Origin of the sequence: Uliginosibacterium gangwonense DSM 18521, from assembly GCF_000373965.1 — a bacterium.
GTDB lineage: Bacteria > Pseudomonadota > Gammaproteobacteria > Burkholderiales > Rhodocyclaceae > Uliginosibacterium > Uliginosibacterium gangwonense.
Genome location: NZ_KB892835.1, coordinates 515,957 through 573,627, shown reverse-complemented (window position 1 = coordinate 573,627; position 57,671 = coordinate 515,957). Strand labels below are relative to the sequence as shown.

General features: G+C 57.1%; 51 protein-coding genes (1 of these 51 cut by a window edge). 27 read left to right on the top strand and 24 right to left on the bottom strand.

Annotation, left to right across the window (positions count from 1 at the left end; all coding sequences use genetic code 11):
* Positions 1-32 precede the first annotated feature (32 nt).
* From rplU to proB, 4 genes are all read left to right on the top strand, one after another.
* Positions 33-344, top strand: a complete 312-nt coding sequence (rplU, locus tag B145_RS0105490) for a 50S ribosomal protein L21 (RefSeq protein WP_018605721.1) — start codon at positions 33-35, stop codon at positions 342-344.
* 17 nt (positions 345-361) lie between these two features.
* Positions 362-628, top strand: a complete 267-nt coding sequence (gene rpmA / locus B145_RS0105485; protein ID WP_018605720.1) for a 50S ribosomal protein L27 — start codon at positions 362-364, stop codon at positions 626-628.
* A 106-nt stretch (positions 629-734) separates the two neighbouring features.
* Positions 735-1,871, top strand: a complete 1,137-nt coding sequence (gene cgtA, locus B145_RS0105480) for an Obg family GTPase CgtA (protein ID WP_018605718.1) — start codon at positions 735-737, stop codon at positions 1,869-1,871.
* A 406-nt stretch (positions 1,872-2,277) separates the two neighbouring features.
* The gene (gene proB / locus B145_RS0105475; protein ID WP_018605715.1) at positions 2,278-3,393 is read left to right on the top strand and encodes a glutamate 5-kinase; all 1,116 of its coding nucleotides are present in this window, start codon (positions 2,278-2,280) and stop codon (positions 3,391-3,393) included.
* A gap of 95 nt (positions 3,394-3,488) precedes the next feature.
* On the opposite strand, the gene B145_RS0105470 is transcribed toward proB, so the two are convergent.
* From B145_RS0105470 to B145_RS0105430, 8 genes are all read right to left on the bottom strand, one after another.
* Positions 3,489-5,009 carry an arabinofuranosidase catalytic domain-containing protein gene (locus tag B145_RS0105470; protein ID WP_018605712.1) on the bottom strand — a complete coding sequence of 507 codons (1,521 nt, stop codon included), beginning with the start codon at positions 5,007-5,009 and terminating at the stop codon, positions 3,489-3,491.
* Between the two features lie 350 nt (positions 5,010-5,359).
* Positions 5,360-6,571: a hypothetical protein gene (locus B145_RS0105460; RefSeq protein WP_026258855.1), complete on the bottom strand. Its 1,212-nt coding sequence runs from the start codon at positions 6,569-6,571 to the stop codon at positions 5,360-5,362.
* A 108-nt stretch (positions 6,572-6,679) separates the two neighbouring features.
* Positions 6,680-7,705 (bottom strand): carbohydrate kinase family protein, encoded by a 1,026-nt coding sequence (locus tag B145_RS0105455; RefSeq protein ID WP_018605705.1) that lies wholly within the window; start codon positions 7,703-7,705, stop codon positions 6,680-6,682.
* Positions 7,702-8,703, bottom strand: coding sequence for a beta/alpha barrel domain-containing protein (locus B145_RS0105450; RefSeq protein ID WP_018605704.1), 1,002 nt, complete (start codon positions 8,701-8,703; stop codon positions 7,702-7,704). The genes B145_RS0105455 and B145_RS0105450 overlap by 4 nt, the downstream gene beginning before the upstream one ends.
* Before the next feature lie 344 nt (positions 8,704-9,047).
* Positions 9,048-10,781, bottom strand: a complete 1,734-nt coding sequence (locus B145_RS0105445) for an ABC transporter ATP-binding protein (protein WP_211209757.1) — start codon at positions 10,779-10,781, stop codon at positions 9,048-9,050.
* Positions 10,782-10,801: 20 nt separating this feature from the next.
* Complete coding sequence (locus tag B145_RS0105440; RefSeq protein ID WP_018605702.1) at positions 10,802-11,941, bottom strand: ABC transporter permease; 1,140 nt, start codon at positions 11,939-11,941, stop codon at positions 10,802-10,804.
* A complete protein-coding gene (locus B145_RS0105435; RefSeq protein ID WP_026258853.1) occupies positions 11,941-12,927 on the bottom strand; it encodes an ABC transporter permease in 987 nt (328 codons plus the stop codon). The genes B145_RS0105440 and B145_RS0105435 overlap by 1 nt, the downstream gene beginning before the upstream one ends.
* 77 nt (positions 12,928-13,004) lie before the next feature.
* A complete protein-coding gene (locus tag B145_RS0105430) occupies positions 13,005-14,873 on the bottom strand; it encodes an ABC transporter substrate-binding protein (protein ID WP_211209755.1) in 1,869 nt (622 codons plus the stop codon).
* Between the two features lie 518 nt (positions 14,874-15,391).
* Here B145_RS0105430 and B145_RS0105425 point away from each other — a divergent pair.
* The 3 genes from B145_RS0105425 (at position 15,392) to B145_RS0105415 (ending at position 18,906) form a co-directional block, all read left to right on the top strand.
* Positions 15,392-16,438 (top strand): HD domain-containing phosphohydrolase, encoded by a 1,047-nt coding sequence (locus B145_RS0105425; RefSeq protein WP_018605699.1) that lies wholly within the window; start codon positions 15,392-15,394, stop codon positions 16,436-16,438.
* Between the two features lie 69 nt (positions 16,439-16,507).
* The gene (locus B145_RS0105420) at positions 16,508-16,861 is read left to right on the top strand and encodes an Hpt domain-containing protein (protein ID WP_018605698.1); all 354 of its coding nucleotides are present in this window, start codon (positions 16,508-16,510) and stop codon (positions 16,859-16,861) included.
* A gap of 71 nt (positions 16,862-16,932) precedes the next feature.
* On the top strand, positions 16,933-18,906 hold the full coding sequence (locus B145_RS0105415; RefSeq protein WP_083917620.1) for an ATP-binding protein: 1,974 nt from the start codon (positions 16,933-16,935) through the stop codon (positions 18,904-18,906).
* Here the strand turns inward: B145_RS0105415 and tilS are convergent.
* The 3 genes from tilS to B145_RS0105400 all read right to left on the bottom strand — a co-directional run bounded on the left by tilS (position 18,867) and on the right by B145_RS0105400 (position 22,686).
* A complete protein-coding gene (gene tilS / locus B145_RS24515; protein ID WP_083917619.1) occupies positions 18,867-20,201 on the bottom strand; it encodes a tRNA lysidine(34) synthetase TilS in 1,335 nt (444 codons plus the stop codon). The genes B145_RS0105415 and tilS overlap by 40 nt on opposite strands.
* Positions 20,173-21,138 carry an acetyl-CoA carboxylase carboxyltransferase subunit alpha gene (locus B145_RS0105405; RefSeq protein ID WP_018605694.1) on the bottom strand — a complete coding sequence of 322 codons (966 nt, stop codon included), beginning with the start codon at positions 21,136-21,138 and terminating at the stop codon, positions 20,173-20,175. The genes tilS and B145_RS0105405 overlap by 29 nt, the downstream gene beginning before the upstream one ends.
* 63 nt (positions 21,139-21,201) lie before the next feature.
* On the bottom strand, positions 21,202-22,686 hold the full coding sequence (locus B145_RS0105400; protein WP_018605692.1) for a hypothetical protein: 1,485 nt from the start codon (positions 22,684-22,686) through the stop codon (positions 21,202-21,204).
* A 211-nt stretch (positions 22,687-22,897) separates the two neighbouring features.
* Between B145_RS0105400 and B145_RS0105395 the strand changes: the two genes are divergently transcribed.
* Together B145_RS0105395 and B145_RS0105390 are read left to right on the top strand one after the other, a co-directional pair.
* Positions 22,898-23,692, top strand: coding sequence for a thymidylate synthase (locus tag B145_RS0105395; protein WP_018605690.1), 795 nt, complete (start codon positions 22,898-22,900; stop codon positions 23,690-23,692).
* Complete coding sequence (locus B145_RS0105390; protein ID WP_018605689.1) at positions 23,689-24,186, top strand: dihydrofolate reductase; 498 nt, start codon at positions 23,689-23,691, stop codon at positions 24,184-24,186. The genes B145_RS0105395 and B145_RS0105390 overlap by 4 nt, the downstream gene beginning before the upstream one ends.
* 33 nt (positions 24,187-24,219) lie before the next feature.
* Here the strand turns inward: B145_RS0105390 and B145_RS27250 are convergent, their stop codons facing one another.
* The 11 genes from B145_RS27250 to rpe form a co-directional block, all read right to left on the bottom strand.
* Positions 24,220-24,783, bottom strand: a complete 564-nt coding sequence (locus B145_RS27250; RefSeq protein ID WP_018605687.1) for an SMI1/KNR4 family protein — start codon at positions 24,781-24,783, stop codon at positions 24,220-24,222.
* Between the two features lie 77 nt (positions 24,784-24,860).
* On the bottom strand, positions 24,861-25,571 hold the full coding sequence (gene phoU, locus B145_RS0105380) for a phosphate signaling complex protein PhoU (RefSeq protein WP_018605686.1): 711 nt from the start codon (positions 25,569-25,571) through the stop codon (positions 24,861-24,863).
* Positions 25,572-25,659: 88 nt separating this feature from the next.
* A complete protein-coding gene (rpiA, locus tag B145_RS0105375) occupies positions 25,660-26,319 on the bottom strand; it encodes a ribose-5-phosphate isomerase RpiA (RefSeq protein WP_018605684.1) in 660 nt (219 codons plus the stop codon).
* Between the two features lie 88 nt (positions 26,320-26,407).
* The gene (gene trpD, locus B145_RS0105370) at positions 26,408-27,436 is read right to left on the bottom strand and encodes an anthranilate phosphoribosyltransferase (protein ID WP_018605682.1); all 1,029 of its coding nucleotides are present in this window, start codon (positions 27,434-27,436) and stop codon (positions 26,408-26,410) included.
* Between the two features lie 17 nt (positions 27,437-27,453).
* The gene (locus tag B145_RS0105365; protein WP_018605681.1) at positions 27,454-28,017 is read right to left on the bottom strand and encodes an anthranilate synthase component II; all 564 of its coding nucleotides are present in this window, start codon (positions 28,015-28,017) and stop codon (positions 27,454-27,456) included.
* A gap of 130 nt (positions 28,018-28,147) precedes the next feature.
* Positions 28,148-29,647 carry an anthranilate synthase component I gene (gene trpE / locus B145_RS0105360; RefSeq protein WP_026258850.1) on the bottom strand — a complete coding sequence of 500 codons (1,500 nt, stop codon included), beginning with the start codon at positions 29,645-29,647 and terminating at the stop codon, positions 28,148-28,150.
* A gap of 212 nt (positions 29,648-29,859) precedes the next feature.
* Positions 29,860-30,537 carry a phosphoglycolate phosphatase gene (locus tag B145_RS0105355; protein ID WP_018605678.1) on the bottom strand — a complete coding sequence of 226 codons (678 nt, stop codon included), beginning with the start codon at positions 30,535-30,537 and terminating at the stop codon, positions 29,860-29,862.
* A gap of 12 nt (positions 30,538-30,549) precedes the next feature.
* Positions 30,550-31,293, bottom strand: coding sequence for a hypothetical protein (locus B145_RS0105350; protein ID WP_018605677.1), 744 nt, complete (start codon positions 31,291-31,293; stop codon positions 30,550-30,552).
* 93 nt (positions 31,294-31,386) lie between these two features.
* The gene (locus B145_RS0105345; protein WP_018605676.1) at positions 31,387-32,064 is read right to left on the bottom strand and encodes a class II aldolase/adducin family protein; all 678 of its coding nucleotides are present in this window, start codon (positions 32,062-32,064) and stop codon (positions 31,387-31,389) included.
* A gap of 15 nt (positions 32,065-32,079) precedes the next feature.
* A complete protein-coding gene (locus B145_RS0105340) occupies positions 32,080-32,658 on the bottom strand; it encodes a DUF922 domain-containing Zn-dependent protease (RefSeq protein ID WP_018605675.1) in 579 nt (192 codons plus the stop codon).
* Between the two features lie 4 nt (positions 32,659-32,662).
* Positions 32,663-33,364, bottom strand: coding sequence for a ribulose-phosphate 3-epimerase (rpe, locus tag B145_RS0105335; RefSeq protein WP_026258847.1), 702 nt, complete (start codon positions 33,362-33,364; stop codon positions 32,663-32,665).
* Between the two features lie 78 nt (positions 33,365-33,442).
* Between rpe and apaG the strand changes: the two genes are divergently transcribed.
* Entirely contained in the window at positions 33,443-33,823 is a 381-nt protein-coding gene (apaG, locus tag B145_RS0105330; protein WP_018605673.1) for a Co2+/Mg2+ efflux protein ApaG, read from the top strand.
* Between the two features lie 216 nt (positions 33,824-34,039).
* On the opposite strand, the gene B145_RS0105325 is transcribed toward apaG, so the two are convergent.
* Complete coding sequence (locus B145_RS0105325) at positions 34,040-35,074, bottom strand: galactose-1-epimerase (protein ID WP_018605672.1); 1,035 nt, start codon at positions 35,072-35,074, stop codon at positions 34,040-34,042.
* Between the two features lie 35 nt (positions 35,075-35,109).
* On the bottom strand, positions 35,110-36,057 hold the full coding sequence (gene araC / locus B145_RS0105320; RefSeq protein WP_018605671.1) for an arabinose operon transcriptional regulator AraC: 948 nt from the start codon (positions 36,055-36,057) through the stop codon (positions 35,110-35,112).
* Positions 36,058-36,494: 437 nt separating this feature from the next.
* On the opposite strand from araC, the gene B145_RS0105315 reads away from it, so the two are divergent.
* The 17 genes from B145_RS0105315 to B145_RS0105235 form a co-directional block, all read left to right on the top strand.
* Positions 36,495-38,168 (top strand): ribulokinase, encoded by a 1,674-nt coding sequence (locus B145_RS0105315; RefSeq protein ID WP_018605670.1) that lies wholly within the window; start codon positions 36,495-36,497, stop codon positions 38,166-38,168.
* 1 nt (position 38,169) lies between these two features.
* The gene (locus B145_RS0105310; protein WP_018605669.1) at positions 38,170-38,865 is read left to right on the top strand and encodes an L-ribulose-5-phosphate 4-epimerase; all 696 of its coding nucleotides are present in this window, start codon (positions 38,170-38,172) and stop codon (positions 38,863-38,865) included.
* Between the two features lie 16 nt (positions 38,866-38,881).
* On the top strand, positions 38,882-40,387 hold the full coding sequence (gene araA, locus B145_RS0105305; RefSeq protein ID WP_018605668.1) for an L-arabinose isomerase: 1,506 nt from the start codon (positions 38,882-38,884) through the stop codon (positions 40,385-40,387).
* A 219-nt stretch (positions 40,388-40,606) separates the two neighbouring features.
* Complete coding sequence (locus tag B145_RS0105300) at positions 40,607-41,569, top strand: ABC transporter substrate-binding protein (protein WP_018605667.1); 963 nt, start codon at positions 40,607-40,609, stop codon at positions 41,567-41,569.
* 159 nt (positions 41,570-41,728) lie between these two features.
* Entirely contained in the window at positions 41,729-43,246 is a 1,518-nt protein-coding gene (locus B145_RS0105295) for a sugar ABC transporter ATP-binding protein (RefSeq protein ID WP_018605666.1), read from the top strand.
* Positions 43,243-44,283: an ABC transporter permease gene (locus tag B145_RS0105290; protein WP_018605665.1), complete on the top strand. Its 1,041-nt coding sequence runs from the start codon at positions 43,243-43,245 to the stop codon at positions 44,281-44,283. Before B145_RS0105295 ends, B145_RS0105290 begins: the two co-directional genes overlap by 4 nt.
* Positions 44,280-45,275: a galactofuranose ABC transporter, permease protein YjfF gene (gene yjfF, locus B145_RS0105285; protein WP_018605664.1), complete on the top strand. Its 996-nt coding sequence runs from the start codon at positions 44,280-44,282 to the stop codon at positions 45,273-45,275. The genes B145_RS0105290 and yjfF overlap by 4 nt, the downstream gene beginning before the upstream one ends.
* 881 nt (positions 45,276-46,156) lie before the next feature.
* The gene (locus B145_RS0105280; protein ID WP_018605663.1) at positions 46,157-48,742 is read left to right on the top strand and encodes a TonB-dependent receptor; all 2,586 of its coding nucleotides are present in this window, start codon (positions 46,157-46,159) and stop codon (positions 48,740-48,742) included.
* Between the two features lie 144 nt (positions 48,743-48,886).
* Entirely contained in the window at positions 48,887-49,546 is a 660-nt protein-coding gene (locus B145_RS0105275) for an energy transducer TonB (RefSeq protein WP_018605662.1), read from the top strand.
* Between the two features lie 52 nt (positions 49,547-49,598).
* Positions 49,599-50,330 carry a MotA/TolQ/ExbB proton channel family protein gene (locus tag B145_RS29455; RefSeq protein WP_018605661.1) on the top strand — a complete coding sequence of 244 codons (732 nt, stop codon included), beginning with the start codon at positions 49,599-49,601 and terminating at the stop codon, positions 50,328-50,330.
* A gap of 6 nt (positions 50,331-50,336) precedes the next feature.
* Positions 50,337-50,771 (top strand): ExbD/TolR family protein, encoded by a 435-nt coding sequence (locus tag B145_RS0105265; protein ID WP_018605660.1) that lies wholly within the window; start codon positions 50,337-50,339, stop codon positions 50,769-50,771.
* A 46-nt stretch (positions 50,772-50,817) separates the two neighbouring features.
* Entirely contained in the window at positions 50,818-51,237 is a 420-nt protein-coding gene (locus B145_RS0105260; RefSeq protein ID WP_018605659.1) for an ExbD/TolR family protein, read from the top strand.
* A 54-nt stretch (positions 51,238-51,291) separates the two neighbouring features.
* Entirely contained in the window at positions 51,292-53,313 is a 2,022-nt protein-coding gene (locus B145_RS0105255; protein ID WP_018605658.1) for a M13 family metallopeptidase, read from the top strand.
* 156 nt (positions 53,314-53,469) lie between these two features.
* Positions 53,470-55,173 carry an ABC transporter substrate-binding protein gene (locus B145_RS0105250; RefSeq protein WP_211209754.1) on the top strand — a complete coding sequence of 568 codons (1,704 nt, stop codon included), beginning with the start codon at positions 53,470-53,472 and terminating at the stop codon, positions 55,171-55,173.
* A gap of 32 nt (positions 55,174-55,205) precedes the next feature.
* Positions 55,206-56,147: an ABC transporter permease gene (locus B145_RS0105245; protein WP_026258843.1), complete on the top strand. Its 942-nt coding sequence runs from the start codon at positions 55,206-55,208 to the stop codon at positions 56,145-56,147.
* A gap of 23 nt (positions 56,148-56,170) precedes the next feature.
* Positions 56,171-57,226 carry an ABC transporter permease gene (locus tag B145_RS0105240; RefSeq protein WP_157288274.1) on the top strand — a complete coding sequence of 352 codons (1,056 nt, stop codon included), beginning with the start codon at positions 56,171-56,173 and terminating at the stop codon, positions 57,224-57,226.
* 7 nt (positions 57,227-57,233) lie between these two features.
* Positions 57,234-57,671, top strand: partial view of an ABC transporter ATP-binding protein gene (locus B145_RS0105235; protein ID WP_018605652.1) — the 5' end (the start) only. Its footprint extends 1,278 nt past the window's final position; 438 of the gene's 1,716 nt are visible here — the first part of the coding sequence; it begins with the start codon at positions 57,234-57,236; its stop codon lies beyond the right edge, outside the window.

Sequence of the window (57,671 nt, the reverse complement as noted above, 5' to 3'; positions counted from 1 at the left end):
GTTTCCCACGCTCTTTGTAATTGGAGTCCAACATGTACGCGGTCATAAAAACCGGTGGCAAGCAGTATCGCGTTGCCGCTGGCGAAAAAATCAAAATAGAACAGATACCGGCAGACGTTGGCACTGAAATCACGATCGACCAGATTCTTATGGTCGTCGAAGGTGAGTCGATCAAGGTCGGCGCACCGCTGGTTGCTGGTGCAAGTGTCAAGGCTACGGTTCTGTCCCAAGGTCGCCATAAGAAGGTCGAGATCTTCAAGATGCGCCGCCGTAAGCACTACCAGAAGCACCAAGGTCACCGTCAGAATTTCACCGAAATCCGCATTGAAGCGATTTCGGCCTAAGCAGGAGCTAATACGCCATGGCACACAAAAAGGCAGGCGGCAGTTCACGTAACGGCCGCGACTCAGAATCAAAACGACTCGGCGTCAAGCGCTTCGGTGGTCAATTCGTGCTGGCTGGCAACATTATTGTTCGCCAACGCGGTACCGAATACCACCCGGGTGAGAACGTCGGCATCGGCAAGGATCACACCCTGTTCGCGCTCACCAATGGCCGCGTGCAGTTCCAGGTGAAGGGCCCGGCCCGTCGCCGTACCGTGGTGATCGTGCCGGAAGCCCAGGCTTAATCGGCTTCCACACGGTTGCACCAAGCCCTGTCGCGGCGCGATAGGGCTTTTTCATTTCTGTGTATCTGCACTGTGCAGATGCATTACACCCTGACCAGAGTACACAATGAAATTCTTCGACGAAGCACGCATTGAAGTATTTGCCGGCGACGGTGGCAATGGCAATGCCTCCTTCCGTCGGGAAAAATTCATTCCCAAGGGCGGACCGGACGGTGGCGACGGCGGCCGTGGCGGTAGCATTTTTGTGACGGGCGACCGTAACATCAACACCCTGGTCGACTTCCGCTATACCCGTTGTTTCCGTGCCCAGCACGGCGAAAAGGGCGGTACCACCGATTGCTACGGCAAGGGCGGCGAAGACATGGTGCTGCGCATGCCGGTCGGCACCATCATCCGTAATGCCGAGACCGGCGAGATCATTGCCGACCTGGATGAAGACGGCAAACGCCTGCTGCTCGCCCAAGGCGGCAAGGGTGGCCTGGGGAACCTGCACTTCAAGAGCAGTACCAACCGTGCCCCGCGCCAAAAAACCAATGGCGAACCGGGCGAACATTTCCTGCTCGCGCTGGAACTGAAGGTGCTGGCCGATGTGGGCCTGCTGGGCATGCCCAACGCGGGCAAATCCACCTTCATCCGCTCGGTATCCGCCGCCAAGCCCAAGGTGGCCGACTACCCCTTCACCACGCTGGCGCCAAACCTTGGCGTGGTACGTACCGATGAAGGCCGCAGCTTTGTGATCGCGGATATCCCCGGCCTGATCGAAGGCGCGGCGGAAGGCGCGGGCCTGGGCCACCGCTTCCTGCGCCACCTGCAGCGCACCCACCTGCTCCTGCATCTGGTTGATCTGGCGCCGTTCGACCCGGATACCGATCCGGTACGTGAAGCCCGCGCCATTGTCGAAGAGCTGCGCAAGTACGACCAGCAACTATTCGACAAACCCCGCTGGCTGATCCTCAACAAGCTCGACCTGATCCCGGAAGAAGAACGCAAAGAACGCGTGCGCGCCTTCCTGGATGCCTACGGCGAGCCGGACAAATGGTTCGCCATCTCCGGCATCAATGGCCAGGGCTGCAAGGAACTGATCTTCGCCATCCAGGACTATCTGGACGCCCAGCCCAAGCGCAGCGCCGAGGAAGCTCTCGCCGCCATCGCTACCAGCCCGCAATACCCTGAAGGCGAAGCGGATGAGGATGACGAAGACGACGATGATTACGATGGAGAGATCATCTACGTGCGTGACTAGCAGGGCTGATGTCGTCGTGGGATTGTCACGCTCAGGCTGACAATCCCGTCCCTGCTTCCTCAATTTTCTGCCGCGCGACATCATGAGAATCCCGTTTTTTGACGCCATCGCCAAATCCCGTAACATTCTGCTTGCCGGTGCCGGCGGCGGATTCGATATCACGGCCGGGATTCCGCTCTATCTCTACCTGCGTAGATGAGCCTGTTCTGGTTCTTCAAACTACAGGGAATTGCCTCCAGAATACAATTCACCTCCCGCGTTGAGCACAGCCAGACCATGGATGAAGTGGCAAAGGGCTTCCAACTCTACCGCGCTACTTCAACACGTCGCCCCGCCAAGTCGATACCGCTTTAAAATAGTGGCTTCCATCGGCTCGTGCCGAATTTATTTGCCTCACCACTTCATCATGCGCCACACCATCCGTTCCGCCCGACGCCTCGTCGTAAAAGTAGGGAGTGCCCTGGTCACCAACAATGGCGAGGGGCTGGACCGCGCCGCCATTGCCGATTGGGCCCGCCAGATAGCCGCCTTGCGCGCTGAAGGGCGCGAGATCGTGATGGTGTCCAGCGGCGCCATTGCTGAAGGCATGCAACGCCTGGGCTGGGCAACGCGCCCGGCGGAAACCCACGCCCTGCAAGCCGCTGCAGCAGTGGGGCAGATGGGGCTGGCGCAAGCCTATGAGGGCGCGTTCAGCCAGTTCGGCTTGAAGACAGCGCAGATCCTGCTCACCCATGCCGACCTGGCTGACCGCCTGCGCTACCTGAATGCCCGCACCACCCTCTCCACCCTGCTGGGGCTGGGTGTGGTGCCGATCATCAACGAAAACGACACCGTCGTGACCGACGAAATCAAGTTCGGCGATAACGACACCCTCGGCGCGCTGGTCGCCAACCTGATTGAAGCCGATGCACTGATCATCCTCACCGATCAGAAAGGCCTCTACACGGCTGACCCACGTAAAGATCCCAATGCCACCCTCATTAGCGAAGGGCAGGCCGAAGACAGCGCCTATGAAGCCATGGCAGGGGGTGCAGGCACCGGCATCTCGCGCGGCGGCATGATTACCAAGATCCGCGCAGCACAACGCGCAGCGAGCAGCGGGGCACATACCCTGATCGCCTCGGGCCGCGAAACCGATCCCCTGCTCCGCCTGGCAACAGGCGAAGCCCTGGGCACCCTGCTCTACGCCTCCAGCACCCCGCTGGCCGCGCGTAAGCAATGGATGGCAGACCACCTGCAACTGGCCGGTACGCTGACGCTGGACAACGGTGCCATCAAAGCCCTGATGGGTGGCGCCAGCCTGTTGCCAGTTGGTGTGGTGAGTGTGGAAGGCGATTTTGGGCGCGGCGCAGTCGTAGCCTGCTGCGACCCGCAAGGCAATGAAATTGCCCGTGGTCTGGTCAATTACGACAGCACCGAAACCCGCCGCATCGCCCACCACGGCAGTGGCGACATTGAAGCACTGCTGGGTTACGTGGATGAAGTGGAACTGATCCACCGCGACAATCTGGTGGTTCGCTAGACACCCCAAACACACCGGCCACCCTGGGCAATTGCCAAGGGTGGCCGGTGTGTTTGACACGTACAACAATCAGATTTGCCTGTAACAGGATTTACTTACTGCAGCTTCCATTGTTGGCAAGCATTATTCAGCCAAGCCCACTGTTGAATGTTGGTGGTATCGGCCGTGCCGCAGTTGGCAACATCCAGCACCTTGCCGCTGTTACGCGCAGTCAGACGGAACCAAGGTGCAGTCGTCGTCGTGACCTGCCATTGCTGGTTGGCGCCACCGTTACAGGTGTACTGAGCCACGTTTGCACCATTGGCAGTGGAAGCGCCATTCACATCCAGACACATGCCACTGTTCTCACTGACAATGCTCACGTAACCATTACCCAGATCCACCAACAGCCAGCTCTGCCAAGCATACCCATTGCAGGTATAGAGATCGACATTGGCACCTGAACTGGTGTTGGGCTGCTGCACATCCATACACTTGTTGCTGTTCTGGTTAACAAGTCGCTTATAGGAGCCCGTAGCACTGCCACTGTAACCCGCCGCAACAATGTTGGCCTGCACGGCATCTTCTGTAGCATCGGAAGGTTTGCCGCTTGTCATTGCACCTTCATAGAAATTGCCGACAGCCACTTTACTGTTGTCGCCGCCAATACCCAGGATGATGGCACCTTCTTTGTGAAAAGGCACATATCCACTTGTCGTGGGGAGCGGCCCGGCATAATCGGTTTTCAGGCCGCCGGATTGTGCATCGCCATCCCGAATCGAATAGGTCGTGGCATCTTGCTTGACCATGGCTGTGACATAGGTGGTATTTCGACCCGTGTTATTCGTGTTGCTACCATTACCGCCAAGAAAAAGGCCATTCTCAAGGTCTGCCATCACCCAGGGGCCTGCCCCCGTGCATGCAAACCAGCACAGTCGGCCAAAGTAGACGGCATCCATGTGGCCGTTGCCAGTGTCATTATTACTGGTTTCTGCATTGCCATAGTCAAAACAACAGCCATCATTCACATGGGCTGCGCTGGTCACCATGTAGATACCTTCTGATGCACTGCCTGTTGCGATACCCGAAGTGATGTTGCGCCGATAGCCCACTCCCGCCGAGACATAGAGCGCGTAGGCAGACTTCCCGCCCACGGTCACTTTCAACGCAGTGGCATTGGTTGCAATATCAGCACTGCCATTCCCACCCGCGGGCGCGACAGTCAAATCATTGCCATACCCGGACTGATCATAGATCTTCGTGATGGTGCACACCGAACCGGCACAGAATGTATCCTGCGCAGCGGCATTGGCCACTCCGCCTGCAGACAAGACACTAATATCCTGCGTGGTGCCATCGGTTGCACGCTTGACCTGATAAAGCTTGCCGCTATACCACCCAAACAATGCCCGTACCGTACTGTGCGCCGCAACACATGGCGTGCTGCCTGCAGCATAGATATCGCACGGGCCGGTTGCAGCCAAAGCATTTTGCATGCTTCCTGCAAACAGGAAAAATAAAAACGCGAATAGTACAAAGAGTCTTGTTTTGACGAAGGTAAAAATAGATGCACTGTGGGTCACTTCATCCTGCGGGCGGAGTCCGCCCAACATCCACTGCGTGTGATGGGTCAACATTTCAGTCTCCTTATTTATTCAGCTTATGCCCAGATTTCGTCCTCTATGACTCAAGGACCCAAACATCATATATAGGGCATACCGGCTGTCTATGATTCGAATAGCTGTTAGCCATGTACGAATCGGCTACTGTACAACTGGGTAGTTATTGTTTTCCCATCAAACAAACAAGAGAACGCCAAAGCATCACACGTCAGTAAAAAACGGAGGCCATGCCTCCGCTTCTTCCCCTCCACGTTCCTCATCAGACCCACTATAAGCATCATTTTCAGCTGCAGAAAACCTCTAGCGTTCCAGATTCTGGTGAACACAATCCACAACATACTCCAAATGCATATATCCCACCGCCTCTAGCGGATTCCCTGGGCATCCGCTGCTACACGCAACGGGGCATCGTCATACTCCCACAATCCCAGACGGCCTTGCTTTACAGTAAGCTGCAGGTGCGTTCCGTCCTTGAGCCACGCAATACGGCTTTGGAAGCCAGGCAATTCGATCCGGCCAATCCCACTCTGAGCGCCAACAGGTTTGAGCACCCCGGCTTCCGCAACAAAAGCCTGTGTCTGCTCCATGTCATACAAAAAACCATTGGCAAACAAAATCAAGGGCTGAAATGCCATGCTAATCCCTACACACAAAATAAACATTGCAGCAACGCTATGCGCAATTGGAGCGCACTTGGTTTCCTGCCAAGAAAACAGCCCCATGACCGCGAGGGCGGCAGCAACCAATCCTGCATACACCCAAATGGAAAAAGACATTTGAAGATGTTGGTTGGCGCGCCACATCATCAATAACAGCGATGAGGTCACAAGGAGTAAACCGACTGTCAGCGCAAATTTCACAGCGCGATGAGCGAGCATATCTTGGCTTATCGCATCCGTTGTGGATATCTTGTCCACAACGGATATTCCACGCTCCCGCAAAGCCCTGACCAGAGGCAGGCCATTCAATGCCTCACGCAAAATGCACTGATTTTCCGGCAAAGTCCACAAGGTTTGCGAGCTGGAGAAAGGGCCTATTTTGCGGGCAGGTATCAATTCCACCCGAATGGGATACCCTAAAACATGCCAACTTGCTGGCGTCAGCATACGAGGAAGCCTCTCCCGCGTCTGAATGCGCAAGAAGGCAGTTTCCAGACTAGTGATGTGTGCCTGCACAGGCTGCGGGACAATTTCAACCGCCACGATCTCCCGCAGAGGGATGCGCCAATTCCAACGCAGAAATGGCTTCAAGACACGTGGCACATCGCAACGATGCGTCAGTGCATCCGCATCTATCACCAAGGAACTCCGGCGTTGCAAAGCCTGAATTTTAATGGTCAAAAAACAGATGACGGCTTGCAAAACAACCACCAACAAAATCGGGTTACGTAAGCAACTGTCTCGCCATGCTACCCAGGCGCCAATTCCCGGCTCCTTTTCCGCACCAAAATACAGCACTATCAACACAACAACCGCCAACGTCACAAGGCACCAGAGAATCCTCTTTTGTTTGGCTTCATCAAAGATAGATGGATTAGAACGGAACTCGAACACTTGGCTATTTATGGCGTTAGGCATAAGGCTCTCTTGAAAAGCACGTCCCCCAACACTAACCGGGCTTGACGTTTTAAACCATTCCACATGCTACCCAGTAACATGCCATGCGATTCCTTGATCCTTCAAACATCATGACACGGCACGCCAGCCCCAGCGCCTGATGAGCCCTTTGCATTCTTCCACGGTAGCAACCGCACCCGTCGTGGAGACTGAACGCAAGGCGGAGGCTGCGGCGGCGAGCCCGAGTTCCAACCCCTCATGTAAAGGCCATTTTTCATGCAGGCCATACAATACCCCAGCAGCAAAAGCGTCCCCTGCGCCATTGGCCCCTACAATCGCCTCCGGTGGCACCTGCACCGAGGGGTGAATTATGACATTACTCTCACCACGGCTGGCCGCAACGCATCCGGTGGGATAATGAATCACCACACATTGCAGGCTTGCGGCACCGAGCAGGTTAAGTGCCGCACGTCTCGCCGCTGCCACATCGGTCAGCCCGCCGCACACAATATTGATGCCACTGAGCGCCCCGGCTTCGTAATCATTGATGATGAGGCTATCCAGATGTGGTAGGCACGGCCCGACCAGATGACGGATTTCTGCCGGTTCGGCGGAGATCATTTCCAGATTCGTCCAAATACCTTGATTTCTGGCTCTTTTCAGCACGCCGACCCAGCCGTTCGCCTCCTCTTGCCACGGGGCATCCATCCTGGCGTGAATGCCAGGGGCGCCAAGGTGCAGGATACGTGCGGGAATATCGCTGAAATCAAAATCATCGGGGCTCAAGTGGGCATTCGCCCCTTGGTGATGAAAGAAGGTACGCTTGCCACTTGACGCCACGGTCATGACATCCGTATGTGAAGTCGCTACATTTTCTATCACCCGCAGGCGCGAGGCATCAATGCCATGTTGATGACATGATGCCTGCAAGAATCGTCCCGCATCATCAGCCCCGACCGCGCCCATCGCCCACAGAGGAAATGTTGCGCCCAGCCGGGCCAGATCAATGGCCATGTTGTGCGCCGGGCCGCCCCCATCCGTGGTACGCGTCAGGATATTCGCCAGTGTTTCTTCCTCTGGCCAGTGCGCGATCGAGTTGTTGTGATCCACCAGCCAGCAGCCGCCACAAATCACGCCGGAGCGGGTGGTACTCATGCCGCCTCCGCACGCAGAACCGGATCACTGAGTAGCTGATCGTCATCCAGCATCCGCAGCGGGCGCAGTCCTTTTTTATGCAGCGTGTCGTGATAGGCATGCACGGCATCCTGGGGGCTGATTTCGTGCGCCACGACGTGACGCATCAGGGTCACAAGGGCAAGTGGGTCTTCGGCGTAGTTGATCTTGCGCCCAAACAGTGCCACGCGCGCACCGGCGGCTTCGGCACGTGCCAACAATTCAAAGGTATCGCGCGTGGTTCCCTTGGCGCCCCCGAGGATGCCGACAATGATCCGTCCGGGGTCGTAACTGCTCAGTTGCTCCATTGCAGCTCGCCCGTTGTAGGCGATCTTGAGGAATAGCGGGGCCTCGGCACTGACCATCCCGGCCAGACATCGCGTTATGCAATCGGCAATATAAAATCCAATTTGCGTAGGCGCCACGCCTATCGAGAAAGCCGGATTGAACACTTCCAGGAAATGCCGGACGCCTGCTGCCTGGGCCTCGACCCGGAAAGCGGCATAGGCTTCGAGCGTGCGAATATCCTCTGCCACCCGGTTGGAGAAAGTGACCGAATACAGGCCCAGATCCACGAATCTGCGCACCTGATCCAGCCGCGCAGTGCGGTGTGGCACAGACGGTTCATGCAGATAGGCTCCGCCACGAGGCGACCAGATGTCAGTGGTATCGTTGTAGCGCACTGCCGGGGTCACCGGGCTGTGGGCGAAGACATTTTCTGCCACCAGCGCCTCGCCCATGGCCGCACTCATGAGCATGATGTCGACAAGCCCGGATTGAACCATCTGCCGGATCGCCGCAAAATAGGCGGCGCGGGGTGCAATCTGCGCCTCCAGGGTATTTCCATGGGCATCTCGCGCAGGGCCAGGCGCCATCAGGCCCGTCGCCATTTCGGCATCTTTGGCGTCGGCGATGATGAAGTCGCTCGGCTGATAGTGCCCACTACGCATGCGGGCAAGTTTGCTATCCAGGCTTTTCATGCTGTCTCCTCTCGGTATTGTGATATGCGCGGCGCAGTGATTTTGCGACATGCTTGTTTGGCGAAATGATAATCCCGCCGACACCTGCATCTCCATCTGTGGCGAAAAAGCCGCGCCTCAAAATTCCGTACCCGTATTTGGGCGTATGGTCTGCTTGGCTTAGTACGCAATCAGATGAAGAGACAGACGTGTCATTACGCAAGATAGGGGTGGGCTTTGCATTCTCGGCGAATACCCCGCTGTGGGTCTGGATGTTGCAGTGGCGCCGACCGTGATCCCTGTCGCAAAAAAACAAAAAGGCTGCCCGAAAATCGGGCAGCCTTTTGCATAACGCGGCAGACAGATCAAGCGACCTTGCTTGGCGCCTCAGCGTTGTAGCGGTGGCGGTTCATGATGCGCTTGTCTTGCGGGTGGGTGCCTGGCACAGCGGAGATCAGCGCCTTGGTGTAGGCATGATCCGGTGCCGAGCAGATCTTTTCGGCTTCGCCGACTTCCACCAACTGCCCCTTGTACATCACGGCCACGCGGTCGCAGAAGTAACGAATCACGCCGATATCGTGCGAGACCAGGATAAAGCTGAGATTGAGCTTTTCCTGCAGATCCAGCAACAGGTCGAGAATCTGCGAACGCAGCGTCACGTCCAGAGCCGAAGTGGCTTCATCAGCGATAATCAGACGCGGGTTGCAAGCCAGGGCGCGGGCGATACCGATCCGTTGCCGCTGACCGCCGGAGAAGGCGTGCGGGTAGCGGTCCAATGCCATCGCAGGCAACCCCACCGTAGCCAGCAGTTCGGTCACGCGGTCGCGCAGTGCCTGCCCCTTGGCCTTGCCACTGACCAGCAGCGGCTCGCCCACGATCTGGGCAATCGTCATACGCGGGTTCAGCGAGGCGAACGGGTCTTGGAAGACCATGCGGATTTCCTGGTGGACTTCGCGCAAATCATGCGTGCCAGCCTTGGCCAGATCGACGATCTGACCGGAACCCATGCGGTAGAGCACTTCGCCACCCGAGGGGTTGAGCACGCGGATGATGCAGTTGCCCAGCGTGGTCTTGCCGGAACCGGATTCACCCACGATCCCCAAGTTTTCACCTTCATACAGGTCGATCGACACATTGTCGAGCGCCTTGAACGGGGCGCTGGTCTTGCCACCCAGGAAGCCCTTGCGCCCCGGATAGATCTTGGAGACGCCACGCACTTCCATAAGCTTCTGGTCGGTCGTGGTGTTCTTGCGCGCCTTACGGGCAGAAGTTTCGAGCTTGCGCACCGAATCAATCAACTCGCGGGTGTAGTCGTTCTTGGCCGTGTAGAACACTTCTTCGGCCGTACCGAACTCCAGCAGGTGCCCGTTCTTCATCACGCCGATTTCGTCAGCGATCTCGGCCACTACCCCCATGTCATGGGTAATGAACAGCACGGCCATGCCGTATTGTTCCTGCAGGTTCTTGATCAACGCCAGGATTTCGGCCTGGGTGGTCACGTCCAGCGCGGTGGTCGGTTCATCGGCGATCAAAATCTTCGGGTTGCAGGCCAGTGCCATAGCAATCATGGCGCGCTGACGCATGCCGCCCGAATATTCGAAGGTGTACTTTTCAATGGCTACGGCAGGGTTGGGGATTTCAACCTTGCGCAGCATCTCGATCGCACGGTTCTTCGCCTCTTCCTTGTTGACATCCTGGTGCAACAGGATGGCTTCAATGATCTGGTCACCAATCGTGTGGATGGGCGACAACGAGGTCATCGGCTCCTGGAAGATCATGGCAATTTCATGGCCCCGGATGGAGCGGATTTCCTTGCCACGTTCGTCGAGCCTAGCCAGATCCTGCCCCTTGGCATCCTTGCCGTAGTACAGGATCTCGCCGTCCATGATCTTGCCGGGGGGGTCCACGATCTGGAGGATGGAGCGAGCGGTCACGGATTTACCCGAACCGGACTCACCCACGATACAGAGCGTCTTGCCGCGCTTGAGCTGGAAGCTCACGTCATCGACGGCACGCACCGCCTTGTCACCCGTCCCGAAATAGGTCTTGAGGTGACGGACATCAAGAATGACGTCGTTATTGGTAGCTGCAGTATTCACGATATCAACCATTTCCTGAATTAGTGCGAGTACGGGTCAGCAGCATCGCGCAGACCATCACCCATGAAGTTCAGCGACAACACCGCCATCACCACTGCAGCACCCGGCAGGAACAGCCAGGGCGCAGCAGAGATCGAACGGATGTTCTGGGCTTCCTTGAGCAGCACGCCCCAACTGATGGCTGGCGGTTGCAGGCCTAGGCCCAGGAAGGACAGCGAGGTTTCCGCCAACACCATCGAAGGAATTGCCAGTGTCACAGCCGCAATGATGTGCGAAGCCAGGGAAGGCAGCATGTGACGGAAGATCACGCGGGCTTCCGAACACCCGTCCAACTTGGCCGCGATCACGAACACTTCACCCCGCATGGAGAGGAAGCGGCCACGGATCACCCGTGCCAAGTGGGTCCAACCGATCAGCGAAATGATCACCGTCACGGCCATGTACTGGAGGTGCGGCGGCCAGTTCTTGGGCAGCGCAGCAGCCAGGGCCAGCCAGATGGGGATCGTGGGCAGCGAGAGGATGTATTCCACCAAGCGCTGGATCACCCAGTCGATCTTGCCACCGTAATAGCCGGATACCCCGCCGAGCATAATCCCGATGGTCACCGACAAGGTCACCCCGATCAGGCCCAGCGACAGGGTAAAGCGGGCACCATAGATGATGCGGCTGAACATGTCGCGGCCATTCCGGTCGGAACCGAACACGAAGAAGGTTTCTCCGTGGGTCTTCGGTCCGAACAGGTGGATGTCGGTCGGAATCAAGCCCAGGAAGTTGTACTTGAAACCGTGGGCGAACATCGTGACCGCAACCTTGTGCTCCTTGTCGAGCACATAGATCGGGGCCAGGGTTTCCGGATCACGGGTCAGCGTATAGGCTTCAGCGTAGGGCGCGAACTTGAAACCATTCGTTGTGTCGAACAGATGAATCATCTGCGGCGGATGGAACACTTTCTTGGCATCAGCCTCGTCCGGTGCGAACGGAGCAAGGAATTCTGCAATCAGTGCAATGCTGTAGAAGGCCAGGACAATGAACATACTGACCAGGGCGAGACGGTGCTTGCGGAAGCGATCCCACATCAGTCTCCATTGCGAGGCATATTCAACGCCTCCCCGCAGATTGGCCATGTTTACCGTGGCGTCGGTTTTATTCGTTTCGCTCATTATTCGAACCTGATACGCGGGTCAAGAAGGACAAGGAGAATGTCGGAGATCAGCATGCCAACCACGGTCAGCAGACAGATCAACAACAGGATGGCGCCAGACAGGTAAATATCTTGCGACAACAGGGATTGGTACAACTGCGGACCTACGGTCTGCAGGTTCAGCACGATGGAGGTGATCACCGCACCCGAAATCAGGTTGGGCAGAATCCAGCCAATCGAGCTTACAAACGGGTTCAGGGCGATACGCACCGGATACTTGAGCAACAGCTTGGTTTCAGACAGACCCTTGGCACGGGCAGTCACCACGTAGGGCATGTAGAGCTGGTCGATCAGGTTGGCACGCATGATCCGGATCAGGCTGGCCGAAGAAGCCGTGCCCAGAATGATCATCGGAATCCACAGGTGCTTCAGGAGGTCAACCACACGGTCCCAGGACCAGGGCGCGTTGGCGTAATCCTGAGAGAAAAGACCGGTCACATCGATGCCAAAATATTTTACCCCGGCAAACATCATGACCAATGCCAACAGGAATTGGGGCACGGCCAGACCGACGAAACCAACCAGGGTGAAGAAGTAGTCACCAATCGAGTAACGGCGCACGGCGGAATAAATGCCGATGGGCAGTGCGATCATCCAGGTCAGCATCAGGGTGCAGATGGACAGGATCAGAGTCAAGCCCATACGTTCCCACAACAGGGCGGAGACGGGGCTGTTCCATTCGAAGGAATAGCCGAAGTCGCCGTGAAGGATGATGCCGCTCATCCACTGGAAATACTGCATCAGGATATTCTGATCGAGACCGAACCGGTGGCGCATATCCGCCATGGTGGCGGCATCGATCACCTCGCCAGAGGCAGACAGCGATGCGGCATAACTGTCAACGAAGTCACCCGGAGGTAACTGGATGAGGATGAATACTGTAAGCGATACCATGAACATGAATGGAATCGCGGACAGCATGCGTCGAAATATATATTGAAGCACGGTAGGTCTCGCTTTAAAGACTACTATCTGGGAAACCCAGGGCGGGCAAGCCGCCCCAGGCTGTCACGCTGCCAAGATTACTTGGCGAAGAACCACTGCTGGAGCAGCGTTGGACCCGGAGTCGGATAGGTCCAGCCCGAAGGCATCTTTTGGTACACGTTCATCAAGTTGGCCTTGCGAACGCCGGTTTCCAGTGCCGGACGGATGGTGCCGATCAGTTCAAACTCGTTGGCAGCCTCTTCCATGATTTCCTTGAAGAGCTTGTCTGCCTCAGCCTGAGACTTGGCGGTCTGCCATTTGTCATACAGATCCAGGCGCTTTTGCATGCTCGGCGAAGGCTTTTCACCGTTCTTGCCGTTGGACAGGTAGTACTTGGTCCATTCCAGGCTCATACGCGATTCTTGCGGATGGATCGACAGATAAGCACGCGGGTTGAGCGAAGCATCCTGACCGCCGGAGAACACATCCACGCTGATGTCATACTGATTGTTAGCAGCACGATCATAGAACAGGGTGCGTTCGGAGGATTGGATCACCAGTTCGATACCAGCCTTGGCCCATTGCTTGCGGATGAGTTCGAGCACGTCGATGTGGACCGGGTTGGAGATCATCGCAATTGCGTTGATCGACACACGGCCACCTTCCGGATAGGTACGGAAGCCATCAGCATCACGCTTGGAGAGACCCACCTTGTCAAACAGCTCACCTGCCTGCTTCGCGTCAAAGCCGGTGTATTGCGTACCGAGCTTCTGGTTGAACCACTTGGAAGTGCTGACATACGGTCCGAGCTGCCACGGTGCGCCTTGGCCCAGGAAGACGATGTCATTGATTTCCTTGCGGTCCATCGCCAAGGACAGCGCCACGCGGAAATCCTTGTTGCGCATCAGCTTCTTGAGCTTTTCGTTCTTGGTCGACTGGTTCAGCCACAAACCGGCAGCATTGGCATTCACGTTGGCCGAGCCGAAGATCTTGTAAGCACCCTTGGCTTGGTTTTCAGCCAGCACCGGGCGGTTCTGGATGCCGGAGATGTGACGCAGTTGGAAGTCGAGCTGGCCGTTGATGGCTGCCAACACGATGGTTTCCACTTCGGAGATCACCGACAGTTGCACGCGGTCGATGTAGGGCAATTGCTGGCCCTTGGTGTCGACTTGCCAGAAGAACGGGTTACGTTCCAGCACCACCTTGGTGGCGCTGCCACCGTAGGGTTCCTTGATGATCCACGGGTCCAGGGTAGGACGTTCCGGGTTGGTCCAGCGCGTGGCAATTTCCGTGTCGCCGCACTTGTTGCGCATCAGCTGCGCCCAGTCCTTAGCCTTTTCCTTGGCCACAAGGTCAGCCACGTGCGGGTTGTACTTCGGATGGAACTGGCTGCAATACTTCTTCTGCCACAGCAAGGGATGTTGTGCCAGCGGGGTGGCCAACTGCTCCAGGAAGGAGATGTAGGGACCGGCAAATTTGAACTTGACGGTGTAGTCATCCACCTTGCTCACCTGGACCAGCTTGTCATTCACGGTGAACGGGGCCAGGTTATTCGAGTAGAACTGTTTGTTGGACACCAGGTCGTTCATCGAGAACAGGATGTCATCCGCAGTCAGCGGGGTGCCATCAGACCAGCGCGTACCTTTGCGCAAGGAGAACGTATATTCGGAAGCGTCGGGGCTGACAACGTACTTTTCAGCCAGGTTGGGCTCGATGCCGTTGAAATCCATCGTCCAACGCACAAAGTTCTGCGGGCTGACCAGACGCAGGATCGCGTTGTAGTCACCGTTACCACGCAGTGCAGAACGCAGGGTTCCACCATAGACACCCACTTTTTCCAGTGGCTTGATCACTTGCGGGGTGGCAGGCAGGCGCTTGTCGACCGGTTCCAGTTTCTTGTCTTGCACCAACTTATCCAGCATCGGGGCTTGCGTGTAGGCACTTGCCGCAATGGGCAATGTAGCCATGGCTGCAACCACGATTGCCAGTTGTCGAGATGGGATCAACCTCATCATTTCCTCCTTGGCGTTAAAAAAACAGGCTTGTTGCATTTGCAACCAACCTGGATGCGCTTTTTACCACAACACACCAGGAAAACGACCAGCCCGTTACCGATTGATTACGAGAAGGACAATAGCTATCGACCCCTCCCTGCAAGTTGAGCTAAATCAACCGCGCTTATCGTTTTATAAGAGTTTTCCCTAATTTGACGATTTTGGCTAGATGCATTGCACAAAACATGTGTTTTTTTTTGCAACACTGGAAAACCCCTAGAAATGATTCAGATTCTGTGCTTGGTCGCCCCCTCGAAATCCGCTGAATACAACAGATATATCCTTGACGTACCAATACCTCAGCGTCCATGCTGAAGTGACATGCCAACCGTAAGTCGGTTTGAAGTTCCATACCAGCCCCCCGACAGGAGTAAGATCGGCGCAACAAGATCGAAGATCACAAACCGCCTCCACAACCTCGACTCCCAGGCATGAATATCGTCATCGTTGAAGACACCCCGGTCAATCTGGTTCTGATGCAAAACCTGGTCAAACGCCTGGGGGATCACGATTGCAAATTATTTTCAGAGCCCGAGTTAGGCTTGGCCTGGTGCATGGCCGACGCCCCTGACCTGATCATTGTTGACTACATGATGCCCCGCATGGATGGCCTGGAATTTATCCGCCACTGCCGGGCCAGCGAGCAGCTGGGCAACCTGCCCATCCTGATGGTGACGGCTGCCGCCGACAAGGAGATCCGCTACGCGGCACTGGAAGCCGGTGCCACAGATTTCCTGACCAAGCCCATCGACAAGAATGAGTTCAACCCGCGTGTGCGCAATATGCTGGCACTGCGCGAGAGCATGATTGCCGAAACGCGACGTGCCGACCTCTTGGCAGAAGAGGTACGCAAGGCCACCGAGGAAATCCATGCCCGCGAGCGCGAAACCGTCATGCGTCTGGCCAAGGCGGCTGAATTCCGCGATCCGGAAACCGGCTACCACATACTGCGCATGGCCAGTTACTCAGCGGCCATCGCCCGGCAGATAGGCCTGCCCCCACCGATGGTGGAACAGCTCCTGCAGGCAGCGCCCATGCATGACGTAGGCAAACTTGGCACGCCTGACCATATCCTGCTCAAGCCGGGCAAGCTCACGCCGGAAGAATTTGAGATCATGCGCCAGCACACCGTGATCGGCTACGAGATTCTCAAAAACTCCACCTCACCTGTGTTGCAGTTAGCCGCAGAGATTGCCCTGACCCACCATGAAAAATTTGATGGCTCGGGCTATCCACATGCACAGCAGGGCGAAGCAATCCCCATCAGCGGACGCATTGTCGCGGTCGCGGATGTTTTCGATGCCTTGACCTCGGTGCGCCCCTACAAACAGGCCTGGGATCTGGATGTCGCCAGAAATTATGTGATGGAGCAGACGGGCAGCCACTTCGACCCGGCCTGTACGGAAGCCTTCGATGCCTGCTGGGAGGAGATTTTAGAAATTCATGCAAAATACAGGGACGAGCCACAAAGCGTTTAAAACACATGCCAAGGGATGTGCCAAACTCCCTTTTCCTGCCTTCATACCTGTGGTGATGTAGAAATGAACATGGATACGTCCTCAGGCTTTGACAAAGCCTGGATGCTCAATCAAATCGGCGGCGACCTGGGGCTTTTGCATGAAGTGGCAAAGGTGTTTCTGGACGATTACCCACGGCTACAGGAACAGATCAACCTGGCTTTGCAGGCACAAGACAGCACTGCGCTGTATTCGGCCGCGCATGCCATGAAAAGCGCGGTCGGCAATTTCGGTGCAAAAGCCGCTGTCAATACCGCACAAAGCCTGGAACGCGCTTGCAAGGATGGAGACGCTGCCGCCTATCCTGCTCTGGCAGCCGCGTTGTTGCAAGGGGTTGAAACACTGGCCCAGGCGCTTGTGCTTGAGTTGGAGCACAACGCCTAAACAGCTTCCCACGGTGTGCCTTCTGACAGGCAAAACATGTCAAATGGCTGTGTTTCGCTTACCATTCGGCCATGACACCTTCTATGGCCCCTACTGCACGCACGCCTCAGACCATTTCCTGGTACTGGTGGCTGCCACTGGTCACTATTGTTCTGCTCGTCTGCATCGTAGGCGGTTTTATCTGGCTAGGGCTCAAAACCGAGCATGAGGAGCGCCATACCGCACTGGTGGGCGATTCGCTGTGGATGGAGCAAAACCTGCGATTCCACCTGGAGAACACCGAAAGCGTACTCTCCCAGGTTGGCACCCTGTTGGCCCCCAACCCGGCAGACTTGTCCGATGCGCTGGAAGAAAAAGTGCGCACGCTGTTGCAAGGCAGCTCGGGGCTGGTCACCATCCTATGGCTGGATGCGGAAGGCAACACCGTCACCACACTCCCGGCGAGCAGCGCGCCGGTCATGCTTGCTGGCGACCATGATGTGGCAATCCAGCGTGCCCGCGCACTGAACCGCCCGACCTACACCCGGCCTTTCGTGCAGGCCGATGGCAGCTATGCCATCGAGGCAGTCATCCCGGTATTTGGCTCACAGAAATTCAGCGGCTACGTGGTGGGCAGCTACTCACTCCCCCGCCTGATCGAAAAACATGTGCCCTGGTGGTTTGCCGAACGCTATCGTTTTGTGCTGACCGACAATAACGGCCAGGAACTGGCTGGAACCACCTCCAGCACCATGCCTGAGCGCGAAGCGGAATTCCACATTTCGCTTGACCAGATCGGCGGCCTCGGGATGAACGTCAGCAGCACCCCGACGGCCACCCGCATCATCCCGGGGGTGATCATCATCACCCTGCTGGGCTTTACCCTGCTCATTGCCTGGAGCATGTGGGCCTTGCGTAATCACGTGTTGCGCCTGCAAACCACCGAGAGCGCGCTACGCCGCGAACACGCCTTCCGCCTCGCCATGGAAAATTCGGCACTGGTCGGGCTGTATGCACGTGACGACGCAGGCCGCATCACCCACGTCAATCTCGCCTTTTGCCGGATGATCGGCTGGTCGTCCGACGAACTGGTCGGTTGCACATCCCCCATGCCATATTGCTTGCCCGATGAGCACCATACCAACACCCCGGCCACCGGCATGGCGGAAGTCCAGAGCGCCCATGAAGCCCGCTTCCTGCACCGCGATGGCCGCATCATCAATGTCCTGGTCTCGGAAGCCCCCTTGGTTGATGCCGATGGGCACCAGGGGGGATGGATGGGCTCAGTGCTGGACATCACGGAACGCAAAGAAGCCGAAGCCTTGGCGCGCCTCCAGCAAGAACGCCTGGAGGCCACTGCCCGTCTGGTCGGCATGGGTGAAATGGCCTCCACCCTGGCCCATGAAATCAACCAGCCCCTGTCTGCCATCGCCAGTTACAGCGCTGGCTGCCTAAATGCGCTGCGCAACGGCCGCTACAACGAAAAACAGTTTCTGGAGGTGCTGGAAAAAGTAAATCAGCAGGCCCAGCGGGCGGGCCGCATCGTGCATCGCATCTATGACTTCGTCAAACGCAGCGAATCGCGGCGTGAGGCCGTGGATATCAACCCCACGATCCGCGAATCCATCGGTGTGCTGGAAAACGACGCACAACGGCGCAAAGTGCGCATCGAATGCAGCCTGGGCAAAAATATCCCCACAATCCAGGCAGATCGCACCCTGATCGAGCAAGTGATCATCAACCTGTTACGCAATGGTATGGATGCCATGCAGAACACCCCGGAAGCAGCCCGGCTGCTCCAGGTGTCCAGCCAATGGCTGACGGAGGAAGACTCAGTACGCATCGCCATCACCGACCACGGTAGCGGAGTACCGAGCCATATCGCCGACCGTCTGTTTGATTCGTTCTTCACTACCAAGCCAGAAGGCATGGGCATGGGCTTGAAAATCTGCCGCTCAGTGGCCGAACAGCACAACGGGCGGCTCTGGTTCGAGCCAGCCGCTACAGGGGGCACCAGCTTTTTCCTTCAACTCCCGGCAGGAGAAGAAGACAAGCCTGCAGCCTGACTCATGCAGGCAGGCCAAGCGCCCACCCAATCCAGCCCTTCTGGTGACACGGCCCCCAAACCACCAATCCACAGCAGTTCTTCGCCATTCCACACACAGGGCAAGTATTCCCGCCACCACGGCGGCACCCCCACATCCTGGCAGAGCAACTTGAACGCACGCTGCGGTCGCCCCGGCCCCAGGCGCCAATGCATACCGATCTGGCGCACACCTACGCGTATCGCGCGGCCATCCGAGCAGGCAAAAGATTCGGGAAAGCATAGACGCCCCCCAGCCCAGGGCAACTCCCGCTGCCCCTGCCAAACCAGTGCCTGGGGCAGCGGAATCACCGCAGGCTCCAACCAGATCCGATCCCGGTAGGCACAAACCGCCGAATGCCCAAAGACCCAGCGCACGGCCCCCTCCCCCGCCAATTGCCGCAAGCCATCCTCCAGCCTCGCCATTTCCGGCAACAGGGCATCTGCCGCACGCAGGTAATGACGCAACAGATTGCGCACACGGGGGTGCGACAAAGCCTGAAAGCGCTGACGACTACCCGCTTGCCCCAAAGCCACCTCGCAAGCATCGATCTGCGCCAATTCACCCAACAACTGGTCGCTTTCAGCAAAGATCTCCGCGCTACGTGCAAGATTTTGAGCCACTGCAGGAAAGCGTTCACGTAGCGGTGCAAAAACCTGATGTCGCAGATAGTTACGGGAAAAACGCAGATCAGGATTGCTGTCGTCGTCCACCCAGCTCAATCCTTCCGCACGGGCGTAGACTTCCAGCTCGGCGCGGGACTCCCCCAGCAGGGGGCGGATCTGGCGGCGAACTGGATCAACTCCCCGCATGCTGGCAGCCCCTGTCACCCCTGCGCCACGGCACAGGCGGAACAGCAGGGTTTCTGCCTGATCATCGGTGTGATGCGCCAGGGCAAGCCAGCCCTGCCAGCCCTCCGCCAAAGCCTCATAGCGGGCGCGGCGCGCAGCCGCCTCTAGGCCTGCCGCATCCTGGCGGGAGACTTGGACGTGCTGCAACACAAAGGGAATACGGAGGGTTTCGCACACCTGGGCGCAGTGCGCACTCCAGGCATCGGCCTGAAGACTCAGGCCGTGGTGAACATGACAGGCTTGCAGCGCCAAGGGCATGCGCTGCGCCAAACCTGCCAATACGTGCAACAGCACGCTCGAATCCAGGCCACCGCTGAAGGCGACACGCACAGCCAGTGCCCCGCCTTCACACGGCATGAGTGGCGCCAAGCTGGCCGCCACCCGCTCCGAGAGCTGCTCAGGCAGCCTGCTCCTTGAATTTGCCATAACTCACCAGACGCTCGAAGCGACGTGCCACCAATTCGTCAGGTGTCAGCTCGGTCAGCTGGCGCAAGCTATCCTGCAAGGCGCGCTTGAGCGTTTGCGCAGTGGCACGATGGTCACGGTGAGCACCACCCACCGGCTCGTTGACCACCTTGTCAATCAGCCCCATGGATTTCAGGCGCACAGCGGTGATCCCCATGATCTCGGCAGCTTCCGAAGCCTTGTCTGCACTCTTCCACAGGATGGAGGCGCAGCCCTCGGGGGAGATGACCGAGTAGGTGGAGTACTGCAGCATCAGCACCGTATCGCCCACGCCAATCGCCAAGGCACCCCCTGAGCCGCCTTCACCGATGACGGTAACCACGATGGGCACGCGCAGTTCAGACATTTCATACAGATTGCGGCCAATGGCTTCAGACTGGCCGCGCTCTTCAGCATCAATCCCCGGCCAGGCACCCGTGGTATCCACAAAAGTAAAGATGGGCACATTGAACTTCTCAGCCATGCGCATCAGGCGCAATGCCTTGCGATACCCCTCGGGGCGCGGCATGCCGAAATTGCGGGCAATCTTTTCCTTGGTGTCACGCCCCTTCTGGTGGCCAATCACCATGCAGCTCTGGCCATTGAAGCGGGCAAGCCCCCCGACGATGGCCTTGTCGTCCGCAAAGGCACGATCACCGTGGAGTTCTTCAAAATCGGTAAAGATGTGCTGGATGTAATCCAGGGTATAAGGCCTTGAGGGGTGGCGTGCCACCTGGGCGATCTGCCAGGGCGAGAGCTTGGCGTAGATATCCTTGGTCAAGGTCAATCGTTTGGCTTCCAGGCGCGAGATCTCCTCGGAGATATCCACCGCAGAATCATCTTGCACGAAACGCAGTTCCTCAATCTTGGATTCAAGATCGGCGATCGGCTGCTCAAAGTCGAGAAAAGTGGTCTTCACAGACAAGTCGCTTTGGAAAAAGGATTTGCATTGTACCTGAAGGCGAAGGCTTGGGTCTTCCGTTCAGGCAGTATATAGATAGGTGCGAACGGCAAAGTCCACACCAAAATCAAGGTTATCAAGTGGAGTCAGTTTAATCGTCTTGCTCTGACCAACCAAGTACAAAGCCTGATTGGACATAGGCCCTGGTACGGGTACAACCACGCGCAGCGGCACATTTTTCTGGATCGGATCAAGCAGGAACACATGCAGTGGCTGTAAGCCATCGTCCGCTGCCACCACCTCTGGCGCCGCCCCCAGTTTCTCCACGCCAACAGTCACCTGATCGCAGCTTGCGGCCTCTCTCCAGCCACTACGCTTGAAACGCCGCACCACGCCCAGGCACCAATGCTCACCATCTGTGGGCTTGAAGCCAATCAGCGTGCCGACCTTCAAGCGTCCCAGTTCAGCCACATCCAGCCTGACCCCGATACCTTGCAGGCTAGCGTCACGCAACTGCCACAACGCAGGGTTGGCTTCACTCCCCAGCAGTTGGGCCAGAAAATGCGGGAAACCAGCTACCACCAGCATCTGCCCGGCCATGGGCAGGCGCCGATGCCGACGGGTTGGGGCGTCATTGTTCCAGATGCGGATCATGCGTGAAAGCACGCCAGCCACCACTTCTGCCCCGCCCTCCCGCTGCAGGGGCAGACCCGGTGGCAAGCCACCGGCCATCGCCAGATCCAACAGACCTTGCAATGACAGGGCTGCAGCCACCCCGCAAAAATAGCGTGGCAACGCAAGCTCTCCAGGGCTTGCGATCAGGCGAGCGGGCGCCATCAGGCGGGCAACATCCACCCATACGCTGCTGGTAGAACTGGGCGTATCCGTCAGCTCCAGCAGGGGCAACACATAATGCACCATGCTGGTGGCCACTTCCACACGCATCGGATCAAGCTGCTCCAGGCTCAGGCTCGACAAGGCCAGGGCGCGCAGATACTCGCGCTCGGCAGTGGTTTCGGTCGTGCGGTCTGCACGCGGGCGCACCAGCAGCGTCTCCGCGCCAGAACGAATCGCCAGCGCATAGGCGGCGTTCAGACGACTCCAGAGCGCGCCATCCATGGCACTGCCACCAAAGGCGTCCCACTTGGCACGCAGTACCCCGGCGCGGATCATGCGCACCGCAACCTGGGCCACCTGCTCCGGGTCAGCCCCCTCCTGCGCCTCGGCCTGCAAGGCACCGAGCAATTCCGCATAGGCATCCAGCACCGTCGCCCAATATCCGCGCCCCAAGGCCCATAGAGAGCGGCGCTCGGACGCATAGCAGGGCTCCAGCGCCAGGAAACGCTCGATGTAGCTACGCGCATGCAGCTGCGCGGCCTCATCTAGCGAAAAGATCATCTGCACACGCTCAGCCAGCGTAGCCTCTGGCGCGGCAGCAAGCGTATCCATCAGCGGCGTCACACCGGTAATGGCCTCGAAGGGTGTGCTCTTGCTGATGTCCTGTGCCAGTTGCTCAACAGACTGCAGTTGAGCCACAGCATGCAATGGAGTCTGCCAAGCGCACATCGGACCCTCCGGGGTTTAAAGTTATTGTCGATTTTAATGTTTTTTTCAAATTTTCCAAGCACTTGCCCGCAGCCATCCCGACCGTAATACCCCCCCAACCACCCGCACACCCAATGAACATGCGCCTGCACCATTCATCGGCACCAAGCGCCCCTTTTCTCCCCTTGCTGCTTGTAAAATACTGGTTTGGATTTGAACAACTCCCCGACCCATGCGCCCATACCTCGACCTGATGCGCCATGTGCTTGAACATGGCCAAGACAAGACCGACCGCACCGGCACCGGCACCCGTTCCGTATTCGGCTGGCAGATGCGCTTCAATCTGGCGGATGGCTTCCCGATGCTCACCACCAAGAAGCTGCACGTCCGCTCGATCATTCATGAGTTGCTGTGGTTCCTGCAAGGTGACACCAACATCCGTTACCTCAAGGAAAACGGTGTGTCGATCTGGGATGACTGGGCAGATGAAAACGGTGATCTCGGTCCTGTTTACGGCAAGCAATGGCGGCGCTGGCAAACCGCTGACGGCCGGGAAATCGACCAGATCAGCCAATTGGTGGAAGGGCTCAAGAAGAACCCTGATTCACGCCGCCATCTGGTCAGCGCCTGGAACCCGGCAGATGTCGACAACATGGCCCTGCCCCCCTGCCATGCCCTGTTCCAGTTCTACGTGGCGGGCGGCAAGCTCTCCTGCCAACTCTATCAGCGAAGTGCCGACATTTTCCTGGGTGTGCCTTTCAACATAGCCAGCTACGCATTGCTCACCCACATGGTGGCGCAGGTGTGCGGCTATGAGGTAGGGGATTTTGTGCATACGCTGGGCGACGCGCACCTGTATTCCAACCATCTGGAACAGGCCCGCCTGCAACTGAGCCGTGAACCACGCGCCCTGCCACAGCTGAAGATCAATCCGGCTGTGAAGGATCTGTTCGCCTTCCGCTTTGAGGATTTCAGCATCGAAGGCTACGACCCGCATCCACACATCGCGGGCAAGGTGGCCGTATGAGCAAGCCGGAGATCGCGCTGATCGTCGCCCGTGCCCGCAATGGCGTGATCGGACGCAACAACACCCTACCCTGGCGCCTGCGCGACGACCTGCAACAGTTCAAACGGCTCACCCAGGGCCATACCATCATCATGGGGCGCAAGACCTGGGAGTCGCTCGGGCGCCTGCTCCCCAACCGCCGTCATATCGTAATCAGCCGCCAGCCGGGATACCATGCCGAAGGCATTACGGTGGTGGATTCGCTCCCAGCGGCCATTGCAGCCTGCGGCGAAGGCGCGCAGGCCTTCATCATCGGTGGCGCGCAAATCTACGCGCAAAGCCTGGATCTGGTCGATGTGCTATGGATCACCGAGGTGGATGCCGAGGTGGAAGGCGACGCCTACTTCCCGCCAATCCCTGCCGGACGCTTCACCGAAACATCCCGCCAGCATTTCGATGCAAGCGAAGTCAACGACTATCCGTTTGACATGGTTGAATATCGTGTTCGCAAATAGCCCCTGATTTGCCGCTTCAGAGGCAAGGCACATTCAATCCTCTTCAACCGAGATCAGGAATTCTTCGGGGTCGTACCGGATGGCTTCCAGCGATCCCCGGAGGAAGCTGGCAAAATCTTCTGCCACATAGCAGACTTCATCCGGGTCATGCACAAAGGCGATGATCTGCCCCACCCGCCCTTCGGGTGCGGGGGCGTAATCCTGCATCAGTACCAGTGTATTGCCATCAAAACTGGCAAAAGGTATCCATTGTGGATGAAACCAGCCCGGGGCGATATGCCGATCACGCAGCGTCTCCTGCTCATACCCCAGGTATTGTCGGGATAGCCGCTCCCATATGGCATGCCGACTCAAGACTTCATCGGCAGAAAGAAAATCATAGGCCGTCAAAAAGCCAGGGCGCATAAAGATCGGCATCCCATCTCCCGCTCCATCTGCCTGCATCCAAGCATTGCGCAGGGCTGGAACAAGGCGGATACCCCATTCTGATTCAAGCGCGGCAATTGCCAAGGGCCGTGCCGGGGCATGCGTTTCCAGCTCCAAGCCTTGTGCATCGTACACTGCTTGAATTGCCTCAAGATAGCGGGAGAAATCCATGTTACCCCTCACATTCCGATAACACAAACAAAAAAGGAGCCCACGCGGAGCCCCTTTTCATGCCAAAACATTAAGGATCACTTCGGCAGATCGTGCCCCACTTCGCGCAGCACGGCTTCCAGGCCAACGTGGCGTACATCCTTGCCGTGCGCCAGGAAGATGGTGTTCTCGGCCACGTTCTTGGCGTGGTCGCCAATGCGCTCGATGGCCTTGGCGGCGAACAGCATGTCGATACCGCGGGAGATGGTGCGTGGGTCTTCCATCATGTAGGTGACGAGCAGACGCATCATCACCTTGAATTCGGAATCCAGGTCCTTGTCTTCCTTCAGGATTTCTGCCGCCGCATCAATATCCTGACGGGCAAAGGCATCCAGAGACTTGCGCAGCGCCTGCACGGCCATCGCGCCCAGATGCTTGGTCTGCACCGAGGGACGCAGCCCCTCGCCAGTCACATGGATCTTGCGGGCAACCTTGGCGATCTTCTTGGCTTCGTCGCCAATCCGTTCCAGATCGGTCACCACCCGGAAGACGGATAAAATGGAACGCAGGTCGTTGGCCGCAGGCTGACGACGGGCGATGATCTGGGTGCAGGCTTCGTCCAGCTCCACCTCGTAGGCGTTGACCTGACGATCGTTCTCGATCACGCGCTCGATGAGTTGCTCGTCACCATCCTGCAAGCCATCCAGGGCCAACACCACCTGCTGCTCGACATACCCGCCCATCTGCAGCACGCGGGTGCGGATCTGGTCCAGCTCGGTGTCGTACTGGCGCATTGTATGGTCAACCATATACATCTCCTATGCTAAGAACCGGTCAAACTAGCGCACTAATGTGACCAGCGTATTGCAATCTTCGCGCCAGCGTTGCTGCGCCTGACTAGCGGTTGAAGGTGCGAACCCCATCCGGCGTGCCCAGCAGCAGCACTTCGGCAGAGCGACGGGCAAACAGGCCGTTACACACCACGCCTACGATCTGGTTGATGTCTGACTCCATCTTCACCGGGTCGGTGATGTGAAGACCATGCACATCCAGAATGATGTTGCCATTATCAGTCACCACACCTTCGCGCCATACCGGGCGACCACCCAGTGCAGCCAGGGCACGTGCGGCCTGGGCGCGCGCCAGCGGAATCACTTCCACAGGCAGCGGGAAACGGCCCAGCACATCCACCTTTTTGGAGGCATCCGCAATGCACACGAAGCGCCTGGCCACGCTGGAGACAATCTTCTCGCGCGTGAGCGCAGCGCCACCGCCCTTGATCATGCAGAAGGCGGCATCGATCTCGTCAGCCCCATCCACGTAGACAGGCATTTCCTCGATTTCGTTCAGATCATAGAGCCGGATGCCCAGTGCAGCCAGGCGCTTGGCGCTAGCCTCGGAGCTTGCCACCGCACCCTTGATGCGATCACGCATGGCCCCTAGACCATCAATGAAGTAATTGGCCGTGGAGCCTGTTCCCACGCCAATGATCTCACCTTCGGGTACATAGGCCAGTGCGGCTTCGCCTACGGCTTTTTTCAATTCGTCCTGCGTCATGATTCGGGGTCTGTTTGGGTAATGCCGCGCATTGTAGTAGAGCGCGAGGGGTTTTGCTTGGCAAAAACACCCTCGCCTCCAGCTCGGATCAGTTAGAGAGCTTGCGGCTCAGTTCCAGGAACTCATCGAGCTTGCGCTTGGCTGCCCCGCTGGCAATGGCATCCAGCGCCAAGTCCACCCCTTGCGCAAGGGATTCCGCCCCACCGGCCACATAGATACAGGCTCCGGCGTTGAAGGCCACAATATCGCGCGCCGCAGGCAGCTTGCCTTCCAAGGCACCAATCACCATCTGGCGGGATTCTTCAACGTTGGCCACACGCAAGGCAGAAACTCCATGCATGGCAAGCCCCACATCCTCAGGGCTGACGCGATATTCGCGCACCTCGCCATTGCGCAGCTCGCCCACCAGGGTCGGCGCAGAGATCGACAGCTCATCAAGCCCATCCATGCCGTGGACGATCATCACATTGCGTGAGCCCAGCCGCTCCAACACCCGCACCTGGATGCCCACCAGATCAGGGTGGAAAACGCCCATCAACTGGTTGGCAGCCCCCGCCGGATTGGTGAGCGGCCCGAGGATATTGAAAATGGTGCGCACCCCCAGTTCACGCCGCACAGGCGCGGCATACTTCATCGAACTGTGATGGTTGGGCGCAAACATGAAGCCGATGCCGATATCATCAATACAACGCGCGGTGAGCTGAGGAGAGAGCGAAATGTTCGCCCCCAGCGCTTCCAGCACGTCTGCCGACCCGGACAGCGAGGAAGCGGAGCGCCCGCCATGCTTGGCAACTTTCGCCCCGGCGGCCGCAGCCACAAACATCGCCGTGGTCGAGATGTTGAAGGTGTGCGACCCATCGCCCCCTGTGCCACAGGTATCGACGAGGCTTGCCGTATCGCTGGCCACTGGCACCTTGGTGGCCAACTCACGCATCACGGAAGCTGCGGCAGCAATCTCGCCAATGGTCTCTTTTTTGACACGCAAACCAATCAGGATGGCCGAGATCAAGGTCGGCGAGACTTGGCCGGACATGATCTGGCGCATCAGGTCCACCATCTCGTCATGAAAAATCTCGCGGTGCTCAATAATGCGTTGTAGCGCTTCTTGCGGACTCATCAAAATTTCTCCTCGTCTCAAACGTCCAGGAAGTTCTTGAGTAGGCGGTGGCCGCCCTCAGTCATGATTGACTCGGGGTGGAACTGCACCCCTTCGATCTGCAGGCTCTTGTGGCGCACGCCCATGATTTCGCCATCTTCGGTCCAAGCCGTGATTTCCAGGCAGTCCGGCAGGCTCTCACGCTCAATAGCCAGTGAATGGTAACGCGTGGCATTGAAGGGATTGGGCAGCCCCTTGAATACCCCGACATCGGCATGATGGATGGGGGAAATCTTGCCGTGCATCTGGCGCTTGGCATGAATGATCTTGCCGCCAAAGGCCGCACCGATGCTTTGATGCCCCAGGCATACCCCCAGAATCGGCAGCTTGCCTGCAAAATGCTGGATTGCTGCCACCGAGATACCCGCCTCCTTCGGTGTGCAGGGGCCGGGGGAGACCACCAACCGCTCGGGCTGCATCAATTCAATCTGCTCAATGGTGATCGCATCGTTGCGATACACGTGCACATCAGCACCCAGTTCGCCAAAGTATTGGACGAGGTTGTAGGTGAAGCTGTCATAATTATCGATCATCAACAACATGTTCGTATCCTCTTAAGACGCCTGTATCCGGTGCAGGCGCTTGATTCGATTCATGCGCGAAAAACAAGGGCCACCTGCTTCAACACCACCGGGCGGCACGATGCCACACGCATCCTTGTTCAACCGCGTATCAATCGAAGTAGGTGTCCAGACCGCCTTCGGCAAGCTCAGCCGCACGTAGCACAGCGCGGGCCTTGTTGAGCGTTTCCTGCCATTCGGCATCCGGGTCGGAATCGGCGACGATCCCGGCACCGGCCTGAACATAGAGGGTTTTGTCCTTGATGAGCGCGGTACGGATTGCAATGGCCACATCCACGTCGCCATCAAAACCCAGATACCCGACTGCGCCCGAATACACGCCACGCTTGATGGGTTCCAGTTCATCGATGATCTGCATGGCGCGGATCTTGGGCGCCCCGCTCACCGTACCCGCCGGGAAGGTGGCACGCAGCACGGCCAGCGCCGCCGCACGGCGGTCCTGGTCGGCAGGCAGCATGCCTTCCACATTGGATACGATATGCATAACATGAGAATACTTCTCAACCGTGAAGCGTTCAGTGACTTTCACCGTGCCGGTCACGGCCACGCGGCCCACGTCGTTGCGCCCGAGGTCAAGCAACTGCAGATGCTCAGCGCATTCCTTCTGGTCACTCAGCAGATCCTTTTCCAGCGCCTGATCTTCTTCGGCATTGGCACCACGCTTGCGCGTGCCGGCAATCGGCCGCACCGTGACACGCTGCCCCTCTTCCTCGCCTTCGAGCTTGACGAGGATTTCCGGCGAAGCCCCCACAATATGAAACTCTTCCAGATTGAAGTAGAACATGTAGGGTGATGGATTCAGTGCCCGCAGGCTGCGGTACAGCGCCAAGGGGCTAGCGGCAAAAGGCTTGCTCATGCGCTGCGAGAGCACCACCTGCATGATGTCGCCTTCAACAATGTATTCCTTGCCCCGGCGCACAGCAGCCTTGAACGCCTCTTCCCCAAATGAGGAGACGGCAGGCTGCGGTGTGGTACGGATATCCGCCGGAATATCCACGGGTGCGCGCAGTTTGGCGACCAGTTCGGCCAAGCGCCGCTGGGCACGCTTGTAGGCACCGGGCACCTCGGGTTCGGCATACACCACCAGGGTAAGCTTGCCGGAGAGATTATCGACAATCGCCAGTTCTTCCGAGAGCAGCAGGGTGATGTCTGGCAGATTCAGGTCATCGTTAGGCCGATGTGCGGCAAGCTTGGATTCGATGTAGCGCACGGTGTCATAACCGAAGCTGCCGACCAAACCACCGCAGTAGCGCGGCAGGCCATTCTTGGGCGGCACCTTGATACGCTGCATGAATTCGCCGATGTAGGCGAGTGGGTCGCCGTAATCACGGCGCTCCAGAATGCGGTCATGCGCCAACAGCAGCACCGTGCGCTCACGCACTTCGATGCGGGTGTTGGCCCGCAGGCCGATGATGGAATAGCGGCCAAAGCGCTCACCACCCTGCACGGATTCGAGCAGGTAGGTGTAAGGCTCATTGGCGAGCTTGAGGTAGATCGAGAGGGGGGTGTCGAGATCTGCAAACGTCTCGACGGTAAGCGGGATACGGTTGTAGCCCTGGGCGGCCAGCGCCTGGAATTCTTGTTCGGTCATCATGACTCCGGTTTCTGCTATTTCAGGAAATGCCAGCCGGAGCGCACTCCGGCCTGTGACGCTGCTCAAAGCACGCGCCATGAACCCCCGTCGCGCTGCCAAACCAAGGCCGCGCAAGCCGGGAGGGTCTCCTTCACGAGAAACAGGCTTTTGCAAGTCACGATAACGAAATACGAATATCTGTGAGTGGATGTGCCGCCCTTGTTACACCATCAAACCAACAGGGGCGGAAGCTCAATGAAGTTCGATAGTAACCCGTCACAATCGACGCTGTCTACCGCAACACCTTCATTGTAACCATAGGTCATCAGCACCACCGGGATGCCCGCACGACGCGCGCACAGGGCGTCATTGCTCGAATCTCCCACCATCAGCGCATGTTCGCGGGCAACCCCAAGTTGCTCGCAGGCATGCCAGAGGGGTTCCGGGTCAGGCTTTTTCTTGGCCAACGTATCCCCACCGACAATGCAATCCATGAAGTGCCACAGATCCAGCTTTTTCATGAGCGGTGCGACAAAGGCTTCCGCCTTGTTCGTCACGCACCCCATCCGCACACCACGCCCCTTGAGTTCGACCAGGGTTTCAGCCACGCCCGGATAGGCGGCGGAGAGCAGCCCATTGGTGTCGCCATAATGGCGCATGAACACCTCGATGGCATATTGCAGGCGCTCTGCCGACACCGGGGCGCGCCCCACCGCGAGGCAGCGCTCGACCAGCACGGGAATACCTTTGCCGACGAAATGACTGATCTCGGCGTCATCCCGCGTGGCCTCACCCAACTCTGCCAGCATGCGGCGCCCAGCTTCCGCCAAGTCAACAATCGAATCGACCAAGGTGCCATCCAGATCGAAGAAAACGGCTTTTACACCTTCAAAACGACGCAAATTCATCTACAGCAATCCTTACTGACCAAGCGCCGCACGAGCGCGGCGGAACCATTCTGCGTTATGTGCCTTGGCATGCTTATGCCAGTGCGCGGAATCCTTGATGATTTCAGCATACAAGGTCTGAGCACGACTCCCATCTCCGTTTTCTGCCAGCCATTCCGCAAAGCGGCACTTAACCTCAGCATCTGCCGCCACAGTCAGCGCGGCCTCAAAGGCATCCCGTGCACCTGCATCACGGGTACCCGCCAAGACACGTGCATACAGCAAGGCAAGCTGGGGTTGGCGACGCAATTCGGCATGAGCGGCAAACAAGCGGTCCAGGGTGATGCGCGAGGCATCCATCTGCCCCAATTCAAGCTGGGTGGCCGCCAATCCACGCAGCAATTTGGGGTCATCTGCGAAAGGCCCCTGAGCAGCTTCCGAGTAGTGCGTCAAGGCACGGGCAGCATCCCCCGCATTGAGAAGGGCTTCCGCCAGACGCAGGCGATTGTCGATCGTGGGCGCCATCTCAAAACTACGGTTCGCTTCGCGCAACTCACGACCTGGATCAATGGCCTGTGCCACCGCCCGGCGTGCCACATGCACAGCGCGGCTGCCACGCAACTCGGGCAGGTAAATAGCAAAGAAATACACGATGCTCCCCAGCAGAGGGAACATAAACAGGATGAGCAGCCAATACATATCCGCACCACGCCGGATGGCGTGAACTGCGAAGAAAATTGCGACCAGCACATGCAAACCAATGCCTACAAACGGCATAGCAATTCCTCACTTGGATGCCAACGGAAGCTCGCCAGCATATACAAAACATTGTTACGCGTCTTGCGCCATCTATCGGTGGCACCTGCTTGATTACTGCTGACTGGTCTGCCCATATTGCGTGAATTGCGCCTCGACCTGCGCCAATTCCTGCGGACTCAGAATACGCGGCTGACCCAGCAGACGGGCCCGCCAGTAATGCTCGCACAGCGACTCGAACTCGATTGCCGCCGCAATCGCCCTGGGGGCGTCCTCGCCCAGCACGACCATGCCATGATTGGCCATCAGACAGGCAGTGCGTTCCTGCAAAGCGGACAACACGGTATCAGACAATGCCTGGGTGCCATAGGTTGCATACGCGGCACAGGGGACATCCGGCCCGCCGAAGCGCAACACCATATAGTGAAACGCGGGAATGGCTTCACCATGGCAAGCCAATGCGGTGGCGCAAGGCGAATGCGCGTGCATCACTGCGCCCACTTCGGGGCGAGCCAACAGGATGTCGTGGTGCAACCGCCATTCCGAGGAGGGTTTGCGGTTACCGCGCATTCCGCCTGCAAAATTCAGCCAGACGAGGTCTTCCTCGGCCAGCTCCTCGGCGGGGATGCCGGAAGGCGTGATCAGGAAACCATCTCCGTATCGCAGGCTGGCGTTCCCCGCCGTACCGGCATTCAGCCCGCGCATGCTCATCAGGCGGAAGGCTTTCAGCAGCGAAGCCCGTGCGGCTGATTCATCCCCGGCATGCATGTGTTGATGTGAAACCGTCACCATACCTTGGTCATTTCCTCAAAAATCAAACCACGCCCCCTGGGTTTTGCCATGCCCGGTACGTGCGTCGTAATCACGATCCTGTCCCTTTGAATGCGCCAGGATGTCTCGCGCACCCGTGTTGGCGGCCTGTTCAAGTTGCGCGCAGCTTGCCTTCTCAGGCAGGCTCAGGATGAAGTGGTCAATTTCCTTCGCCACACTGCGCCCGATGTCGACATGCCCCTGTTCGTGCAGCTTGAGCGCCGCAAACGCCCGCTCGTAGCGCTCCTGCAGCCGCCCCAAATCCCCGCGCAACTGCGGTAGCTGGATGATGCTGGACACCAGCACGGTGTTCTCAGTAATCCTGCACTGGCCATCACCCTCACGCCACCAGCGGTAGTTCCAGTGGACATTCCAGGTGGTGTAACCAAAAAACACTTTGCCTTCGCTGCGGATAGGCGAGCTTCGACTGAGCGCCTGATAAACGCTCTCCCCTGTCCGCAGACTCAGGTCGTAGAACTGATAGCTCACCTCGTCACGTACCGCTGCCTGGGCGCATGCAACAAGCGATAGCAGGCCAACTGCCGCGCCCAAGCGCAGTCCGGTAAGTGAAAACACCGCCTTACACCTTTGCCAGTTGGGCACGCATCTCACCGATCACGCTATCGTAACGGTTTGGGTCACTATCCTTACCAGCCCCAAACACGGCAGAACCAGCCACGAAGGTATCCACCCCAGCGGCGGCAATTTCGGCAATATTGCCAGCCTTCACCCCACCATCAATCTCCAGGCGGATGTGCTTGCCCGTCTCACGCTCATAGGCATCCAGACGGGCACGGGCAGCGCGGGCCTTGGGCAGCGTGGAAGGAATGAAACTCTGACCGCCAAAGCCGGGGTTGACCGACATCAGCATGATCAGATCAATCTTGTCCATCACATGGTCCAGCCAATCCAGCGGTGTGGCCGGATTGAACACCAGCCCGGCCTGACAGCCGTTCTCACGGATCAGTTGCAGGGTACGATCCACGTGGCGCGAAGCCTCCGGGTGGAAAGTGATGATGTTTGCACCCGCCTTGGCAAACATGGGCACCAGCATGTCGACCGGTTCGGTCATCAGGTGCACATCTATCGGCGCCTGGGTGTAGGGGCGGATCGCTTCGCAAACCACCGGACCAAAGGAGATATTTGGCACATAATGGCCATCCATCACGTCAAAATGTAACCAGTCGGCTCCCGCTGCAATCACATTCTCAACTTCACGGCCCAAGTGGGCAAAATTGGCGGCCAGCAGGCTGGGGGCTAGCACAAAGGCTCTGTCGGACATCGTAGGCTCTTGTAGAATCAGCAACAAAACCCGCATTATCCAGCCCCTGCACGTGGCAGCCAACAGAAAAATCACCCCATGACGAACGAAGATTACCGCCTCCAGGTTGAAGTCCAGACCCAGTATCTGGCCGAAGAGTCCGACGCAGACAGCGCCCGCTATGTGTTTGGCTACAAGATCCAGATCAGCAACATCAGCAAAATCACCGTCAAATTGCTCCGCCGCCATTGGTACATCAGCAACGCCAATGGCGATCAGGAAGAGGTGGAAGGTGAAGGCGTCGTTGGCGAGCAGCCCACACTCGCCCCGGGCGAGAGCTTTGAATACTCCAGCGGTTGCGTGCTGGCCACACCGTTTGGCTCAATGCGTGGTGCCTACCTGATGAAGGCCGAAGACGGCACCGAGTTTACGGCCGAAATCCCGGAGTTTTTCCTGATCGGCCCGCGCACCCTGCATTGATGGCTGGAACCCCAAAGCGACAATCGGTAGTACAAGGCCCTGCGGGTAGGCCAGATAGAACGTAAAAATTCGTGCCCCACTCCACCCGCACATTATTCGGCACCCGTGACGGACGGCACCCGAGCTTGAGCGGAGCGGATTGATCCGCCATCCAAACGAAAAAGGCCAAGCCCCCAGGCTTGGCCTTGATACGCCCGCGCCCCGACAACGGGCAGCTTACTTGGCAACAAACTCCCAGGCCATGGTCTGGCGATACACCTGCCCTGGTGCCAACCAGCAATCCGGCTGCGGCCATTCGGGGTGATTGGGGCTGTCGGGCAGGAAGCCCGGTTCCAGACACAGCCCCTCGCACGCCGCATACTGCCCGCCCTCGCGGCTATTAGTGCCAGCCAGGAAATTTCCGCTATAAAACTGCACGGCGGGTGAATCGGTGTAGAGCCGCATTTCCAGCTTGTCGTCCGCCGAATTCAATACGGAGGCAACCACATCCATGCGTGCGTCATCCAGCAGGAAGGAGTGGTCGTAGCCCCCCGCCAGCTTCTGCTGCTCATCAGCCAGGAAACGCTCGCCAATCACATGCTGCGTGCGGAAATCAAAACTGGTGCCTTCCACACCGACCGGCGGCCCCGGCGGGATCATCTCCGCATCAATCGGCATGTAACGCGCCGCTGCGATCTGCAAGCGATGCTGGCGAATATCGCCCTTGACGCCATTCAGATTGAAGTAGGCATGATTGGTCAGCCCCAGAGGGCTCAATGCATCGACCTCGCCTTCGCATTCCATCTGGATGCGCTGGCCAGGGAGTACGCGATAGATCACACGCAGATTCAGGTTGCCGGGGAAGCCCTGATCGCCATCGGCAGACAGAATGCCGAAACGCACATGCTCACGGGATTTCTCCAGGATCGTCCAGCGCTGATGCGAGAAGCCGCCAGCCCCACCGTGAAGCTGGTGCTTGCCACCCTGGTTGGCGTCCAATGCGTAAACCTTGCCATCACGGGCGATCTTTGCATCCTTGATACGATTGGCATACCGCCCCACTGTGGCATTCAGGTAGGACTTCTGCGCGAACCACCCCTGCAGATCGTGACAGCCCAGCAGCACTTCACGGCGCGAACGATCCTTCATCGGCACCAGACACGACAACCAGGTCGCCCCCCAGTCCATCAATTCCAGTTGAAGGCCATCGTTTTCAATCCGAAGATATGTCACCGGCTTGCCATCTGGCGCCATGACAGTGGTGTCAGTCATCATGTACTCCTGGTAGATAAATATTGAAGATCTTTTCAACCCGCTGTCAATTTGTTGCCGAATGAAGGCTCGCCACCCGGCAGCGGCCCTTCCGATTCAACACTATCGACAAGCGAAGGATGGTGTTCTTCGACCGCCTTGCGGAAAGCACTGGGGCTCAGCCCCACACGTTTGCGGAAGACGCGGGAAAAATAAAGCTGATCGTCATAACCCACTTTGCCTGCAATATGCGCCACCGGCGTGCGCGTGTTCTGCAAAAGATGCTTGGCAAGAATGATGCGCTGATCTTCGCGCCAGCGCAGAATATTGACGCCCATTTGCTCGCGGAACAAATGTGCAAGGCGTGAAGGGGACAGACAGATATGCCGGGCGATTTCTTCCAACCCGATATTGGAGGCCAGATTCTTGGCGATGAACTGGCAGGTAGCCCGAATGCGCACATCCACCGAGGTGGGCTGATTATCAGGGATTTCCTCATAGCAGCGGATCAGCAGGCGTTCGAGCAGGTTGATCGCCAATTCCTCCGCCGTGCGCTTTTCCTGGCGATGGGTCTGATCGATCTGGATAAACAGATCTTCAAACTCATTGAACAAAGGCCCAATGCCCACACTCAGGCGCCCGACCTTGCGGGTCTGATGCGGCCAGTTCAACCAATTCGCCCAATAGGCACGCGGACGGAAATACACCCAGCGGTGATACCAGTCGGTGCTCCCCTGTGCTCGGCCATAATAGTGCGGGGTTTCGGGGGAAAACAGCAGCAGATCGCCGGGGCTGACCAGAAACGCGTCCGCGCCGTCAAATACCTTGCCCTGGCCACGTACCGTCATATTGACGATATAGCCTTCCATCCCACCAGGGCGGTCGATGAAAAAATCCAGTGGTCCGTTTTCAATGATGGGGGTCATCCCACCCACCAGATACAGGTTAAACGAGTAACCTGGCAAAAGCGGATTGACCTGCTTGTTCTGATCGGACTCAAACATGTGCAGCCATCCCTTTCAGGTTCTGACTATGGCATTGTCGTAAAATCATAGCGTGCGACGAATTCCCCGGATAGCTGAATTCATCAAAAAAGCCGCGCCGCAGCAATTATATCCATAAGATTGGCAGGATTCAGGCAGTTCGTCCATCTATTTATGCCCATAAGTCGATTCCAAGCAGATTTCTTCATATCTTTAGCCATAAACTCCTGACGCCACCAGTAACAAATTCCATATCGTTTTCGCCATTACATCACTGGACGAATCCTTGGAAACCTTCCTGAATCCCGTTACCCGGGCTCAGGAATGCAGGCCTGGGGTCGCCCGAAAACAACAGTCTGGAGACGTTTCATCAGGCGCAGGTTTTAGCGGCAAAGCCGCTACAGGACTGGCTTGGCAGGCAGCTACAGACTACGAGACAACACCAGGAGGACACCTACGTGGCCGAAGAAATCGTCATCGGACTCGACTATGGCAGCGACTCGGTACGGGCGCTGGCAGTACGTTGCAAGGACGGCACCGAATTGGCTACCCATGTAGCCTACTACCCACGTTGGCAAGCTGGACAATATTGTCAGCCCAAGGACAACCAGTTCCGCCATCACCCCTTAGATTACATCGAGTGCACCGAAACAGTGGTACGCGAAGTGGTGCGTCAGTTGGGCGCATCGCAACGCGAATCCATCGTGGGCATCGGGGTGGACTCCACCGGCTCAACGCCTGCCCCCATTGATGCAGACGGCCAGATTCTCGCGCTTCGCCCCGAGTTTGCGGATAACCCGAATGCGATGTTCGTGCTGTGGAAAGACCACACCGCCATCGAAGAAGCAGAGCAGATCAATGCGCTGTGCCGCAGTGGCCGCTTCCCTGACTACATCCGTTATGCAGGGGGCGTATATTCTTCCGAGTGGTGGTGGGCCAAGATCCTGCATGTCTCACGTGCCGATCTAGCGGTCCGCAAAGCGGCCTCCAACTGGATCGAGCTGTGTGACTGGGTACCTGCGCTACTCTCCGGTACCACTCGCCCGGAAAACATCCGCCGTGGGCGTTGCTCGGCAGGCCACAAGGCACTGTGGCACCCAGAATGGGGCGGTTTGCCACCACGTGAATTCCTGGCTGCGCTGGACCCGGTTCTGGTCGAATCCCTGCCCTACCCCTTGTTCAAAGACACCTGGACGGCAGACCTGCCTGTCGGGAAAATCACCCCGGAATGGGCCAAGCGTCTGGATCTGCCCGAGCACGTCGTAGTCAGTGGCGGCGCTTTCGATTGTCATATGGGTGCAGTAGGCGGCGGCGCCAGCCCGAACACCTTGGTCAAGGTGATCGGCACCTCCACCTGTGACATCCTGGTCGCGGAATATGCCACCATTGGTGAGCGTGCCATTGAAGGTATCTGTGGTCAGGTGGACGGCAGTGTGGTGCCGGGCAAGATTGGCCTGGAGGCAGGGCAATCCGCTTTTGGCGATATGTATGCATGGTTTGGCAGACTGCTGGGCTGGTCGTTGCAACTCGCAGCACAGCAAAAGCCTGCCATCGCCGCCGAACTGCGCGAAGTGGAAGGCAAGCTCCTGCCCGCCTTGACCGAACAATGGGCCGCTTCCATCAGCTACGAACATCTGCCTGTGGTGCTGGACTGGTTCAATGGTCGCCGCACCCCTTACGCCAATCAGCGTCTGCAAGGCGTGATCACCGATCTGAATCTGGGCAGCGATGCGCCCAGCCTGTTTGGTGGCTTTATTGCCTCCACGGCTTTTGGCGCCCGCGCCATCATGGAATGCTTCATCAACCAGCAAGTGCCGGTTGAAGGGGTGCTCGCCATGGGCGGCATTGCACGCAAATCACCTGTCATCATGCAGGCCTGTGCCGACATCATGAACAGGCCCATCGCGGTGGTGGGTTCCGACCAATGCTGTGCGCTGGGCGCGGCAATCTTCGCCGCCGTAGCCGCCGGGCGTTTTGGCAATGTGGCCGATGCACAGGTGACCATGGCCAGCCCCATCGAACGTACCTACACCCCCAAGCCCGAAGCCGTTGCAGCCTTCGAGCCCATCTACCAGCGCTACCTGCATTGGGCCGAGCAGGCTGAACCCATGTACGCGGCAGTGGAGAAGTGAAATGAGCACCATTCAAGCTTTACGTGAAGCGGTTTTGGAAGCGAATCTGGCCTTGCCACGCCACGGACTGGTCACATTCACCTGGGGCAATGTCAGCGGCATTGACCGCAGCCGAGGACTTGTCGCCATCAAGCCCAGTGGCGTGAGCTACGAGCGCATGAAAGCCGATGACATCGTCGTGCTTGACCTGGAAGGTACGCAGGTCGAAGGCAGTCTGCGCCCTTCATCTGATACGCCAACCCACCTGGCACTGTACAAAGCATTGCCGGATCTTGGCGGAATCGTCCATACCCACTCGACCCACGCAACAACCTGGGCCCAGGCCGGGCGGGAAATTCCCGCCTTCGGCACCACCCATGCGGACTATTTCTACGGCCCCATCCCCTGCACCCGGTCTTTGAGCCACGAAGAAGTCGCGCATGAGTATGAGTTGAATACCGGTCGGGTCATCATCGAAACCATTGGCGAACACGAGCCTCTGGCCATGCCTGGGGTGCTGGTGCGTGAGCATGCGCCTTTTGCCTGGGGCAAAACCCCGGATGACGCGGTCCACAATGCCGTTGTACTGGAAGAGGTTGCACGCATGGCGTGGATGACCGTCATCCTCAACCCCTCGCAAGACCCAATCGCAGAATACCTGCTCGACAAGCACTACTTGCGCAAGCATGGTGCCAACGCCTACTACGGGCAAAAATAACGGAGTCTCCCATATCATGGAAATGTTCAAGCAACTCGAAGTCTGGTTCGTTGTCGGCAGCCAACATCTGTATGGCCCCAAGACCTTGCAGGAAGTCTCCGACAACGCCACAAAGGTAGTCGCCGCCCTCAACGCCGAGGCAGGCCTGCCGATCAAGCTGGTACTCAAGCCCACCGTCAAGACCCCAGACGAAATCCTGGCGCTCTGCCGTGAGGCCAACAATACCGAGCACTGTGTGGGTCTGGTGACCTGGATGCACACCTTCTCGCCCGCGAAAATGTGGATTGCCGGCCTGTCTGTGCTGGGCAAACCCTTCATGCAGTTCCATACCCAGTTCAATGCCACGATCCCCTGGGACAGCATGGACATGGATTTCATGAACCTGAACCAGACCGCTCACGGTGGCCGGGAATATGGCTTCATCGGCGCACGTCTGCGCAAGCAATACAGCGTGGTGGTGGGCCACTGGCAGGATCGTGCAGCACAAGCCAAAATCGGCCGCTGGATGCGCGTCGCCGCAGCCGTCTATGAAAGCCACCACCTGAAGGTTGCCCGTATTGGCGACAACATGCGTGAAGTGGCCGTGACCGAAGGCGACAAGGTTGAGGCACAGATCCGCTTTGGATATTCGGTCAATGGCTATGCCCTGGGAGACCTGACCAAGGTTGTCGACGCGGTGACGGACGCCGATATTGCTGCGCTGGTTGAAGAATATGAAGCCACCTACAGTCTGACAGACCGTGTCAAAAAGGGCGGCGAAAAGCGCCAGCAACTGCTGGACTCCGCCCGCATCGAACTGGGCATCAAGCAGTTCCTGGACAAAGGCGGATTCAAGGCCTTTACCACCACATTTGAAAACCTCTACGGTCTGAAGCAACTGCCGGGGCTGGCCGTGCAGCGCCTCATGCAACAAGGCTATGGTTTTGGCGCTGAAGGCGACTGGAAGACAGCCGCCCTGCTGCGCACCATCAAGGTGATGGGCGCCGGGCTGGATGGCGGTACTTCCTTCATGGAGGACTACACCTACGACTTCACCCCAGGCAATAATCTGGTGATTGGTGCGCATATGCTGGAAGTATGCCCCTCGATTGCCCAGGATCGCCCGGTACTGGATGTGCAACCCCTGTCGATTGGCAAGAAGGACGACCCGGCCCGCCTGCTGTTTGCAGCCCGCCCGGGGCGCGCCCTGAACGCCAGCCTGATCGACATGGGCAACCGTTTCCGTTTGATCGTCAACGAAGTCAACGTGGTGCAGCAACCACACGAGTTGCCCAAGCTGCCGGTCGCCCGTGCAGTATGGAAAGCGCTACCTGACCTGAATACGGCGGCAGAAGCCTGGATTCTTGCAGGCGGAGCCCACCACACGGTTTACTCCCAGGCTGTTACAGCAGAAGATTTGCGCACCTTTGCCGAGATGTTTGGCATAGAATATCTGCTTATCAACGAGAAGACCGATATCCCGTCGTTCAAGAACGAAATCAACTGGAACGAAGTCTTCTTTGCCCTGCACAAGCGGAGCTAATCGTCTCAAAAGGCCTGCATCAGCATGCTCCCCGGCCGATGCAGGCTTGGCTGAACACAATAATAAAACGCTGTACACATACCAAAGGAATGCGGCTGTTTGCGTCATGCGCATCAACGCAGTAGCAGATTGACAGAAACAAACAGGCAGTCCTACGGATGTGCTTGGAAAGACGACCAATCCCTTGGTCAATGTTCGTCAACACGGAGGAGTCATAGCATGCTGAAATCCAGAAGAAACCTGCTGTCCGCAGTCGTCATCGGTCTGATTGCAAGCGCTGTTGCAATGCCATCATTTGCCGCAGAAAAGAAGCTCACCCTGGGCTTTGCCCAAGTAGGTGCCGAGAGTGAATGGCGTACAGCCAACACCACTTCCATCAAGGAGGCTGCCAAGGCTGCAGGCATTGAATTGAAGTTCTCCGACGCACAGCAAAAGCAGGAAAACCAGATCAAGGCCATCCGCAGCTTTATCGCCCAAAAGGTAGATGTCATCGGCTTCGCGCCTGTGGTGACCACCGGCTGGGATACCGTGTTGAAAGAAGCCAAGGCCGCCAAGATTCCCGTGATCCTGACCGACCGCAGCATCGAAACCAAGGATGACTCGCTGTATGTCACCATGATTGGTTCGGACTTCACCGAAGAAGGCCGCAAGGCTGGGCAATGGCTGCTGGACAACTACAAGGCACAAGGCGATGTGAATATCGTCGAATTGCAAGGCACGGTGGGTTCCGCTCCGGCCATTGAGCGTCAAAAGGGCTTCATGGAAGTCATCAAGGCCAATCCCAAGTTCAAGGTCACCCGTTCGCAAACAGGTGACTTTACCCGCGCCAAGGGTAAGGAAGTCATGGAAGCCTTCCTGAAGGCAGACCCGAACATCAACGTGCTGTTCGCTCACAACGATGACATGGCCATTGGCGCCATCCAGGCCATTGAAGCCGCTGGCAAGAAGCCGGGCAAGGACATCATCATCGTATCGGTTGACGCGGTGAAGGGTGCTTTCGAAGCCATGATGGCTGGCAAGCTGAACGTAACCGTTGAATGCAACCCGCAACTCGGGCCGCAATTGATGGACATCGTCAAGCAAGTCAAGGCTGGCAAGCAACTGCCCAAGCGGATCAATACCAAGGAAGGCATTTTCCCGATGGAAACCGCCGCCAAGGAATTCCCGAACCGCAAGTACTGATCTCCGACGTATCTAGCTGCATAGCGGCCTGATCACGACCTGCTGCGATGCTGCCTGCTGGCAGTATCGCAGCGGCCACCCATCATGCCGCACGCATTTCTGTAGTCATATGCTGCACTCCGGCAGGAGGCGGCGCACAGGTTTGATCGCGGAGTAGTCATGACTGAGCAGCAAGCAATCCTGCAAATGCAGGGCATCCACAAGCGTTTTCCGGGCGTGGTGGCGCTCAAGGACGTCAGTCTGCGTCTGTTCCCCGGCGAAGTACACGCCCTGATGGGGCAGAACGGGGCAGGTAAATCCACACTGATCAAGGTTCTCACCGGGGTAGAAAACGCTGATTCAGGCGACATTACCCTCGCTGGCAAGGCCATTCGCGTCACGTCTGTGCTGGAAGCGCAGGAACTGGGCATCAGCACGGTCTACCAGGAAGTCAATCTCTGCTCGAACCTATCGGTGGCAGAAAACATCTTCATTGGCCGCTTCCCTTTCCGCTTCGGGCGGATCGACTGGAAGACGATGAATGCCAAAGCGCGTACCGCGCTGGCAGCACTGAATATCGATATCGATGTCAGCCTGCCCCTCTCAAGTTATCCCGTTGCCATTCAACAAATGGTGGCAATTGCCCGCGCCCTGGGCACGGAAGCGCAAGTCCTGATTTTGGACGAGCCCACCTCCAGCCTGGACGAAGACGAAGTCGAACGCCTCTTCGATGCCCTACGCAAGCTCAAAGCCAAAGGCATAGCGATTTTGTTCGTGACCCATTTTCTCGACCAGACCTACGCCATCTCGGATCGCATCACAGTGCTGCGCAATGGCGAACTGGAAGGCGAGTACCTCGCAGCAGATCTGCCACGCATCCAGCTCATCAACAAGATGGTGGGCCGCGAGATCGACGAATCCTCCTTTGCCCGCCAGACTGAAAGTGGTGAAGCCAAAGCCAGCGCCGGGGAGCCATTCCTGGCGGCCCGCAACCTTGGGCGTGCAGGCACGCTCCGCCCGCTTGATCTGGATGTCCATGCCGGCCAAGTATTGGGCCTGGGTGGCTTGCTGGGTTCAGGCCGCACTGAAACCGCCCGCCTGCTCTTTGGCATCGACCACGCAGATTCAGGCAGCGCAAAGATCAACGGTGTCCCGGTCAGTCTGAACTCGCCGCGCAAGGCCATTCGTCAGGGTCTCGCCTTCTGCCCCGAGGACAGGAAGACCGAGGGCATCGTTGCCGAACTCTCAATCCGGGAGAACATCATCCTGGCGCTGCAGGCGCATCGCGGCATTTTCCGCTTCCTGCCCCTGCGCAAACAGACCCAGATCGCCGAAGAATATGTCAAACAGCTAGGCATCAAAACATCGGACGTAGAGAAACCCATCGGCCAACTCTCTGGAGGTAATCAGCAAAAGGCGCTGCTTGCACGCTGGCTGGCGACCGAACCGAAAATGCTGATTCTGGACGAGCCCACGCGCGGGATCGACGTTGCGGCCAAGCTCGAAATCATGGATCTGGTCAAGACCCAGTGCCGCAAGGGGCTGGCGATTCTGTTCATTTCCTCCGAGATGTCAGAAGTATTGCGCGTCAGCGACCGCATCGCTGTGCTGCGCGACCGCCAGAAGATCGGCGAACTGGATGGAGCAAGCGCCGATGAACAAAGTATATTCCGTATGATTGCCGGGGGTGAGTCATGAGCGTCACCAGTATCGTCCGTCACCGCCTGTTCTGGCCATGCGTCACCTTGGCGCTGTTGTGTGCGGTCAATGTCTTCTTCAATCACAACTTCTTCGCCCTTGAAGTACGCAATGGCGCGCTATATGGCAGCGTCATTGACATTCTCAACCGTGCCGCTCCCTTGATGCTGGTAGCCATGGGGATGACCCTGGTCATTGCCACCCGGGGGATTGACGTATCGGTCGGCGCCACCGTCGCCATCGCTGGGGCCGTCGTCGCGGTGATGATCGGGGGCACCCTGGTCATCAAGGACGGGGTGCAGTCCTACGTCGCCAACTTCCCTATGCCACTGGCAATCATCGCAGCCCTCGCAGTTGCCTTGCTGTGCGGCTTGTGGAACGGCGCCCTAGTAGCCGGTGCAGGCATGCAGCCCATCATCGCCACCTTGATCCTCATGGTGGCGGGCCGTGGCGTGGCGCAGTTGGTCACAGAGGGGCAGATCGTCACCATCTACTACGAGCCCTTCTTCTTCATCGGTAACGGCTTCCTCTTCGGCATCCCCTTCGCGCTCTACATCGTCGCGGCGGTGCTGCTAATCCTGCTCTACCTCACGCAACGCACCGCCCTGGGCCTGTTCATCCAAGCCGTCGGCCTGAACCCCACGGCAGCGCGCTTCTCCGGCATCAGCGCCCGCGCCCTGGTGCTGTGGGTGTATGGCTTCTGCGGTGTGACCGCAGGGATTGCCGGGTTGATCATCACCTCCAACGTCAAGAGTGCGGATGGCAACAACGCCGGGCTGGCGATGGAGCTGGACGCCATCCTCGCCGTCGCGCTTGGAGGCACCTCGCTTGATGGTGGGCGCTTCAGCCTGATCGGCACCCTGATCGGCGCACTCATCATCCAGACGCTGACCTACGCCATCTACTCGCTGGGCGTGCCGCCGGAAATCAACCTTGTCGTCAAGGCACTGGTCGTCTTCACCGTCTGCCTGATCCAGTCTGAAAGGTTACGCAGCATGCTGTTCACCCACACCGCACGTATCGGGGAGAAGTCATGAGCCTCACGCGTCACCTCAACCCCCGTACCCTGCCCCTGATCATTACCACCACGCTGTTTGTGGCCTTGTTCGGCTTTGGGGCGATCTCTTATGACGCCTTCCTTTCACCGCAGGTCTTCCTCAACCTGCTCATCGACAATGGCTTCCTGTTGGTCGTTGCCATCGGCATGACCTTCGTGATCATCTCCGGCGGTATCGACCTCTCGGTCGGCTCCATCGTGGCCCTCACCACCATGGTCTCGGCCTCGCTTGTGCAACACCACCACTGGAGCATCTGGGTAATTCTCCCCCTAGTGCTGCTCATGGGCTGCGCCTTCGGTCTGCTGCACGGCGTACTCATCCAGGTCTTCCGCCTGCAAGCCTTCATTGTTACCCTGGGGGGCATGTTCCTGGCACGCGGCCTGTGCTATGTAATCAGCATCGATTCGATCTCAATCACCGACCCTACCTACACGGCTCTCTCCGAGTACCGCCTGGCCCTAGGGGAAGAGACCTTTATCTCGCTGAGCGGCATCATCGCCCTGGTCACGCTGGCCATCGCCATCTTCATCGCCCATTACACCAAATTTGGGCGCACGGTCTACGCCATCGGGGGCAACGAACGCTCCGCGTTGCTCATGGGCCTTCCAGTCGCCCGTACAAAAATCATGGTCTATGTACTCAGCGGCTTCTGCTCCGCCCTGGGGGGGATTCTGGTTACGCTCTACATGCTATCCGGCTATGGCCTGCACGCCCTGGGGATGGAGCTGGATGCCATTGCAGCCGCCGTGATTGGTGGCACCCTGCTCACAGGTGGGGTAGGCAACGTGATCGGCACCCTGATTGGCGTACTGATCCTGGGCGTCATCCAATCGCTGATCGCCTTTGATGGCAGCCTGAGTTCCTGGTGGACCCGGATTGCCATCGGCCTCCTGCTCTTCCTCTTCTGCCTGCTGCAACGCATTATTGAACGCAGCGGACTGGGCCGCAAAGCCAAAAGCACCACTGCTTGATTCTCCACTCCGCCGTTGTACTTGTGGGCAGCTACCAGATCAAGGTACTGCCCATTATTTTGCCCCCACCTGTCTTTTGCCCCAATCTATCAAATCCCCTGTCACCACCAAGGTGCATCACCCCTGCCCTCTTTCGACTCATGCAATGCAGTAGGTTTCTGTACCAACTCCACCAAGCATAAAAAAATTCAGTACAAATACGCACCCCACCAGTCAAGCTGGCTATTTATCCAGTACATACATGGGCAATTTCCACAATCAGACCATAGACATATTCTTTATAAATTTCAACCCTACCATCAAACCAACCAAATCAACCACTGCCAAACGCATAACCAAATGATTTAAATAAAAATTTGGCATTGCATCCCAGAAAAGCACGACTCACTTACGCACCACCCCGCAACCTCGTCACTACCGCAAAAAAGAATAACGCCATTACAATAAGCATCTACCTTCTTCTTCTATCACCCACCATCCCCGCGTCACCATCAACATGCGCAAAAGCAGTGCGGCCAAGCACTACCATAGTGCTTGACTCCCACAACCTCCCTCCCGCCGCCTTTTAACAAGCCCTTACGCGTCTTAAAAAAATCCCCAAAGGCGCTCTACGACTGGCTATCGCCATCAAGTCCCAATTTGGCACAGCTTTTGCTAAACCGAAACTGGCAACATGTAACGGGGGCACAACTCCTGATCTGCATATTGTTTATTGCTTACAAAGCATTTTTCCAAGATGCATATGGGTAGTAATAAAGAATAGAAGGCAGGCTCGAAAACTCCTGTTTAATAGCCGATTCAGTCGCGGCACCCACAAAGTGCCTCGCGGGGAACCGCCGCTTTACCGCTGCGGAATATTCATAATTGGGAGAAAAATAGTCATGAACTACCCAAAAAAGCGCATTGCGATAGCAATTGCCATGATCGGTTGTGCCGCTCAACCCTTGATCGTACATGCTGAAGAAAACGCTTCACAGCTCGAGCGCGTAGAAGTTGTCGGTTCCAACATCAAACGTGCGGCCACCAAACAGGCTACACAAGTCGAAGTCTATAAGACAGAAGAATTTACCAAACAAGGGCTGACAACCACCCAGGAAATCGTCAACTCTTTGGCATCCAACCAATCCAGCTATGTTGCTTCCTCTGCTGTGGGTGCAAGTACAGGTGGCGCATCCTACGCCAATCTGCGTGGTTTAGGCTCGCAATACACCCTTGTTCTACTAGACGGCCGCCGCATGTCCAACACTCCGGTGAGTGGTTTCGGCGGCGAAGTTGACCTGAACTCAATCCCGCTAGATCTGATTGAGCGCGTTGAAGTTCTTAAAGATGGGGCATCTGCCATTTATGGTACAGACGCCATTGGCGGGGNGATCAACTTCATCACCAAAAAGGCCTTTCAAGGCGCTACCGTCAGCGTTGACTACTCAACGCCGGAACGCTCAGGTGGCGGCACAGAAAAGAAGGCCTCGGTTGCTGGTGGTTTGGGCAACCTCAACAAAAACGGTTGGAATGTCCAGGGCTTCCTGAGCGCAAGCAAGCAAAGCCAACTCTTGGCTACAGATAGGGCTGACATTGCAATTGATCGCCAATATTCTCTGAGTGGCAGCACCTTTCCGTCGAATTACGCAAACAATAATGGGGTATATAACCCCTACTATCAGAATTGCCGTGCAGGCACAATCCAGTCTGGCCAGAAGTGTAAAGAGATCACTAACTACTGGATTGGCATATCCCCAGAAGTTGAGCGCGTTCAGGCCGGAGGGAAAGCAAGCGCAAAGCTGGCAGATGACCACGAACTGTCTGTCCAGTACATCTATTCAAAAAACACAACTGATTCACAGGTAGCACCTACCCCACTATTTGGTCTGGTTTCCATTCCAAGTACCAGTCCGTACTATCCTGCTACCGACCCCAATGGCAACGCCAACAGCGGCGATTTGCCACTGTACGGTCGCACAGTTCCTCTGGGACCGCGCAAGGAAGAAGACACCATCGTCATGCATCACGTGCAAACCAATCTTGAGGGTTTGCTTGGCGGCTGGGACTACAAAGCAGGCTTGGGCTATTCGCAAACAGAAGTTACTCAAACACTGACTGGCGGCTATGTAAGCCAGAGCTTGCTGCAAAATGCCATCAACCAAGGGTTGATCAACCCCTTTGGCCCAAGCCCTGCTGGCGCTTGGGAATCCGTCCAGCTCAAGGGCGACCTGTCCAAAGCTACGATGCAATTGACGACGGGTGACTTCAAAATCAGCAAGGAAATTCTGGAACTTCCAGCAGGCAATCTGGCTGTAGCCTTTGGCGCCGAGTTTCGTCATGAAAAACTTGATGACAAGGAACTTCCGCTAGGGAAAGAAGCGATGAGCTCCGGGCGCGAAAACTCTGCTTCCGCAAGCGGCAATCGCAACGTCAACGCCATTTATACAGAAGCGCTGATCCCAATCACCAAGGAACTTGAAGCACAACTTGCTGCACGCTATGACACATACAGTGATTTTGGTTCAGCATTCAACCCCAAAATTGCACTCAAATATGTACCCGTAAAGCAAGTCACCTTCCGTGGGTCTGCCAGTACAGGTTTCCGTGCTCCAACCTTGTACAACATGTACCAACCCAATCAAGTTACGTTCACTCAATCTCAATATTACGATCCTCTGCTCTGCCCAAATGGCAATCCGAAAGCGGGTGTGTCTTCAACTTCAGCAGCGTGTACGCTCAACCAGCTCAATATCCAGCAAGGTGGTAACCGTAACCTGAAACCTGAGACATCTACTTCGACCTCTTTTGGCGTTGTGGTGGAACCGACGAAAACAACACTGGTCAGCGCTGATCTGTGGTGGACGAACATCAAGCACACGATTAGCTCAATACCAGAGCAAACCATCATGAACAACCTGGACAAGTATCAGGATCGGTTCGTTGCCAATGCAGATGGTTCGTTGGCTTACATGAAGGCACTTGATCAGAATATTGGCAACACCAGAGCTTCTGGCCTGGACATGTCAGGAATGTGGGCTCTACCCAGAACGTCGATTGGCAATTTCACACTTGGTATAAATTCCACATACATGATCAAGTATGACTACCAAAACGAAGAAAATGGTGAATACATTCACAATGTGGGTCGATATGCAGATAACGGTGCAATTTTCCGCTGGAAGTATGAACTCACCTTGGGTTGGAACCTGGGGCCATGGAGCAGCACGATTAGCCAAAGCTACCATTCTGGCTATCAGGACATGAACCCAGAGGGGGAAGATCACAAGGTCAAGGGTGACTCACGCTGGAATGTTTCCGCCAGCTACGACTGGAAGAAGCTATTGAACGCAACAATAGGCGTGCGAAATGTGTTTAACCGCAAGCCGGCTTATACCAATCAGAACCAGTCGTTCCAGGTTGGTTACGATCCTCGCTATAGCGACATCTACGGCCGAACTTTCTTCCTTAACCTGACTTACAAGATGTAACTTTCTCGCACGGCCCTTAGCCAGCGAGAGTGGCGGGTTGTACCTTTGTATTCCGTACAACCCGCCACCCCCACTCCTAACGTGCCCACGAGAAACTTGTAGCGTTGTTTGGCTCAATCCTTTCCGTTGGCAAGAGTAATTAAAATGTCTACATTCACATACAGACAAAAGGCACCTGGTTTTAATAATCGTGCCGCAGGGCTGGCAGGTGTCATCATCTTCCATATACTTCTGGTATATGGCCTGGTTTCAGGCTTGGCGCAAAAGGTCGTTCAAGTCGTTCAACAGAAGGTGGAGGTCGCGGTGATCAGCGAGCCGCCCCCTCCTCCTCCGCCACCACCTCCCAAGGTGGAAAAGGTGGTTCAGGCACAACCCACGCCGCAGCCGCAGGCTTATGTGCCACCGGTCGTGAATCCGCCGCCGGTCACGCCTACGCCGCAAACGGCGATTGCCGCCACCACAACTGACCCAACGCCTCCACCCCCGGTCGTGGCGCCGCCCCCCGCCCCTGTGGTTGAAGCGCCAAAGGGCCCTGTGTCGGCCAAGGCAAACTGCAGTCGCCTATCGCCCCCGCAATACCCCGCCAAGGCGGAAGAAGACCAGATACAGGGCGTGGTAAGGGTTGTTTTCAACATTGATGCCAATGGCAAATTTAGCGGCATTCAACGGATTACGTATGACTCGATTCCTACGCGTTACCAAAGTGCCTTCAAATCGGCCATCACCAGCGCGTTGCAGGGCTATCAGTGCAAGCAGGAATCCCTGCTAGAGCAAGAGTTCTCTTTCAAGCTTGACGATGCCTGATCCGTTTCAGGCCACACCAACACGGTTTTTTTGAATTTTGGGAGTTACTACTATGAGCAAGATCCTTCGTTCCCTGTTTGCACTGTCCGCACTTGCAACACTGCCCGCCATGGCGGCTGAGACTGTCGTCACCTCCAACCCATATGGCATCAGCGCGCTGTGGGGGCAAGGCGATGCGGTGGCACGTGGCACCTTGATCATTCTGCTGATCATGTCTGCCGCCACCTGGTATGTGGGCATCGTGAAGTTGCTCGAACAGCGCCGCCTGCTCAAGCAAGGCAAGGAGTTGCTGAGCGTACATGGCAAGGAATTGCAGGAAAAGGCGACCTCGCTCCCCGATGAAGGCATGTTCAGCGCCGTAGCACAAGCCGGTATTTCTGCCAGCAAGGAGCACGAAGCAGAACTGGCCAACCGTGTGGATATCAACACCTGGATTTCGATGGCTATCACCGATGCGCTGGATTCTGCCAATCATCATATGCAGGGTGGTTTGTCCGTGGTGGCAACCGTTGGCTCCACGGCGCCTTTCGTGGGCCTCTTTGGTACGGTGTGGGGGATTTACCACGCGCTGACCGCCATTGGCGTCTCTGGTCAGGCTTCCATCGACAAGGTGGCAGGCCCGGTGGGTGAAGCGCTGATCATGACCGCCATCGGTCTGGCCGTAGCCGTGCCTGCCGTGCTGGGCTACAACTGGCTGATCCGCCGCAACAAGCTGGTGCTGGACATGGTTCGCGTGGTTGCTGGCCGCCTGCATGCCAGCCTGCTCAACAGCCCGGCACGGTGATCAGCCATGTCCCGCTTTAATCGCTTAGGCCGTGCCCGGCCGGACGACGATCAAGTGCTCTCGGCGATCAACACCACGCCACTGGTGGACGTGATGCTGGTGCTGCTGATCATCTTCCTGATCACCGTCCCAGTGGTGACGCAAACGGTGAAGATGACGCTGCCCAAGGAAAGCAACATCCCCACGCAGACCAAGCCGGAAAATATTGTGTTGGGCGTAGGGCCGGACAGCAACATCTACTGGAATACCATCCGGTTATCCAGCCAGGAAGACCTGCTGGCGCGTTTGGTGAAGGTGGCGAAGATGGACCCGCAACCCGAGGTGCATATCCGGGGTGACGCCACCGCGCAGTACAGCCCGATTGGGCGCATTGTGCTGGCTGTGCAGCAGGCGGGCATCGTGAAGATTGCCTTCATTACCGAACCTCCGCCCAACAACTGAAACCCGATGGGGCTGCCCTGCCCCGTTTTCAGGAAAGGATACGATTATGGCCATGCAGGTTGGCTCCAACGACGACGATCTGATGATCGAGATGAACACCACGCCGCTGATCGACGTGATGCTGGTGTTGCTGATCATGCTGATCATTACCATTCCAATCCAGACCCATGCCGTGAAGCTGGACATGCCCGTCAATACGCCGCAGCAGAACAACGTGAAACCGGTGGTGGTGCAGATCGACATCACCCAAGGGGACAGTGTGTTGTGGAATGGCGAAAAGCTCAATGGGCGGGAAGATCTGGAAACACACCTGAGCACGGCGGCGAATCAGGAACCACAGCCGGAGCTTCACATCCGCCCGGCCAAAGATGCCACCTACTCCCCCGTGGCGATGGTGTTGGCAGAATCCCAACGCCTGGGCCTGAAGAAACTGGGGATAGTCGGCTCCGAACAGTTCCTGCACTAATCGCACTACAATGGCGTAATCAGCGGGCTCGCCCCAAACATCTCGAATAAAACCATGCAGACAAAACTCAAACTGATGGCAGGGGTGATCCCCCTGGTTATCATGGGGTCTTTTGGCGTACATGCCAGCCCCTTGCACTCTGGCATCGAACAACACAATTTCGACCCCAGCGTACGCATGCAAGACAACTTCCACCTCGCCATCAATGGCGGCTGGATCAAACGCACGCAACTGCCGCCAGATGAAGGCAGCATGGGCGTCTTCCGCATGCTCTACAATCAGACGCAAGAGCGCAGCCAAGGCCTGGTCAAGGAGGCCGTTGCGCACGCCAATACCTTGGAAGCCCGCCAGATCAGCGCAATGTATCGCAGCTTCATGGATGAAGCACGGGCTGACAAACTTGGCATCACCCCCATCTCCAGCGAACTGAAGGCCGTTGACGCGCTCGATAGCCATGCCGCAGTGATACGCCAGCTCGGTCAATGGCAAGGGACGGGCATTTCCGGCCCTCTGGCGCTTCATATCGACATCGACGACAAGAATCCTTCTGCCTATATCCCGGTGATTTCACAGGATGGGCTGGCCATGCCGGATCGTGATTACTACCTTGAAGACGATCCCCGCTTTGTCAAAGCCCGGCAAGCCTACACCGAATATCTGAAGAACAGCTTTGCCGCACTGGGCCTGAGCGAGCCAGAAGCACGCGCCGCCCGGGTGCTGGCGCTGGAAACCGAAATCGCACGCCTGCACTGGGACAAGGTCACCAACCGTGACCCCATCAAGACCTACAACAAGGTTGAGTATGCCGAGCTTGCCACCACGCTGCCCGGCATCGACTGGCAGGCTTTCTTTACCGCTGCCCGAACCCCAGCGCTGAAAGCGGTCAACGTCAATCAGCCCAGCTATGTTACCGCCTTGGCCAAGCTGCTTGAGGACACACCGGTCAGCACCTGGCAAGATTACCTGCGTGTTCGTGTATTCGACGCCTATGCCCCTTACCTGGATGGCAAGACTGCCGCCCGCCATTTTGCCTTCCACGGCACCGCCCTGAACGGCACCCCACAAATGCGGGCACGCTGGAAACGCGCCCTGCGCCTGATTACCGAAACCCAAGGCGAAAATCTCGGCAAGCTCTACGTCGCCAAGTATTTCCCGGCAGCCAACAAGGCCCGCATGCTGGAGCTGGTGCACAACCTGCTCGCGGCCTACGACAAAGACATCGACACCCTGGAATGGATGGGTGAGGAATCCCGCCGCGGTGCGCACGAAAAGCTGGCCAAGCTCACTATCAAGATCGGTTATCCAGACAAATGGCGCGATTACTGCGCACAGCAATTGGATGCTAAGGATCTGGTCGGCAACGTCCGCCAAGCGCGCAAATTCGAGTATGACTACGACCTTGCCCACCTGAACGACCCGGTCGACCGCACCCGTTGGTGGATGGCGCCACAAATCGTAAACGCCTACTACAACCCCACGCTCAACGAGATCGTCTTCCCGGCAGCCATCCTGCAACCGCCCTTCTTCGACATGAAGGCGGATGACGCCGTCAATTACGGCTCCATTGGCGCCATCATCGGCCACGAAATCAGCCACGGTTTTGATGACTGGGGCAGCCAATATAATGCTGATGGCAAGCTTGAACCGTGGATGAGCGAAGAAGATCACACCCGCTTCAAGGCACTCACCCAAAAACTCGTCGACCAGTACAACCACTATGAAGCGCTGCCCGGCAAATTCGTCAACGGCGAACTCACGCTGGGGGAAAATATTGCTGACAACTCCGGGTTGGCAATTGCCTACAAAGCCTATCGTATCTCGCTCAAGGGCAAGCCTGCCCCAGTGCTCAATGGCCTCACCGGCGATCAGCGCTTCTTTATCGGCTTTGCACAAAGCTGGCGCGACAAATCCCGCCCCGAGGCGCTGCTCTCCCAGATTGTTTCCGATCCGCATTCGCCGGACGAATTCCGCACAATCGGCCCCACGAGCAACAGCGACCCCTTCCAGGATGCATTTGGTGTAAAACCGGGCGACAAGATGTATAAGGCCCCGGAAGCACGCATCCGCATCTGGTAAGCCTGCACCCTCTATTGAGCCTGATATTCACCTATCGCCTGTTCGCAGGCGATAGGTTGCCACAAAGAAAGATACGACAAAATCATGTTCAAAAAGGGATTTCTGTATTTGGCCCTCGCCTCATCCTGCTTCTGCCCCATTGTTCAGGCAGCAGACATGAGCAAGGTGCTACACGTCAACTACGAGGTGGCAGAAGTTGGTTTCGACCCTGCAAAAACCAACGATCTCTACTCAAGCGGCATCAACGAGAATATCTTTGATACGCTGGTCACCTATGACTATCTGGCCCGCCCGGTCAAACTGGTTCCGAACGTTATCGAAGCGATGCCGGAACTGTCTGCCGACGGCAGAACCTACACATTTCACCTCAAAAAAGGCATCTACTTCTCAGACGACCCTGCATTCAAAGGCGTCAAACGCGAGCTGACTGCAGAGGACTATGTTTATAGCCTGAAAAGGCTGGTTGACCCGGTCGTCCATTCGCCCAATGGCTATCTGGTCAGCGACAAGATTGTGGGGCTGGAAGAACTTTCCCACGCACCGCGTGGCAAATTTGATTACAACACCCCGATCCCCGGCCTGAAGGCGCTGGATCGCTACACCCTGCAAATCACCATCAAGGAACCCAACTCCAGTTTCCTCTACTTCCTGGGCATGATTCACCTAGCAGCCGTGGCCCGTGAAGTCATGGAAACCTATGCCGACAACACCATGGCCCACCCTGTCGGCACTGGTCCCTATGTGCTCAAGGAATGGAAACCCGCCAACAAGATCGTACTGGAAGCCAATCCCAACTTTCGTCACGTAGAGCTTGAAAGTGTCGGCAGTGGTAAAGGACTGGATGCCGAAATCGTCAAAGACCTCAAGGGCAAGACACTGCCGATAGCAGGACGTGTCGAGGTCAGTGTGATTGAGGAAGAGCAGCCACGCTGGCTCAGCTTCATCAACCAAGAACAGGATATTGCGTTCATTCCCCTGAACGGCGCGCGAAAAATCCTGAACGTCGATCCGCGCAATCCTGGCAAGGTCAGCCTCAAGCCGGAGTATGCGAGCAAGGGAATTCGCATTCAGCCAGAGTTGCTGCCTGAAATCACCTATTATTTCTTCAACATGAAAGACCCGGTGATTGGCGGCTATACCAGGGAACGTATCGCCCTGCGGCGTGCGCTGGCGATGTCTTTCGACCGTGATCAAGCCATCCGGGATATCCGGCAAGGCCGTGCAGTACCGATGGAAAACATCATCCCGCGCAACTTCGTGGGCAACAATCCCAATCTTCGTGCCTCCACGCCTTATGACCCGGCCCTAGCCAATGCGCTGCTGGATCGCTTTGGTTACAAGATCGGGACCGACGGCTACCGTACCCAACCGAATGGCGAGCCACTTGAAGTCGAGTTGGCCGTCACACCCACAGCTACAGACCGCCAGTGGAGCGAAGCCTGGCAAGCTGCGTTTGACAGTGTCAAAGTCCATTTGCGCATCAAGGTAGCCAAATGGAATGAGAACTATAAAGCATCCAAGGAAGGCTCCCTTCAGATGCACGGCAACGCCTGGACGGCCGACTACCCCGGGGCAGACAATTTCCTGCAGTTGCTCTACGGGCCGAACTCGGGGCAAACGAATGATGCCTTTTTCAAGAATGCCGAGTACGACCGCCTCTTTCTAGAATCCCTCAAGCTACCAGACAGCCCTGAACGCAATGCAATCTATGACAGGATGAACAAGATTGCCGCCAGCTACACCCCTTGGGTTTTCAGTGATATCCGGATTCGGACCTACGTCAGCAATGCCTATGTGCACGGCTACAAGCAGCATCCGATTCTGATCACATCCTGGCGATATATGGACGTACAGAAATAATTCTGCAGACTTTTGCCTGAGGGCCTCTCTTCATGCTTTCTTATATCCTTCGACGAGTCTGGCAGATGATTCCCACCCTGCTTGGCGTCATGCTTCTGGTATTTATTGTTTTCAACTGGGCTGGCGGTGACCCCAGCTATATTCTGGCAGGCAAAGGCGTCTCCAAGGAACTGATCGCCAATATCCACGCCCAATTGGGACTGGATAAAAGCCTGCCCGAGCAATTCTTGTTATTCGTCACCCAAGTCCTGCATCTGGATTTCGGGGTTTCCTGGTCAACCCAGCAATCAGTCATAGGCATCATGGCCGCCCGTATCGGCCCCTCTCTGGCATTGACTGGCACTTTGTTGGTGGCGGAATTGCTCACCGCCATTCCAATTGCCATTCTGGTGGCGTACCACCGTGGCAAGCTTATTGACCGAACTGTCACCATCCTCTGTACCGTTGCGATGTCGGTCAGCTCCTTGGTCTACATCATCGTCGGGCAGTATGCGTTAGCTTACAAGCTGGGCTGGTTTCCGGTGATGGGGTGGGATGACAAAAGCCTCTTCAATAGCTGGCTGCACTATATTCCTTTGCCATTGATTCTTGGGCTGGCGGTCTCATTGGCCCCGGAGGTGCGCTTCTATCGCAGTTTTGTCGTGGAAGAACTCAATCAGGATTATGTGCGCACCGCACGCGCCAAAGGCTTGTCAGAGCGGGTCATGCTGTTCAAGCATGTGCTGAGAAATGCCTTGATTCCCGTGGTGACGGCAGTCACCACCTCGCTGCCCTTCCTTGTGCTGGGTTCGATGCTGCTGGAACGTTTCTTCGGCATTCCTGGCATGGGCAATGAACTGCTGCTGGCGGTCGACAAGAGTGATTTCCCGGTCATCAAAGCCATCACCATTGCGATTGCCTGCGCCACCATGTTTTTCAACCTGCTGGCCGATGTCCTCTACAAGTGGATCGACCCGCGCGTCGAACTGAAATAGGCGGAAACTTGAGCATGCAAGACATGACTATGACAAATAACAGTCCCGCTGAGCTGACCCCGCCGCGCTCGCTGTGGTCTTTGGGCTGGCAACGCCTCAAGCGCGACCGGGTGGGGTTTGTGTCCCTGTGGATCGTGGTGGCCTTTCTGGTGGTGATTGCGCTGTGCTGGACGCGCCTGCTGGCCTCAAACTGGGGTGAAGAAGTTGCCGTTCCCTACGCGCCGCCCACCTGGGCCAAGGGAGAAGCCACTGCGGCAACAAATGGCGCAACCGACGCGAATGTACTGGGTGGCGCCAACGGCCCCATCATCACGCTTACCCCGGAGGAAGACCCGATTGGCAAAGATATCGAGGCTGCGCGTGCTGATGCGGGCAAGTATCAGCTCAAAGCCACGGTCAAGGCTGACGCCCTGTTCATGGGGGCGGACGTCCGGGGCCGCAGTGTGGTCAACAAGGTATTGGCCGGAACCTCGACCTCAATGCTGGTAGGGATTTTCGGCGCGCTGCTATCGGTTCTGATTGGCACCTGCCTGGGCGCATTCGCGGGCTACTTTGGGCGCGCTGTGGATGACTTCCTGATGTGGTTCTACAGCGTGTTTACTTCGGTGCCGGACATGCTGTTGCTCTTGGCATTTGCTGCTGTGTGCGGACGGGGATTTTTGACGCTCATCATGGTGCTGTCTTTCACCAGCTGGACAGCGACCTTCCGCCTCGTGCGGGCTGAATTCATGAAACATCGCTCACGCGAATACGTGCAGGCCGCCGATGCAATTGGCGCCAGCCATCTGCGTCGCATGTTTGTGCACATCCTGCCGAATATCTCTCACTTGCTATTGGTGCAGTTCTCCTTGCTGCTTGTGAGCCTCATCAAGTACGAAGTGATTCTCTCCTTCCTGGGCTTTGGCGTGAGCGTCAGACAAGTCAGTTGGGGCTCGATCCTTGGCGAAGTGCCCGCCGAACTAATGCAAGGCTATTGGTGGCAGTTGTTGGCTGTCGTCATCATGATGTCCCTGCTGGTCACCGCAGTCAGCCTGCTGACCGATGCCCTGCGCGATGCGCTGGACCCAAAAGTAAAGTGAGCCTGCCATGAGCCAAAGAGATATTCTCCTGTCAATCCGTGACCTCAGGGTAGCCTTCCGCTTGGAAGATGGCGGGCGTTTTGAAGCACTCAAAGGGATCAACCTGGATATTCCCAGCAATTCCACCGTCGCACTAGTGGGTGAGTCAGGTTCAGGCAAGTCCGTCACTTCCATGGCGATCATGCGGCTGCTATCTGACTATGGATGCGAAGTAGATAGCGCCAGCCAGATCCTGTTTGAAGGCCGCGATCTGCTGCGCATGCCCCTGGCCGAAATGCGCAAGCTGCGCGGCCATGACATCACCATGATCTTCCAGGAACCCATGAGTTCGCTGAACCCGGTGTTTACCGTGGGCGACCAGATTGCCGAAACCCTGATGATCCATGAGGGCGTGGGGCGTGCCGCAGCCTGGCAACGCGCTATCGAACTGTTGCAGGAAGTCGGC

Bases quoted from the DNA above. Each gene is read 5' to 3' on its own strand.
- rplU (WP_018605721.1), top strand. From the start codon at position 33: ATGTACGCGGTCATAAAAACCGGTGGCAAGCAGTATCGCGTTGCCGCT.
- rpmA (WP_018605720.1), top strand. From the start codon at position 362: ATGGCACACAAAAAGGCAGGCGGCAGTTCACGTAACGGCCGCGACTCA.
- cgtA (WP_018605718.1), top strand. From the start codon at position 735: ATGAAATTCTTCGACGAAGCACGCATTGAAGTATTTGCCGGCGACGGT.
- proB (WP_018605715.1), top strand. From the start codon at position 2,278: ATGCGCCACACCATCCGTTCCGCCCGACGCCTCGTCGTAAAAGTAGGG.
- B145_RS0105470 (WP_018605712.1), bottom strand. From the start codon at position 5,009: ATGTTGACCCATCACACGCAGTGGATGTTGGGCGGACTCCGCCCGCAG.
- B145_RS0105460 (WP_026258855.1), bottom strand. From the start codon at position 6,571: ATGCCTAACGCCATAAATAGCCAAGTGTTCGAGTTCCGTTCTAATCCA.
- B145_RS0105455 (WP_018605705.1), bottom strand. From the start codon at position 7,705: ATGAGTACCACCCGCTCCGGCGTGATTTGTGGCGGCTGCTGGCTGGTG.
- B145_RS0105450 (WP_018605704.1), bottom strand. From the start codon at position 8,703: ATGAAAAGCCTGGATAGCAAACTTGCCCGCATGCGTAGTGGGCACTAT.
- B145_RS0105440 (WP_018605702.1), bottom strand. From the start codon at position 11,941: ATGAGCGAAACGAATAAAACCGACGCCACGGTAAACATGGCCAATCTG.
- B145_RS0105430 (WP_211209755.1), bottom strand. From the start codon at position 14,873: ATGGCTACATTGCCCATTGCGGCAAGTGCCTACACGCAAGCCCCGATG.
- B145_RS0105425 (WP_018605699.1), top strand. From the start codon at position 15,392: ATGAATATCGTCATCGTTGAAGACACCCCGGTCAATCTGGTTCTGATG.
- B145_RS0105420 (WP_018605698.1), top strand. From the start codon at position 16,508: ATGGATACGTCCTCAGGCTTTGACAAAGCCTGGATGCTCAATCAAATC.
- B145_RS0105415 (WP_083917620.1), top strand. From the start codon at position 16,933: ATGACACCTTCTATGGCCCCTACTGCACGCACGCCTCAGACCATTTCC.
- tilS (WP_083917619.1), bottom strand. From the start codon at position 20,201: ATGGCAAATTCAAGGAGCAGGCTGCCTGAGCAGCTCTCGGAGCGGGTG.
- B145_RS0105400 (WP_018605692.1), bottom strand. From the start codon at position 22,686: ATGTGCGCTTGGCAGACTCCATTGCATGCTGTGGCTCAACTGCAGTCT.
- B145_RS0105395 (WP_018605690.1), top strand. From the start codon at position 22,898: ATGCGCCCATACCTCGACCTGATGCGCCATGTGCTTGAACATGGCCAA.
- B145_RS0105390 (WP_018605689.1), top strand. From the start codon at position 23,689: ATGAGCAAGCCGGAGATCGCGCTGATCGTCGCCCGTGCCCGCAATGGC.
- B145_RS27250 (WP_018605687.1), bottom strand. From the start codon at position 24,783: ATGGATTTCTCCCGCTATCTTGAGGCAATTCAAGCAGTGTACGATGCA.
- phoU (WP_018605686.1), bottom strand. From the start codon at position 25,571: ATGGTTGACCATACAATGCGCCAGTACGACACCGAGCTGGACCAGATC.
- rpiA (WP_018605684.1), bottom strand. From the start codon at position 26,319: ATGACGCAGGACGAATTGAAAAAAGCCGTAGGCGAAGCCGCACTGGCC.
- trpD (WP_018605682.1), bottom strand. From the start codon at position 27,436: ATGAGTCCGCAAGAAGCGCTACAACGCATTATTGAGCACCGCGAGATT.
- B145_RS0105365 (WP_018605681.1), bottom strand. From the start codon at position 28,017: ATGTTGTTGATGATCGATAATTATGACAGCTTCACCTACAACCTCGTC.
- trpE (WP_026258850.1), bottom strand. From the start codon at position 29,647: ATGACCGAACAAGAATTCCAGGCGCTGGCCGCCCAGGGCTACAACCGT.
- B145_RS0105355 (WP_018605678.1), bottom strand. From the start codon at position 30,537: ATGAATTTGCGTCGTTTTGAAGGTGTAAAAGCCGTTTTCTTCGATCTG.
- B145_RS0105350 (WP_018605677.1), bottom strand. From the start codon at position 31,293: ATGCCGTTTGTAGGCATTGGTTTGCATGTGCTGGTCGCAATTTTCTTC.
- B145_RS0105345 (WP_018605676.1), bottom strand. From the start codon at position 32,064: ATGGTGACGGTTTCACATCAACACATGCATGCCGGGGATGAATCAGCC.
- rpe (WP_026258847.1), bottom strand. From the start codon at position 33,364: ATGTCCGACAGAGCCTTTGTGCTAGCCCCCAGCCTGCTGGCCGCCAAT.
- apaG (WP_018605673.1), top strand. From the start codon at position 33,443: ATGACGAACGAAGATTACCGCCTCCAGGTTGAAGTCCAGACCCAGTAT.
- B145_RS0105325 (WP_018605672.1), bottom strand. From the start codon at position 35,074: ATGACTGACACCACTGTCATGGCGCCAGATGGCAAGCCGGTGACATAT.
- araC (WP_018605671.1), bottom strand. From the start codon at position 36,057: ATGTTTGAGTCCGATCAGAACAAGCAGGTCAATCCGCTTTTGCCAGGT.
- B145_RS0105310 (WP_018605669.1), top strand. From the start codon at position 38,170: ATGAGCACCATTCAAGCTTTACGTGAAGCGGTTTTGGAAGCGAATCTG.
- araA (WP_018605668.1), top strand. From the start codon at position 38,882: ATGGAAATGTTCAAGCAACTCGAAGTCTGGTTCGTTGTCGGCAGCCAA.
- B145_RS0105300 (WP_018605667.1), top strand. From the start codon at position 40,607: ATGCTGAAATCCAGAAGAAACCTGCTGTCCGCAGTCGTCATCGGTCTG.
- B145_RS0105295 (WP_018605666.1), top strand. From the start codon at position 41,729: ATGACTGAGCAGCAAGCAATCCTGCAAATGCAGGGCATCCACAAGCGT.
- B145_RS0105290 (WP_018605665.1), top strand. From the start codon at position 43,243: ATGAGCGTCACCAGTATCGTCCGTCACCGCCTGTTCTGGCCATGCGTC.
- yjfF (WP_018605664.1), top strand. From the start codon at position 44,280: ATGAGCCTCACGCGTCACCTCAACCCCCGTACCCTGCCCCTGATCATT.
- B145_RS0105275 (WP_018605662.1), top strand. From the start codon at position 48,887: ATGTCTACATTCACATACAGACAAAAGGCACCTGGTTTTAATAATCGT.
- B145_RS29455 (WP_018605661.1), top strand. From the start codon at position 49,599: ATGAGCAAGATCCTTCGTTCCCTGTTTGCACTGTCCGCACTTGCAACA.
- B145_RS0105265 (WP_018605660.1), top strand. From the start codon at position 50,337: ATGTCCCGCTTTAATCGCTTAGGCCGTGCCCGGCCGGACGACGATCAA.
- B145_RS0105260 (WP_018605659.1), top strand. From the start codon at position 50,818: ATGGCCATGCAGGTTGGCTCCAACGACGACGATCTGATGATCGAGATG.
- B145_RS0105255 (WP_018605658.1), top strand. From the start codon at position 51,292: ATGCAGACAAAACTCAAACTGATGGCAGGGGTGATCCCCCTGGTTATC.
- B145_RS0105250 (WP_211209754.1), top strand. From the start codon at position 53,470: ATGAGCAAGGTGCTACACGTCAACTACGAGGTGGCAGAAGTTGGTTTC.
- B145_RS0105245 (WP_026258843.1), top strand. From the start codon at position 55,206: ATGCTTTCTTATATCCTTCGACGAGTCTGGCAGATGATTCCCACCCTG.
- B145_RS0105240 (WP_157288274.1), top strand. From the start codon at position 56,171: ATGACTATGACAAATAACAGTCCCGCTGAGCTGACCCCGCCGCGCTCG.